Origin of the sequence: [Leptolyngbya] sp. PCC 7376 (assembly GCF_000316605.1) — a bacterium.
GTDB lineage: Bacteria > Cyanobacteriota > Cyanobacteriia > Cyanobacteriales > MRBY01 > MRBY01.
The window spans coordinates 2652891-2709677 of record NC_019683.1 but is presented as its reverse complement, the minus strand read 5'-3'; the positions used below and the strand labels follow the sequence as shown (position 1 = coordinate 2709677).

Genomic DNA, 56787 nt, shown 5'->3' with positions numbered 1-56787 from the left:
GGTAAGAACTAAAGGTTAGCAATGGGTGAAGGGGATATGGCGAAGGAATTAGCACATTGGCAGAATCGTATCGGGCACCAGCGAAGCTTTTTATGGAGGGGTTTACAAGTCCGGTATTGTTTCTGGCGATCGCCCAATCACTCGACTCCATCAGAAAATACCTCAGAGACTCCATTAGTTCTGATTCACGGGTTTGGGGCTTCAATTGAACATTGGCGAGGTTTCATCCCAAAGGTAGCAGGCGATCGCCCTGTATACAGTATTGATTTACTGGGGTTTGGGGGCTCAGAAAAAGGACACTTTAATTTTGGTGTGCCTTTATGGGTTGAGCAGCTCCACTATTTTTTAGAGACGGTGGTAGCTGAGCCTGTGTTGATCATGGGAAATTCGATTGGGTCTTTGGTAACGGCAGTGCTTACGGAAAGATATCCAGAAAAAGTAAAGGCGATCGCCCTGTTGAGTGTGCCTGATGTTGCCCAGCGTCAAGAAATGATCCCGACATCTCTACGTCCAATTGTTGGGAAAATTGAGCAGACCACAATGCAGCCTTGGCTCATTCGTCGAATCTTTTATTTTCTGCGTCGTCGGGGTGTCCTAAAAAATTGGCTTAAATTGGCCTATCCTTCTCTAAATATTTTGTCAGAAGAATTAATCGATATCATCGCCGAGCCAACAATGGATTTAGGGGTTGTTGATGCGTTTATTGCCCTCAGCCGTCGGGTCAGTCGTCCAGAATTTTGTCCGCCGATGAAGAAAGTTTTACCCGCAATTTCTTGCCCTATCTTGATGCTATGGGGCGAAAAAGATCGATTTGTACCTGTGGCGATCGCCCCAACCCTTGCAAAGACCAATCCGAAAATCACTCTAAAAATTTTGCCGAACCTTGGCCATTGCCCCCACGATGAAGATCCCGACCTCGTGTATCGATTATTTACCCAGTGGTTAGGGGAGATAGACCACCTGTAGTAATATATCTCTTTGGTTTATTCGCCCAAGAAGACTGTTCCTGCCAATGATGAAGCATACCCTCTCCGTTCTTGTAGAAGATGAATCCGGTGTTTTGACACGTATTGCCGGATTGTTCGCCCGCCGTGGTTTTAATATCGAAAGCCTTGCCGTCGGCCCAGCGGAGAAAGAGGGCATTTCACGCATCACGATGGTGGTTCCCTGTGACGAAAAAGAGATTGTACAAGTCTCAGCCCAGCTCAATAAACTAATTCACGTGCGTGAAGTGAATGATGTCACGGTGAAGCCCTGCGTTGAGCGGGAATTAATGTTGGTTAAAGTTAATGCTGATGCTAACCAACGCTCTGAAGTCATGCAGTTGGTTCAGGTCTTCCGTGCGAGAATCGTAGATATTTCCGAAGGAGCTGTCACGGTGCAGGTGGTTGGTGACCCCGGTAAGATGGTGGCGATCCTCCAAATGCTTGAAAAATTCGGCATTATCGAAGTGGCTCGCACAGGTAAGCTTGCTCTAGTAAGAGAGTCTGGAGTGAATACGGAATATCTCAAATCCGTTGGCACAAAAGCTTAAAGTCTCAGAAAATGCCACAAATCTTTGTGGGATAAGATTTTAAACTTAGTTATGTGCGGCTTGTACCTCTCCATCAGCTGTATGTTGATGGCTCGATATTTTTTGATGTTTTGCTAGGCGATCGCCATTAGTTTATGAACTCTCCAGCACGTTTTTCGATTACCACTCCGCTCTACTACGTTAATGGTTTACCTCATATCGGTAGTGCTTATACAACGATGGCTGCTGATGCGATCGCCCGGTTTCATCGGTTGCGTGGCGAGGAAGTTCTGCTAATTACAGGAACGGATGAGCATGGTCAAAAAATTCAGCGCACTGCTGAGGAAGCTGGCGTAGAACCCCAAACTCATTGCGATCAAATCATTGGCAGCTTTAAAGATCTCTGGGATAAATACAATATCCAATACGACCGTTTTAGCCGTACCACTGCATCGAATCACGCGAAAATTGTTGAAGAGTTTTTTAGCAAAGTTTGGGACAAAGGCGATATCTATCTCGATCAGCAACAGGGTTGGTATTGCGTTGCCTGCGAAGAATTTAAAGAAGAAAAAGATTTAATAGAAGATCATCATTGCGCGATTCACACTAATAAAAAAGCCGAGTGGCGCGACGAACAAAACTATTTTTTCCGTCTATCTAAATATCAAGATCAACTAGAAGCACTGTACGAATCCAATCCTGATTTTATTCAGCCAGCTAGCCGTCGCAACGAAGTCCTAAATTTCATTAAACAAGGCTTAAAAGATTTTTCAATTTCCCGCGTTAATCTCGATTGGGGCTTTCCTGTGCCTATCGATGCTGACCATACAATTTATGTTTGGTTTGATGCGCTCCTCGGTTACGTTACAGCACTCCTTGAGGAAAATGATGAGGTCACTCTAGAACAGGCGATCACCAAATTTTGGCCAATTAATCTCCATCTCATCGGCAAAGATATTCTGAGATTTCATGCCGTCTATTGGCCTGCAATGCTAATGTCTGGCGATTTACCCTTACCTGGTCGTGTTTTTGGCCACGGCTTCCTCACAAAAGATGGTCTCAAAATGGGTAAAAGCCTCGGCAATACAATTGATCCCTTTGAGCTTGTCGATAAATATGGCTCCGATGCGCTCCGTTACTATTTCCTCAAAGAAGTAGAGCTGGGTAAAGATGGAGACTTTAACGAAATACGATTCATCAACACAGTCAATGCGGACCTTGCCAATGACCTCGGCAACCTCCTCAACCGAAAGTTAGGAATGCTGAAAAAGTACTGTAAGAGCGTCGTGCCGCAACAGAATCTCGGAGATATTGCAGATGATCACCCTCTAAAAGCATTAGGGAAAGACCTCGGCGATCGTGTCAATACCTATTACACAGAGCTCCACTTATCTAAAGCTTGCACAGATGTCTTGGCGTTAATCCAAGCTTGCAACAAATACATTGACGATAGCGCCCCATGGAAACTCTTTAAGCAAGGAGAACAAGCACAGGTTGAAGAAGTTTTGTTCAGCGTTATGGAATCTGTTCGTTTAGCTGGTTACCTTTTGTCGCCGATTATTCCAAACTTAAGTAACGAAATTTATCGTCAACTCGGCTTTGAAGGTGACTTTAACGATTTACCAACCCTTGCAAAGAAGTACCCATTTACCAGTCATAGTCAATGGGGTCTAACTTGGTCAGAACGTACACTCTCCAAGGCAAAACCAATTTTTGCACGCCTCGAATTACCCGAAGAAGCTGATTAAATTTTCTGTCAAAAGAGGGAGGCGATTATCCAACTCCGAGGGAATTATAAAAATTTTGACGAAAATCCAGCTTTCTCAGTAAGCTTAGTTATCGGGGTAACCCGCTTTTTAAAATAAAAAACATTTTATAAAAATATTCCCTTTAATAAATTCTTGAGAGGCATAACCACAAATGCTGGATCACTTTGGTAGCGATCCGGTTTTCTCCCCTGAACAGGTATTGGAAAATCGAGGTCGTGTAGCGATCTTCATCGATGGCTCAAATTTGTTTTATGCAGCGCTACAGCTAGGCATCGAGATCGACTACAGCAAACTTTTACATCGTTTAACTGGTGGCTCCCGACTTCTAAGATCTTTTTTCTACACAGGAGTTGATCGGGCAAACGAAAAGCAGCAGGGCTTTTTGTTATGGATGCGCCGTAATGGTTATCGAGTTATTGCAAAAGACTTAATACAACTTCCTGACGGTTCAAAAAAAGCGAACCTAGATGTCGAAATCGCAGTCGATATGATGGCGCTCGTCGGCTCATATGATACAGCGGTTTTGGTTAGTGGTGATGGTGATCTAGCTTATGCGGTTGATGCGGTTAGCTACCGTGGTGCAAGGGTAGAAGTTGTGAGCCTACGCTCCATGACTAGTGACAGTTTAATTAACGTGGCTGATCGATATATTGATCTGGAGCACATCCAAACAGATATTCAAAAATTCCATCGGGAACAGCAGCAAAATCATCCTTCCCAAATTCCACCCGTTGAGCGTAAGCGCGAAAATGGTAATGGTTCGTCTTCTGTCGAGCTACCCAGTCATGATTAAGTGAGGCGAACTAAAATTGCGCTGTCGTTTTTTGTCACAATTTTGCTTGAAAGTTGGGTCGCAAAGTCAACGGCGATCGCCTCAGAGATTAGTCAGTTTTATTTTGTTGGGGAGTCTCTGCTTCGGAATGACGAGTTGCAGAAATTCCGAACCACCAGAACCAGAAGAAGTCATTGAAGTCAGCAACGAAAATCAACTGATTGTGGCAAATGCTGTTTTAGAACAATCCGATATTGATGGCCAACTTCTCTGGAAACTTCAGACAGACGAAGCAATTTATAGCCAAGATCGCAAGGTTGCAACGGTGACGGGGATTATTGGCAACCTTTACGAAGCTGGCGAAATTATTTTGAGTTTGCAAGCTGACGCAGGTCAAATCATTAATGACGGTGAACGGGTAATCCTCGAAACCGGCATTATTGTGACAGATAATCGTACTGGAGCAGTCATTGAAACCGACTTGGCGGAATGGCAACCTGAAAACAATTTGTTGATTATTGAAGCTGAGTTGGCAGGGAAATATCCTAATGGTCAATTTACTGCGACCAAAGCCCAGTATTTTATTGATCGATTTGAGCTAGAGCTAAAAGAAGAAGTCGATGCCTTAACAGTCGAGCCTGCCTTAAGAATCCAAAGCGAAGAAATTATTTGGCAGTTTGAAGAAGAGATCGTGACCGCAAAAGAGGGGTTAGACCTCCAGCAATACACCGAGGAAAAAGTTACCACACGCTTGCAAGCGAAAGAAGCAGAGGTCAAAATTGCAGACCAAGAGGTAACGGTTTCTGAGGATATTTTATTCAATAGCCTAGAGCCAGAAGTGCAGTTTGCGAGTGAAGAAGCGGCTTGGGATATTGAGGAAGGCATCATAGTCGGCAAGGAGTCGGTGCAGATCACCCATAAGGACGAAAAAGTCCAGTTTCGAGGCAGCGAAGGTCAGTTTAATCTCAATGAACAAAAAGTCCAGTTAACAGGAGCAGTACGTGGAGTGGGAACAGAGCCGCCAGCAACGTTACAAGCTGCTCGGGTGGACTGGGATTTAGACACACAACAAGTCGTTGCTCAGGGAAATATTGTGTATGAACAAACAGATCCTCGGTTAACTTTGACGGGCGATCGCGCGGTGGGTCAACTCAATAACAGTAAACTCGTTATATCCGGAACGGCGACCAAACCAGTGGTTACAAAAGTAAGACCCTAAACAGAACAAGTGGCGTGATTCCTCCAGAGCTGTATCGAAATCAACAGACTTATCAGCAGTTAGCTCAGGCTTTATCCCTGGGGCTACGGCGACAAATTTGGGTGGCGGTTTGTGATAATCGCTATTGGCGCGATCGCCTGATTGATCGTTTAGCAGAGCAGCATCCTCAAACGACAACGGAAGAACATGCTCTGATTACAATTACTCTTAATCCAGACAACCCAGAGCTCAATCCATTATTGGCAATTTCCCAATGGCTCAAGGCACACCAGCAAAACGTTAATCCCCATAAGCCTCCAACATTTGCATTGGTAGGCATCGAGCACTTAACGCTGCAATCCAGCCAACAACAACGCCGATTTCTCAAACACCTCAAATTCATTGCGGATGCCTATGTTCCGAAAATGGATTTTAATTTGCTGTTGTGGCTACCTCGCCCTTGGATGAACAGCATTATGGAATCGGTGCCAGCATTTTGGCAGTGGCGCACTGGGCTATTTGAGTTTCAGGGAGAACCAACCCCTGTCAAACTCTACGATTTACCGAAACCAGAACGATTTTTCCCGGCGCAGGATCAACAATTTTTCGACCGTTATTTCCATACTTCGGAACAACAGATTCTCGCCTCTCCCACGAATATTGGCTCTGAAGAAGAAGCTTGGAATTTATCTCAGCAGTATCGTAGTGCTATCCACGAAGGTGACACCAGTGTCGTCACGCTAGAGTTAGCGATTGAGAGTTATCAGCAGTTATTTGAATATCTACCCACAGGCGATCGCCGATTGGGAGATTTATACAACGATATTGGTAATTTCACGTGGCTCCTAGCTCGACAAGAAACCGACAGAACGACGAAACAACAGCACTTACAGCAATCAATCGAGTATTATCAGCAGGCTCTAGCAACGGTAACAGAGTCGCCAGACGCAGAATTTTATGCAATGGTGCAGAACAACCTCGGTGCTGTTTATAGCGATCTCGCCTACACCCAAGGTAATGTTGCGCCTCTTCAACAAGCTGTTCAAGCATACGAAGCCGCTCTCCAACACCGCTCTCCAGAAACCGATACCCTCCGGTATGTTTCCACTCAAAATAATCTTGGAACGGTTTATTGGCATTTAGCGCAGCAAGAAAATGCGGCTCAACATTTACAAGGTGCTATTAGCTGTTATAAGTCAGCCTTAAGTTATCTGTCCAAAACTGATGAACCAAGCAATTGGGCAATGATGCAGAATAATCTCGGCACAGCCTACCTCAACCTTTCCCAGCATCAGGATCCCGTGAGTTGTCTTCAGGTGGCGATCGCCGCATACAATGCTGCTCTGGAGTTCCGCACCCCAGAAACTAATCCAGTTGGTTGCGCTTCCACTCATAACAACCTTGGTACCAGCTATTGGCAGCTCAGCGTTTATGTCACCGAAGATAGTGGTCAATGGCAAAATATCTTAGACAAGGCGATCGCCAGCTATGAAGTGGCCCTAAGTCTCTACCATCTTCTCAACCAAGAGCAACCGGCGATCGCAGTAGATTTTGACGTCCTCGAAACCCTAAACAACAAAGGACTCATCCATTATCAACTCGCCACTGAAATCGTTTCGCCCTTAGAGTCAGACGATAAAATTCAGCATCTCCAAGATGCTATCAAAGCCCATAGCCTGAGCCTGAGTAAACAGGTCGAAGACACCCCTGCCTATGAAGACAGCCTCAGTTATCTTATTGGCGGTGTCCGAACCCTCTATGAGCAAGGTGGTATTGTCGCCCAAAACCAGGCCCTATCAGAAGTCCCGAGCTATTTATTACCCAAGATTTTGCCAAGACTATAACATTGGCTATCCAATCAACCAAAAACATCGGTACAATGATGAATTGCATTTAAATTTGCCAACATCATCACCAAAAAGCCATGAGTAAAGTTGCTGTCGGTTTATCAGGGGGCGTCGATAGCTCCGTCACAGCAGGAATTCTCCATCGACAAGGATATGAAGTAGAGGGTGTTACTCTCTGGCTGATGAAAGGTAAAGGCCAATGCTGCTCAGAAGGAATGGTCGATGCAGCCGATATCTGCGAACAACTTGGCATTAACCACCACATCGTCGATAGCCGAGATCTCTTCCAAAAATATATCGTTGACTATCTCGTCACAGGCTATGAATCGGGAGTCACACCTTTGCCTTGCTCTCAGTGCAACCGCATGGTGAAATTTGGTCCCATGTTGCAATGGGCGAAAGAAGAATTAGGCATCGATAAAATTGCGACAGGACATTACGCCAAAATTCGCCATAACGAAGAAACTGGTCGGTACGAACTATTACAGGCAGTGGATCGCAACAAAGATCAGTCTTATTTTCTCTATGACCTCACCCAAGAAATGTTGGCGGGTACACTGTTCCCGCTCGGAGAATACACCAAAGATTACACTCGGCAAATTGCAGAGGAAATGGAACTCTCCACTGCAAAAAAACCGGAAAGCCAAGATTTATGTTTAATCGAAGCCCATGGTTCCATGAAAACTTTCCTCGATAAATATATCGATCAAAAAGAAGGAGATATCATCGATCTCGATGGCAAAGTTTTAGGTAAGCATACTGGCATTCATCACTACACCATTGGTCAACGCAAGGGTTTAGGTATTGCAGCATCGGAACCGCTCTATGTGGTCAAGCTCGACAATGTGATGAACCGCGTTATTGTGAGTACCCGCGATCGCGCGGGAAAGGATGGATGCACAGTGAACAGAATGAACTGGATTTCTATTGCACCGATTACTGCTCCTATTCGCGCCACAGTAAAAGTTCGGTATCGCAGTCAAGCTGTTCCTGTTAATGTGGTTCCCCTTGACAATGGTCGTTTGAAATTAGCTTTTGATGAACCACAGTTTGGCATTACCCCTGGTCAAGCGGCAGTACTATATGAAGGCGAAAAAGTCCTTGGTGGTGGCATTATCGAAAATGAGATTGCGGGCTAATTGGGTCACTACAATTTATCGGCTACGAGAAGATTTATATGCCTTGGATACAGCGTCTTTTTTCGTGTAATGCGGCTTCCTACTTCCACTATCAAACTTTTGGAGTCGAGCAAAGAGATAGGGGGCGATCATCTCACCCCATAGCTAACTAACGTGAGTTCGGGATAAGGAATAAAGGTTCTAATCAAGCTGAAGAGAGGGTTTCTTAGGTTGATGACAATAGGCAATGAGACCACACAGCAAGTTGACACAAAAATTCGCTGGACTGCGGTGGCGGGAATGCTCAATCTGAGAAATATTCTTCAGTTGGTCAATGACTGTCTCAATCAAAGCTCGCAAGCGAGCCAGCACTTTGTCTCGCCAAAGCATCAGGTGATTCTTCATATTGCGACGAGGCTTAGCTAGAAGCCTCACATCATATTCTTCTTGTAAATACTGTGTCAGAGGTTGAGAGACGTAACCTTTATCGGCAAAGACTTTTCCCGATAACTCTTTCAAAAGCTCCACTACCGGCTTTCTGTCATCAATGTTGCCAGGGGTGATTTTTACATTGAGTAATTCGCCATGGTCATTGATAACCAGATGTAGTTTGAAGCCAAAGAACCAACCCACAGAGGTTTTACCTCGAGCAGCATGGCCATCAAAAACGCGATGTGGAGAGATGCGGCGATTTTGACAAACTTTGATACTGGTGGCATCAATGAAGCTGATATAGCAGGCAAGGAGTGGGTTAAGACAGAATAGGATAGAAGCAATAAACATAGATGCCATACCTGCTCCCCATAGTCTTGATTTACGCCTAAAAGCTGTTGCCGCCTTCGATAAAGGTGAACGAAAAAGTGATATCTGTCGCTTCTTTGGTATTAGCCGAAATACGCTAGACCTGTGGCTGAAACGACGAGAGAAAATCGGTTCAGTCGCTCCGAAGACAGATTACCGTCGAGGCCCTCAACCGAAGATTAATGATCTAGATGCTTTTCGTGCTTTTGCAGAGGAATATGGGCATCTAACCCAGAAGGAAATGGCGGAGAAATGGCCAGAGTCTATTAGTGATGCATCCAGACGTGAAGCTCTACGGAAAATTGAATTTACTCGAAAAAAAAGACCTATCGATATCAAGAGAGAGATAAAGAATTAGAAAAAGCATTTGTGGCACAACTGAAGCAGTATGGCCAAGAACGACTCGTATATATCGATGAAAGTGGATTTGATAATACCTTAGATTATGGGTATGGCTACTGCCATAAGTCAGAGAGGTTTATCGCAGAGAAGTTAGGTCATCGTACAGAACGAGTTAGCGTGATTGGAGGATGGCGAGAGGGAGAGCAGATAGCACCGATGGTATTTGAGGGCTATGCCAACAGCGCCTTAGTTTGCCAATGGGTAGAGGATTGCTTAGTGCCAGAGTTGATTCCGGGTCAAATTATTATTCTGGATAATGCCAGTGTTCATCCAAAGGAAAGAATACAAACATTGGTGGCGAAGGCAGGATGTGAAGTGATATTTTTGCCACCCTACTCACCACACCTGAACAAGATAGAGAAGTTTTGGGGGAGGTTAAAGAAGGAGGTAAGTAAGCTCATCAAGAAGACTGAGGATTTGTTCGATGCCATCAGAATAGCCTTCTGTTCTATGTCCTAACCTTCTCCTTCGCTGCTATACCTGTGCATTGTGCTGTAGGTAGACACATAGAGGTACTAACGTCGAAGGCATCCACTCCACAAAACGTTGGTCACTCACTGCTCTGGGAAAAGCTCCTCGCCAGTGATGACGCACATTGATGAGGTAGAAATATTTGAAATTACGATAGTGAGATTGATCAAATGCAATCAGTATCGTCATTATCTCGCTTAAACTCAAGCTTCTTGAGCGACGTCGCCGCCGTTGTTTCGAGGCCAGCAGCTGTTGTTGCCATTGAAGTTCAAAGACTTGGCAGAAATCATCAATGGAACAAAACAAAGGTTCTAGACTGGTCATGGGAGAAAGTGGTGGACTGGTTATCAGCTTCCACAATATGCACTTTCTCCTTTTCTCCTCTTATCCCGAACTCACGCTAACTAACCAGTCGGAGAAGTGCTCAACCATAAAAATATGGACGTAACTGGATTCGAACCAGTGACCCCATCGATATCAACGAGAAACCAACAATTATTAATCAATTTATTAATAGTTTCAACTAACTAAAGAAAAACAGATTGCGTCAGATTTGAGGCTGAAATTCATCCCTAAATTCAAACAATCTTGAAATGGACAAATCAATATTCAAAATCGGTAGCATTTCTGTTTATCTATCTGATGCGAACAAACAAAGTTATCGAATCCGATGGCGTGCTTTCGACAAACAACACTCACTCACTGTTACGGATTTAGTTGCCGCTCAATCCATTGCTATAGAAATCAATAGAGACTTATCTCAGAGTATTTATCACACAAGGGATTATTACGACCCTAGAAAATCAATTGAACGACAACTTATTGATGAGCAATATAAAGACTTAAACTTTTTGTTTTGTGAGTGGGAAAAACTAGAGCATGATTACGCCCATACAACCCTACAAAATCACAAGCGTGTAAGGGACTTTATTGCATCCCTCCCAAAGGAATTGCGGAAGCTGGATAACTCCCATCGGTTTCTCGAAGCCTATAGAAGTAGATATGCGGAAAGTACTATAGATAGGGATTTACAGGTAATCAGTGCTTGCGTGAATCATTGGGTCAAACTAGGAAAAGTCCCTCATAATCCATACCCTGTTATTCGAGGATTGCTTAAGCCAAAGAAACAGCAGAACAAAGGAAGATTTACTGCAACTGAGAAAGACAGAATATTGAGGCGAATAGGAGACGGCAACGTCTATCGTGACCTATATCAGTTTCTTTTCATGACTGGCTTAAGACCTGAGGAAGCAGTACCGCTCACATGGGGAAATTTTGACAACATTAAAGGACTGATTAATATCAACAAAACCTATACAGCATGTCAGCTTAGACGCAACACAAAACAAGGAAAGAAGGATAAGATTGTCACTCGAAAATACAGAGTAAATGAAGGACTAAAGGATTTTCTTTTTTCTCTATCTGAAGGGGTGGATGTCAGTGAAGATAGCGCATTAATATTCCCGAGAGTTTCAAGTAAGTAATGCTATAGCAAAATGGAGTGAGTCGTTTCCTTGGAAGTCTCGCTATGACAATTCACTGTCCCCAATGTAATGCTCAAGACATCATCAAAAGTGGATTCGCTAAAAATCGTCAACGATTTAAGTGTAAGCAGTGCAATTATCAATTTACAAGCTTTTCTAAAGAGCGGGGCAAGCCTCTCTGGATGAAATTAGAAGCTGTATTGATGTATATGAGTGGTATGTCCATGAATGCGACAGCCAAGATTCTCGGTGTATCAGCTCAATCAGTGCTCAATTGGGTAAGAGATTTCGGTGAAGCCAATTATGAAAAGCCCACTCCTGAGTCTGCTGTCGTGGTGGAGCTAGATGAGCTATGGCATTTTATCCAAGAGAAAAAAACAAACTTTGGGTCTGGAAAGCATATGACCGTAATACTGGGCGACTCATTGACTGGGAATTGGGAAGTCGTGATAGTCGAACTTTAGGTCATTTACTAGAGCGGTTATCGCAATGACAAATCACTGTCTATTGCACCGATAATTGGAAACCCTATCAACAGCTATTAGAGAATCACCCAGATGCTTTTCATGCCATTAGCAAGAAAGAGACAATAGCAATTGAGAGAAACAACTCAGACAATCGCCATTGGTTTGCTCGGTTTCATCGCAGGACGAAGGTCGTCTCTAAATCAAAACACATGGTGGACTTGAGCATGGCACTGTTTGCGAAATTTAGAGTGAATGGAAGTATTGAGCTACTGCGCAATTGGCGTTTAACATTACTCTCTTGAAACTCTCTTATTCCCTTCTCCTACAGGTATTTTCATCAATTGGGGCAACCTTACTAAACGATTATGGAGACCTATATTGAATGAACTTGTGGAGCTTAAGCAGGTTCGTAGATACCTTAAGCCCTATTGCATGAGACATACATTTATTACTAATGAAATCAAGAAAAACACTCCTATTTACATCATCGCTCAACAGTGTGGAACATCTATCAAGATGATTACCAAAACATACCTTGTCTCTAATGATTGGTGGCTTGATGATGATGAGTTGAACTTAGAGCAATACGACAGCTTTATCCAGGAGTACAAGTAATGAGTGAGAACAAGAAATATGTTTTATTTTTCCTAGGTTTACTTGCAGGTATTGGCCTATCAACTACAGGTGACTTCTCTCTTGAGAGATTGTTCGTTGTAGTTGTTCCTGTGGGTGTTGCTGGAGTGATTAGTCAGGATGAATTTACTCTGTAGCCACTAGATTTACCTGTTGTGGGTTATCTAAGTTTTTACGTACTTTCTCTCTAGTAATTGCTCTATTTTCACGTAAGTAAAACCACTGGTTTTCGATGAAAAATATGAAGCTATCAGAAAGTAAAATGTCCTGATTAAGCTCTATTAGAAGGTTCAATGAAACCTTAAGTAAAAGTGACGTTGACGTAATAAAGTCAGTAGCAATTACTGCAAGCAATCAGGTGGCAAATAATGGAAGGTTTACTTGATAAGGTTACAAAATTAGGTGTGGTATCTGCTGCAATCGGAGTAGGTCTAGTTGCAGCTCCTTCAGTTAATGCGTTAGAGATTACAACTGCAAGTGGTACATATGAGCTTGAACTTGTGCTCGGAAGTTTTGATGCGAATGCAGATGAAATAAAATCAACCTCATGGTGGGGCAATTCCAGTCTGGCTGAGGAGTTAGCGCAAGCTGTAGTAGACCAAAATTTGTTCAGTGACTTGGGCGATCCAGATTTAGGAGTGTTATTCGGTTATGCTCAGCCTAGTGGGGATAACACGAGGGTGGATGTTTGGGCTGCCTACACACCTGAAGCTATAGCAATAAACTTCCCTGAGTTATTGAATTATGCAGCTTCAAATACCTATAGTTATTCGGATAATATTTATTGGACAAAGCCTTATTCATACTGGATTAGTGGTGGCACAGTTGAAGTAGAGTCAGTTCCCACACCCGCAGCAATCCTCCCAGTTCTCACTGGATTATTTGGTTCAGCTATTCGTAAGCGTAAAGAAGAAGACGCTTAACCTTAACTCATAACATCAGTCTTTTCTTAAAGTAAATGACTCTCTCAAGGTAAGTAGAAAGAGTCATTTTTTGTTTCTTTTTTTTGCGTATTATGCCGTCAACAAAGTTCTCTAAGGTGTCATTACAAAGTGACTGATGATAGTGCGCTAACGCGAATAGTAGCCATTTGGCTTTAATAAGGACACCTTTCGGTGAGTTGATTATTGAAGGTATATATTCAACCTCCGTCCCCACCCGCCACCACACTCTAATAGATATATGAAGATTTTGCAATACATATGAACTAATTGATGTGTTGGTAGTTCATCCTCACTGACCCTCTATCTCAGAATATTTAATTGATTAATTAATTAATTGGTTAATTGTTTCAGGATAGTGAGAAGAGATTTGAGCTTAGAGCAGAGGAACTGTGTCAACCAAATGTTGAGATGGGTATTAGCGTTAAGTAAGGTTTTACTGTGGTGTCTACATGAATATAATCAAAGGGTGTCTGACTTAAGAGTAAGTGGTTTAAAGCAAAAGAACTCATTGATGTACTTAGTATTGGAACCTCTAATTAACTCATGAGTTGCTTGACATCTGAATCTAGATTGAAAATCATGGAAACTCCTACTGAAAAAGAAAATCAAGACGACAAGAGTTATCAAGTTCAGCTCAAAGATACATTGGAGCTTGGTCAGAGTTGCCTTAACTTTATCCGAGACGGATTTGTATTCATTCTTCTCTGCATGCTGTTATTGAGACCAAAAGCACTTAATCGTATTTTTATAGAAGCTGGCTTAGTGGAAGGCGATTTTGGTATTTTCAAGTGGGAAAAACAACTGGAAGAAACTGACAACGATTTAATTAAAGCAGTAGAGCAAATTGACACCCTTAAGCAGGAGCTTGAAAATACAAATAAAAAGTTGCGAGAAAGTCAAGACACAACTCTTGAAGCTCAGATAACTGCTAACCAAGAAGCTGTTCAGCAAGCAGCATCAGTCAACTCGGAGATACAAACTACATTAGAAGACAATACCCCCTTGCTAAACCCAAGAGTAGATACTGAGTTAGCTTCTTTGGTGAAAATTGTCAGTGAATATAAAATACAAATTTTCTACAACGAGGGTAAACCAGATCAAAAAGTGGAAGCCGAAGACATCAAACTTTCACTAGAAGAAGCAGGTGTTGAGACTGAAATCCAAGTTCTTCCCCAGCAAGATAAAGCCTCTTCTGACCAAATTCGCTATTTTGCTGAAAACGAAAGAGATGTTGCCTTTGCCTTACAAAGTGTTTTGAGGAAATCTTACTCCTCTCGTAGATTTAATCTTCAAACTGTTTATACGCCCTCTCCGGGTTCTGTCTCAATCTTTTTGGAGTCATAAAAAGCCTTTTATTTCAGTACTTTCAGCGTTTTTTGCTATACGAGTGATTCACTCACTAGGCTACTATCTTGAATTTAGTACTAAATCGAGTACTCATTTCAGAATAGCGTCAATCAATACCTAAATGGTCTTGTGCAGTCACCAAGCTATCAGGTGCTTCATTCTCCAATAATTGTTCAGCTTCAAACTCTGCAACTGATTCCTGTTGTGGAGCTACAGCATTAACCATCACAGCTCTGTGGGCTTGGATATTCTCTAACTCACCTTGAACTGATAACGGAACACTGGCAATGTAACTTACCCCTGAAAACACATCATCAGCGTTATTTACTGAGTTCTCAAAGGTTTCAGACCCTCGATTAACCTTCTCAAGGAATTGATTGTATCTGCCATAAGGTGAACTAGTACTAATCGGTGGTTGATGATGCTTACCCTCATCACTAACTAGACCTTCATTTCGAGCTGTGTTCATCCATAAACCTAGACGGTCATTCGTAATCTCAGTCACTGATTGGAGTTCATCACCCATACTGCGTAGACCCCAATAAATTTGAGCACCAGAAGAAATGATGGTAGATCCTCGTAACCACTCTTCTTTTGCTCGGTTCTGCATATCCTCAGGAATGACCGCATCAATCATATCTCTGACCTTTGTCCCAATAATCGAATTGATAGTCGTTGGACTACCATCTTGGTCTTTGAATTCAATCCCAGCTAAACCAAGTACTTCATCTAATGCTATTCCTGCAAATTGAGCTACATCCTAACCTAATCGAGCTGCATTATGTACAAGGAAAGCTGTGTTCATCGTATTTAATGCTGCCTGTACAAAACTATTACGGTGAATAGCTGCGGCTTGTTTCTGGATAAATAACTGTCCATCTCTTAGTGGTTGAGTCGCATTTGTTATCCATGTTCTCGTTGATGCTGCTTGGGCTGAAACGTTGGCTTGTACCGCTGCAATACTGCCTCTAATACCTGATAATTTACTACCATTTGCTCTAACATCCCTTTGAGTAGATGAGGCAATTTGTTGAGTAGGTTTTACTGCACTATTAGCAATCACTTGAATACGGTTGTAATCAAGTGATTGCTACTGTTATTCTTCGATGTTGCATTAGTGACTGCTTGGGTCATTTGGGTAGAACTCGTTGAATACTTTCTATTGATAGATTCAATACGACCATAATCAATGTTTGTATTCTGAGTAGTGGTGTTATTAATTACCTTTCTTTGGTCATAGTTATTGGTGACATTGGTGATATTAGTAGTGTTGTTATTATTAACCACGGGTTGCCTCCCAATGTTGGGGAATCTATTTGCAACAGTGTTGATTATCTTTGCTGTGAATATTGCAGATGTTGCCCCTACAATTCCGTTGATTATGTTTACTTTTAGAGCATTAGCATCTGCTTTTGCTTGAGCTAAATTCGCAACACCAGAAATTTGATTTAATCGACTATTTAGAGATGCCCCTAAACTTGCTAAGCCACGTGATAATTCTTGGTCTGTAACATTATCTTGATTCTCTAATCTACGGACTCTTGCGACTAGTGGAGTGATGAATTTTCCAAGTATTTTGGATATCTCATTACCTAATGAAAGTACCTTAGCTTCTAGCTTATTGATGCGATTGCTTGTTTGATAGAAACTTGCAATAGAAAAACCTGCTCCAAAGACGGAAACAATCGTTCCAACTAATGCCAGTAGAGGCGTTAATTTCGCCAGTACTAGACTAACTCCTGCTAGGGTTTTCTTGATTAAAGCAACAGCCGCTGCTAATCCAGCTATCTTGGCGGTATTCGCTGCTACCTTGAATGCCAAAGCGCTAACCTTAGCTTCCAGTTTCGCTATCTGGGTTCTGGCAAAATTATCAACTGCTTCCTTCTTCTTTCTTGCTTCCTCTAAGGCTTTTTCAGCCGTCGTTTTTGCCGATTCAGCAGTGGACTTAATCTGATTTATTAACCGTTTTCTCTCCCTCACCTCTGCTGACAATTCCTTTCGTAGTCCATTTATATCGTCTTCTGCATTGTCAATCAGTTTCTCTAATGACCTTTTTAGGGCATTATCTTTTTGGTCGACATAATCTTTTGTTGCTGCTTCTCTTCTTAGCTTTTCTAATTCAGCTTTGGTTGCAAACAGACCGCTTTCTTTATCCTTTTCCGACTCTCTAATAAATGCTTCAACACTCGACAATCGACGTTCTAGCCGGGCAATATCCGATTTCGTTGCATAGGCCGCCTCTCTCTTAAATTGCTTTTCTAAGTCTTGATTATCTTTGATTACAAGGTCTTTAATCCTTTGCCCTAGAATATCTAACCCATTATCGACCTTCTCGAAGAAAGGATTGTTGCGACTATTGATGTTAGATTCAACTCTATTCAACTGGGAGAAATCAGCCTTCTTTTTAAGCTTTGTTTTTAACGCTGTATTCTCTTTCAATAAGGCATCAATCTTGCTGTTGATCAGGGTAAGTTTTCCGGAGAATTCACTACAATTACAACTCATAATTTCCCTATTATTTGATTGGCTAAATTACAGACCTTTTGGCATAGTTCCTCTTCGACCAGTTCGACAGTTGGGCAAGTGTCATTGGGAGGCAGGTCATAGGTTGTACCATCCGCATAATTGACCCTCACAACACAACCCCCGATTTGAACCCATTCAGGGCAAGAATTAAGGGGGTAGTCTTCTGTTGTCCCGTCCACATAAGATATTGAGATTTTCGCCTCTGAAACCGGGGTTCCTTGTACGTCGTGCTCATACAAGACTCTTGCACCACTGGCATTAAAGAACTCCCACACAGGGAACTCTTGATACTGTGGGTTGGCTGGCATATTGCCATAATTGTGGGAGTGTAATGTCTGAGTTCTTTTGTCAAAATCGATGGGGAATGTTCCGTTGTAGAAATTAAGCTTTGCTGGGCAGGTACTCGGACGGTTCGCCGCTCCTAGGAAACGGTCATAGTCGATGGTAAAAGCCTTGGTTGTATCCCCTTCAGTAATGAAAGTGAACCATCTATTAGTCCCATACTGACTCCCTGCATAGGTGTAGGAAAAGCTGTAGTTATTGCCTAAGACATAGCCATAGGATTCCGCCTCTACAATGCCTTGACATGAGGATGGCATCAGGAACGTTTTTAGGGTCTTGTCTGGGGACAATTGGAAGCTCACCGCATCCTCTACTGATTGAGTCTCTCCAGTTGTTTGTTTCCTATAGCTAACCCCACAGACCTTTTCCGCATTAGCTATTTCCTTGGAAGCTTCAAGCGTCCCTTGGGTATTTTCCCCTGTTCCCCAAAGAATACGGGTATTCGTGGATTGTAGGGAATAAGGATTAACAGGGTCAATCTCTTTTGACCCCATAAAAGTTTCCCCATCAATAGATAGTCGTCTACTCATCTACTATCACGGAATGATTGAGAGTTATTTAAAAGAAACTGGAATATCGATTGATGTGATTCTTTTATCTCTCTTAAGTCCTCTTTCATACCTGCTACTTCTGCATCGAATCGCCCCATTTCCCGTGCAGCTTTTTGCATATCTTTAGAGGCTTTTAACGCCAAAGGTAGAAAGATAGCCACTACAGCAACAATGACCCCTACTTCTACTCCTGAATTACTGCCAAACAATGCAATAAAATCAGTATTAATCATTATCATTCACCGCACTAGAGGAATTAAATTCAGTGGCAGGGTCGTACTTGAAGAAGAGTACAAAAGATAGTTTCAAGAACTTCTGTAACTCAGTAATAGGATTACCATCATTATCAGTTGTTCCACTATCTCTTTCAGTGAATCCTTGTGCATCAAAGAACTCCGCATTCTCATCAGAGAACACAGGGCAATCAAGATTAGTAAGCTTATTTTTGAACTGAGAAAATAACTCTCTAATCAGTGCTACCAATACCGATTCATCGTTATGGGCTAAGTTCCCTAACCCTGTCCATGATTGGGTAATACTTGCGTGGGTTGTATCTAAAGTAACCCCTGTAATGTTGCCGTCTACATCATCGTAAGTGAAGGTGATTGCAGGGAATAAGACTGAAGCTATGTTCTGAATTGTCATAATTTAAACTGATAGAATCAGTACAAAGATATCCACTTTCTAAGACAACGTCTACCTCTATCTTGAAACAGTTAAGTAATCAGTTAAGTAATTAGTTAAGTAATTCAGAATCATGCCAGAAACTAACCAGCCAGCACCAGAAAATTACAATCCTAAAACGCATTTTTTACAGGTTGCCGCCAAGTCTCTAAACCCCGAAATGAGGGAATTCTTTGACCCCAATGGTGAGATAGAGGAACTTGATATCACTACTCCTACAGGAGCACTTCGTAGAGCTTGCTTGATTGATGTGGATGAGAGTCTTTTGCTCAATGTAGGCAAGATGATTTTTTATGGCTTAATGACTGGCAAGCTCAGTGAAGAGCTAATGAGTAAGTTCTATGGAATACCAAAGGATGACTTTAAATTGCGTAGAAACAACTTACAAGCTCAAGTCGTTCTGAAGTTCCAAGAACCTAGTAACTTACAAAGAAAAGCCAGAAGAAATCACCCCAAAAGAATGAAGGTATCTGTCCCTTTATTGAAGGACGCAACAGACGTAACAATAGCCGAGCTTACGGCGATTAAAAATAGACTAAAACAACGGTTTCCAGAACCAAAAAGTAGAACGGACTTGTACCTATGTGGCAATAATAAATACTCTTATTACGACCCTGAACAAGGCTTGCAGATGCCACAGATACAGGCAGCAAACCAGAATCAAGCAATCGAGTTTGTCAAAGATATTTGCTACTGCTTCAGTAGAGATTATGATGATACGCGCTTAAACGAGAGCAGAAAAATAAACCCACGTGCTCAAGATGAAACTGTGAAGGTTATCGGCAAGACAACCCGTAGGAAAAAGAAGAAGGTGATTGGTTATGTATATCTCGTTTCAGCGACGTTTATCGGAGCAGATACAGGTGTCGAAGAGCTACTACTTTACCGCCCTAGAATGAGCATTTAGACTAGTTCAAAAAGTCTCGAACCTTTCAACCTAAACCTTAAGGTATTGCTCGTGATTTTAGGCTTTTTTGATTGCTAGGTTGTAGTTGTCAAACAACTGATTTAATCACTATGGCTAAAGCTGGTACTAACCCAAAAAATCAACGTTCTTTGTATGAGTTCACGTTGAAAGGTCAAAAATATCTCATTTCTCTTAAAGAAGGAATCTATGATTCTTGGGCTTCGATTGTCGGTTACACCAAAATCACAGGGGACATCCCTGAAGGCGCAATTACTGTAAACACTGACGACGCAATTGACAATATGCTGTTGCTTGTATTCGTAGCTAAGTATGTCAAGGGCAAGCACCCCGTTACAGGCAACGCCAACACTCAAAGCGGTGCAATCTTTATCCCCCGTGACAAGGTAGAAGAAGCTGTAGACCCGGCTACTGGCCTTGCGGGTAAAACTTACAATGGTTTCCCTATTGCCAAAATCGGCCAACCTCGTAAGCGCTCTTACCGTTACGCATAGGTTTTCCCTTCTTTGTTTTCTCTCTGTTTACCCATCTTTTTCTTGAGGTTTAATCAATGGCTAATGCTTGGATTGTTGAGGGTTTCCGCGACGAAGCGGCTACAACTCCCGACTATGTTCTGAATACCGATAACTCCACCCTTGATGTCGTTTCGGCTGATGTGCCGAATCCTGCTTGGGTTGATGATGGTTCTCAAACGACACCTGATACTAATGGTGAAGATCGTTACTTGGCAGAAGATACTGATGCTTACAACAATGCTCAGGTCTTTGGCTTTGGAGACTTTACCATTGACCAAGTTCGAGTAACAAAAGCTCAATTCCAAGAGCTTAATCCCAACATTGATATTCGTATCAATACCGCGACTGTGACTGTAGTCCGTGACTAGGTTCTTCTGTTGACGATAATAGCCACGTTTTTTAGGGGGTTAACGCCCCCTTTTCTATTGCAAGATAATGACTTTAATTCCAGTTTCAACAGTTCAAGCAAAATCAGGAGAAAGAATACCTGTATCTGTTGAGTTCGATTATGTACAGGTACAGTTTTTAACTTTTGCTAATGTCTCTCACTTTGATGGGTATAAAACAATAGCACCTATTTTTATTCAGCCAGTGGTAGACATTGGTGGGATAAACGTTGCGTATGACAAGACTTATCGAGTTAATAAAAACCCATCAATTATCGATTTAAGAGATGTGTCTTTACCCATAACTGCCCTAGATATTAGTGGTGCAAGAAGTTCAATCATTACCCTATATCAGTCAGCTTAATTTGCCACTTATTGAGCTATTGGATATAGTAATTTTGCACCCAACAGAAACACACACTTATACATCATGGCTAATCGTCAATTTACAGAAGCTACAAACGGCAACAAATACGCAAATTTAAACACTACTTTTCGAGTCGGTTCTACTGCCATATTGCTGGCTTATGCAGATTTGAAGAATAATGCAAAACCAACAACTAAAGTAGTAGACCCTTATGCTCCTATTGAGGCTGCACAAAGTACCAAAAAGCCTAAGATTAATACTCGTAAAATCTTCTTATGGATTGAAGAGAAATTAAAGAATCATGGGTATGACTATGTCGTCACTAAGGTTATTGAGCCTAGCTGGTTTGATGCAGATGATATTAATCAACTCTGTGAATGGTTCCCTGATATTGCAGATGAGATTAATGAGGTTATGACGGTTGATGAACAGGCAGATAAGCTTGCTGCATAAATCCAACAAATAAGTTTTACGCCCAATTCGCTTCTCTCTGAGGGGCGTTTTTTTGTGGGTAGGGGGTCACCATTCTGAATCTATTAATCGATTGATTAATAGATTGATTAATCATTTCAGAATAGAGAGGGGGTGAATGCCTGTGGTTAGAGAGTAGAAATCGCCAAAATCCTTGCTATGATTAGATTAGAGATGTTTTCTATGTATGGTGCGACATCCATTGATGAACTTGAGATGGTGGCAATCGAGATAGAAGGTCACGAGAATCTAATTAGTGTTGTGTTAGCTAATATGAATTCGTACTACTAATGCGATCTCTAACGCTTAGGTCTCAGTTATTTATCGAATCAAGATGGAAGAAATACGAATCAAGTTCACTCTTAAGGATTATATTGATGGGAATATCGTATGGCATAGACAGGACAAAATACAGAAACTATATGCCATATTTCTTAGACTAGTAGCAATTTTTTTTGCAGTTGCTTGCGTCATTTCATACGTGTTGAATGACATCCCCACTTGTATTTTTTCCTTGTTTTTCTTCGTGTTTTCACTTCGTTCTGCATTTAAGGAACAGCTCACCATACCTTTTGCTGCTAAACAAACATTTGACCAATGTCGAAAACAGTTTAGCCAAGAACAACTGTTTATCTTTGACCGCCAAGTTATCACGATACATAGCGACATCGATGACATCACTATGAGATGGTTCGACCGACATATCATTACCCCTGATATGCTTTTGATTTTCACCACGCCAATAAACTTTTATCTTCTACCTAGAAAATATTTTCCATCGCAGGAGCAGTACGACAAGGTTTGTGAGATTGTGAGGAATTTTCCACAAGGTCAAGATTAATGGCTGCTAATAATGAGCGTACTGAGCAATAAGTATTTAGAAAATGAACACTCAAGCTATTGTTAATCCATTAACTTAACTATTGACACAACACAATTATTTAGGAGACCGAAATGAAATTTAGACTTGTTATTTTTATAATCAGCCTCATTGGATTCGGTGTCTATAATCACTTCACAAGTGCTAGGCGGGATGGCAGCGGCGATATTGTCAGCGAAGGGCAAATTGGCTCTTTTGAGATCAAGCAAGGTGATTGCTTCAATAATACAGATTTCTCAAATCTAACCACTCTGCCTGCTGTGCCTTGCGCAGAACCCCATGATAATGAGGTTTATGCGGTATTCGACATTCCACTATCAACTTATGAGTCTGACGATGAGACCTTTAGGTTGGCAGTAGAAGCCTGTACTGAACGCTTTGATAATTTTGTTGGCAGGACTTATGAAGATTCCAAGCTTGATATCTTGACGCTCTATCCCACCTTAGCGACCTGGGAAGAAGGTGACCGTGGAATCGTCTGTGCGGTGTTCGACGTAGATGGCGAAAAGCTGATGGGTACTGCTGAAGGTCTAGGTATATAACGAATCCGAATATACAAATGTCGAGTAGAACTAGATTTCCTTGTATTTGAAGGGGGGTAAGTGCGTAATCCTTGAGATTGATGGGAAACACCACAACGCAGATGCTGCAAGGGATAGGGATTATTCAAGGGATAGGTTGATGTTGAAAGAAGGGATATCTACAGCTCGGTTTACTGCTCAGGAATGTATGAATGCTACTGCTGAAGTGGTGAATGAGTTTTTGGGGTTGTTTTGATTTATTTCAAGAAAAAATAATCTGTCCAAAAACTAGTAATTCTACTTTGTCGTTTTCTATGTATGGCGAGTTTGAGAGAATTGTAGGCCGAGTGAAACTATTGTTGCTAATGAGGCAACAGCACTCAACAATGAAGCTATCGAGATACGACTAAACATATTGAATATTACAGAGAGCAAAAGAATAATGATTGAAATGACAATTGCTAATAAACTCAAAATATTTTTTCTTTTAACATTATCGTAAGCTTCTCGAAGAGCAGGTTCTTCGCTAAGGTGGACATATTTGAAATCCGATTGATTTAGATTGTGATATAGAGAAGCAAGTGGATTGTTTCGCTCTATTCTCTTATAAAGATGAAACTCATAAAGATTTCTCAATCCATTTACCAAGCAAGCTGCTAACACTAATTGGCTAGCAGCTTTTGTTGTAGGCGTAATATCAATTATGTATTTGTTACTTGTGCTTAATTTTCGCACAAGCTTAGCTAAATCATAGCCAATATTTTTATCTTGGATTTTGATGATACGTCCAAAATTAATTGAATCCTGAAGTTGCGCATAAATTTTTTGAGTTTTGGCAAGTTCTTCTATTCGATTTTGTATGTCCTTCTTCAAATCTTCTGCCTGATCGGCTCTGATTCCAGTTGATATGCCAGTGATATGCAAAAAAATAACATCTTCAATTCCCATGGCAAAACGCGCATTGCAAAGGACATTGATATAGGTATAAATTGTGTCACTAGACATCACTAATATCATTCCTGTCCTTATCATTGCTGAATGTCCTCAAATGTTACTAGTCGATTTTTCCCTCGAAGCTTCGCATATTTAAGAGCTAAGTATGCTTCTCTTGCAGTATTTCCAGTGCCAATGGAAATACTTGGCAATCCTTGTTTCTGGAACTCTATTCGTAGTTCTTCTAAGATTTGAAATACCTTTGGATTTAGCGGGCATGAGGCGAGAATACTATCACCTCCTAACAAATGGACTTGTGCTTCAAGAAGACAGGAAAGATTATTTGCAAGCCACTCAAAACGAGTTTTCAATTTCTTTGCAAAGATTTCAAGATCACCAATTTGTTCGTCTAAAATATACAATTCAAGATTTCGACCTACATCATCCCCATCTATCGATATAAACATTTTTTATTCATTAAAAAGACATTATTTGAAAATCACAGTTATATGACAATTGAAAAACGAGATATTTAGAGTAAGAGATACTGATTCCAGATCCTTATAATGGCTGTAGGTAGGTAGATCTATTGTTAAGGATTTATCAGGTGTTTTTGAATTTATTAGCTATTTAGCATACTGCGACTTATAGCTTTTATCACAATAAGTTTACGATAATCTAAACTATGGTCACGAAGTTTGAGTTAGCTAATCTATCCCGTCGGAAAAGAACAGATTTGATGGGAATAAGGTTCGATCTCTCCGCTCAATATGATTTCTTCTTGGAGGAGACTTACGCCAAGGGATTACATGCTTGGTTCTTGAACCAAATTAGAGACTATGATCCTGAATTTTCTGCATATTTACATGATCAGTCGGCAACAAGACCATTCTCGATGTCACGACTAAACGGAGAAAGTTTAGGTGATAATCTTCAGTTGATTGCAGGGAAACGTTATAAATGGTTTTTGCATTGCTTCTCTCAGGGTGTGACGGATACTGTCTTGGAGTGGTTGGGGGATGTACGGCCATCAGTTGTGTTGATAGGTACATGCGAATTAGCGATTGAAAGGGTAAGCGTCAGCCTACAACCCTATTGTTATTTGGATTTATTACAAATAACACGACAGAACTGCATGATATTGAGTTTTTTGTCACCAACTGTTTTTCGTGTCAGAGGAGCGTATTTACCTTTACCGATGCCGCGCAATGTGTTTCATAGTTATTTGCGACGATGGAATGCTTTCTCAAAATTTGAGGTAGATCTGGAAAACTTTTTAGACTGGGTTGATGATTTTGTTGTAATTCGGAAGCATCGACTTGCAACGCAACGAGTGGGGACTGCAAGGAAGAGTATAGTAACCGGTTTTTTGGGTTCAGTTCAGTTTGCAGTCAGATCTGAAGGACTGTTTCATGAGGGATATGTTCACCTGTTTTCAGTTTTGGGGTTTTTCGCGCCTTATTGTGGAACAGGCAGCAAAACAACTTATGGACTAGGTTTTACGCTGTTGAGTGAAGTTGAGTCTCCTACTAGTACGTTCTTGGAAAAGCAGCTATAGCGACGGTCAAATCAGGTGTAAGAAGTAATGCAGTCAGCCAATTATTAACAGCTCAAAAGATATGGTTAAAGGGGCTGGAGGATCAAATCTGAAAAAAGCTTACTGTTATCGACTGAGTAGACTTTAGCGTTCAGCAAAGTTGGTTGTTCCCAAAAATCCTTAAGGCTCTAACTCAGCAAAAAGGGTCACTCTGGGTCTCTATTCTGAAACGAGTACTCAATTTAGTACTCAATTTAGTACTAAATTCAAGATAGTGACCTAGTGAGTGCAAGCAATCTTATAGTGAAAAACGCTGAAAAGTCTACTATGAAGGGTTTACAGCGTCATTCTGTTTCCCACAACTTAGAACGGCATGTCATTTCGATTATCTTTTTTGACTTTGTAGTCTGCACCACCTGATTCAGCAACACTTATTGTCGGTTCGTGCCCATATCCCATCAACTCGAAGAGCTTATCTGTTGAGATATTGAGTGCTCTAGCAAGAGATAGTCCTGTTGCTCTAACCACCAAACTGAATAGTGGTCATATTGGAAGGATTATCACGGGTGTTGGGAGGGAAATCGGATTTTGAGCATACCCATCCATTCACCAATATAATTAATTCACTTTTGCATTTATGACTACAAATCAGGCAAGGTGTTGTTATGCCTATAATATTAGGTTTGTTGTTTGGCGGCAGATCCGGAGCACACAATGTCTCAGTTGGTGCAGCTCAAGATATTTATAAAGCTTTGCAAACAAGCAAATATAGCAAGAAATACCATGTAATTCCTTTTTATATCCAGAGAGATGGTCGTTTTGCACCTAAAAAAATAGCGACATCGTATCTTGATAACAAAAATCATGGTTGGTCTTTTGACCAATCTGAACTTCCAAAAGAATCACTAGTCTTTACTGATGAACTAACAACTATTGATGTTTGTCTTTCTACAATCTTGTGCGGAGTTGGCTCTGGCGATGGCAGTATTCAAGGTTTTATTGAAACTCTGCAAATCCCTCTTGTCGGCTCTTCAGTATTAGGGGCTTCAATTGGCGCAGATAAAATCACAATGAAAAGGGTTTTTGCTCAGATGAATATACCTCAAGTGAAATACATTTCTATTGATAAATCTAAGCTATTTTCCTCCTCTAAATCTTTAGATAATTTTTGTGATGAAGTTGAGAAAAGCTTTCGATATCCTTATTTTGTAAAACCATCTAGGTTGGGTTCATCTCTTGGTATATCCATGGCCAATAATCGGCAAGAATTAAAAGATGGTTTCCAACTTGCCTCAAGCTATGACCATCGAATTATTGTTGAGCAAGGTATCAAAGCACGAGAGTTAAGCTGTGCTGTTTTAGGAAATATCGCCCCTCAAATATCCATCCTTGCCGAAAAGGTTTACGAGAATAGTTTCAATAGTTATGACACTAAATACAAAGCTAATCAAGGGCAATTTAAACTAGTTCAAGATCTCCCAGACAGTATTACCCAAGATATTAAAAAGTTGGCAAATTTAGCTTTTAAAGCTATTGCTTGCTTAGATGCCTGTCGCATTGATTTCTTTTTACTGGAAGATAATCAGACAGTGATGATTAATGAGGTAAATACTGTTTTTGGTTTCAAAGAAAGCAGTATGTTCTCTTTTCTTTGGAAATCAGTAGGTATAGAGTTCCCTGACTTGATAGATAAACTTATTACTTTAGCCTTGGAGAGAAAGAATCTATAAAAAATTCTGCTTAGACAATACTTGAAAAATTTACAGCAAATTTCAGCCTAGCAAGGTGTATGAAGTAGTATAGGTGAGTTGACTGGTGAGGAAGAAAGTAGCATCTTGCCGAAAGCCTACTCATTAGACTTAAGACAGAAAATAGTGGATGCCTACGAAAGGGGTGGTGTGAGTCAAAGTAGTCTTGCCCGACAATTTGGAGTGGCGAAAAGTTTTGTACAAAAGCTCCTCGACCAAAAACGACTGACAGGGTCGATTGCTCCGAAAAAACGAAGCCAACAAACACCTCCCAAATTAAACGAAGAGCATCAAACAATATTGCGCCAGTTGCTCACCAAGAAAAACGATGCGACGCTAGCGGAACTATGTGATGAGATGGAGAAACGCACTGGTCTCCGTGTGGCCAATAGCACCATGCATCGCACCTTAAGAAGAATGGGATATAGCCTCAAAAAAAACATTCTATCCAGACCTTAAGGCGACAAAACGAGTGCAACAAGCCAGATATGATTTTTGGCAGAAAATGCAAGCGACTCTAGCGAAAAACTTGATTTTTATCGATGAATCGGGCGTGAACTTAGCCATGACAAGACTGAGGGCACGTTCTGAGAAAGGGAAACGAGCTTATAGTCCGAAATCCAGTAAACGAGGCAAGAATGTTTCTTTGATTGGAGCATTAGGCTTCAAGGGAATGGTCGCTAATTATCATCTGCTGGGGAGTACGGATGGATTAACCTTTGAAGCATTCATCAGCCAGAAGTTAATACCAAACTTATGGGCGGGAGCATGTGTGGTGATGGATAACTGTTCGATTCATTTAGGAGAGTCAGTACGCACAATGATTGAGGCCGTGGGAGCTAAGTTGATTTACCTTCCTCCCTATTCTCCAGATTTTTCACCCATTGAAAATTGCTGGTCAAAGTTGAAAAGTACCTTGAAAAGTATCGGGGCAAGAACTTATCTAGCTCTAGACAAGGCAATTGAGGTAGCTTTTTCCAAGATTACCCTTGATGATATTCGATGCTGGTTTACACATTGCTGCTATTGCACCTCACTCGACTAGAAATTGCTATATTGTGATTTTCTTCATTGGTTGATTTACTCTGTAGCGCTGATAATTGGGGGTAGTCCTAAAAATGTAAGGATGAGAGAGAAAGGAGCAAGAAAAAAGTCCTCACGAGAATGCCCCATTGCCCAAACTGTCAGTCTACTAATGTCGTTAAAAATCAAGAACGTATCCTTTATTCTCCCAATAGAGAGCAATTTGAGGGGTATAAATTAACCCTTGCGAATACAGAATTACCCTATGGAGGTATTGGGTACGAACAGTCAAAAGTAGGGGTAACCACAGTAAAATACTCAGAGATGAGCAAGTACCGTAAGGCGGTTAAGTTAGCCAAGGAAAAAGCACTTAATACCGATGGTAGATATTGGCGTGACTACTACAAGCTGTTAGAGCTTAATGCTGATATTCGACACGTCTACGCGGGTACTATTCACAGCCTCCAAGGAAGCACCTATGAACGGGTAATTATCCGTAATGACTTCGGTCGGTTCAAGGATTCATTTGTACAGCCACGACTTTGGTATGTGGGGATGAGTCGGTGTAAGAATTATTTGGCGGTAGCATCATGAAGAATCACATTGATTGCGAAAAAGCTGCCGCTATCGTTAGTGACTGCATTGGCAATATGAGGATACGCCTAGGGTTCTCCCCTTTCACCTCAATAGACTACGAAGTCTCGAATCAGAAAAAAGCGTTCAAAGTTTCTATCTGGTTTTATTGGGGGAAACGAAAATAACGGACAGGTCATCCATACTAATTTAGTGCTAACCTACAAATACCCCTGTGTCTGATTTGGGTCTGTTTTTACTTTTTGGTTAGAGAGTCAATGGAGAGAATCCTCTGAAACCTAGTCTATATATGTATGGACGTAACTGGATTCGAACCAGTGACCCCATCGATGTCAACGATGTACTCTAACCAACTGAGCTATACGTCCGAGTCACAAACAAGACTTAAATATAACAGTGGTTATTGTCTGTTGGCAAGGGATTTACTGCGAGACAAAATTTAGGATTGCTTTATCAATGATGTTTGACTTAGAATAGCATCGACTATTCAGGCTACCAAGTCCCCCACGATCTTTGAGTCAATCCCTAGATATTCCGACCCTTGATACTCTGGCACAAGAGTTAGCAGCCATTCAGCAGACCGGCTCTAAACGCATTGCTCTCATTGGCACACGCCACGTGCCGATCACTCACCAACATTTGATCGAGATGATGAGTTATGCCCTTGCACTGGGTGGGAACCGAATCATTACGTCTGGGGCCACAGGAACTAATTCTGCAGCAATCAAAGGAGTTATGCGCGCAGATTCTAGTCTTTTAACAGTTATTTTGCCCCAAAGTCTTGACCGCCAACCACGGGAATCACAAGTACAGCTTGAACAGGTTGTGCATCTCGTCGAACACCCAGAGAACGATACTATGAGTCTGAGTGAAGCGAGTGCAGCTTGTAATGCTGAAATAATTTCCCGCTGCCAGCAATTGATTTGTTTTGCCTTCCACGACAGTGATACTCTCCTCCAGACTTGCAAAGAAGCGGAAGAGCAGCGCAAACTCGTCACCCTTTTCTATTTCGATTAAGTTAAGCTTCTAATCGATAAACGTTTGTTTGGTTAGATCGATTATGAGTCTGTCTGTTTCTGCTGTCTTAATTTACTCGTTAGTTGGTGCGATTGTACTCGCTTATGCCCCCTATGCGGTGTCTGCATATGCTCGGGTAACAGTGGCATCAAAGAGCGAAAACAAAATGGAAATGTTTCAGAAGCCTCGAGCGCTTTTTGATACGCTGCCAGATTTTGCGAAACGGGCTTATTGGGCACACCAAAACGGTTTTGAAGCATTGCTAGTTTACACAATTGCAGCACTATCGGCTGTGGTGACTGGGGTTGAATCCCAAAATGCAATTTATGCGGCGATCGCCTTTCTGATTGCGCGGGCATTATATTCAGTATTTTATATTGCCAACATTGCGCCGTTGCGTTCGATGATGTTTGGTGTCGCAAATATCTGCAATATCATTTTATTTAGTTTGAGCATTGCCGCTGTCCAAAGCCTGTAAACTTATAACCTCAGCGTAAATTCTAGTACCCTTTTTATCTGTCTATGGCTTCTACTAATTCCTTTGATGTTGTGAGTGACTTCGACCGCCAAGAATTAGTCAATACGGTTGATCAGGCGATGCGAGATATCAAAAATCGCTATGACCTGAAAGATACGAAGACAACCATTGACCTAGGGGAAGATACGATCACCATTAATACATCAAGTGATTTTACGTTGGATGCAGTGCAAACCATTTTGGTGACGAAAGCTGTCAAGCGTAATTTATCGCCTAAACTTTTTGATTATGGTGATCCTGAGTCTGCCAGTGGTGGTCGAACTCGCCAAGTAATTACGTTACGGCGAGGCATTTCAAAAGATGATGCCAAGAAAATCACCAAAATGGTTAAAACAGATTTTAAAAAGGTACAAGCCTCTATTCAAGGGGATTCGGTACGGGTTTCGAGTAAATCGAAGGATGATCTCCAAGGGGTGATGCAGGCTATTCGAGATCTCGATTTCCCAATGCCGATTCAGTTCAACAATTACCGCTAATAGGTTAAGCCTGTCACGCTCAGAAAGCTTAAATCGTAATAGGACAGGATATAGGCGATCGCCAATAATATGCCGCTGCTGAAGTGAAATTTAACGGCGAAAAATTTTGCGTTTTTCACTTTGTCAGGATCTGCGTGATTAGTTCGGACATGGTTAATCAGCTGTAGTGCAAAGGGTGCGCTGCCAAAAGTAATTAACATCCACGGCGACCACAGCCCGAAGGCAATTAAGCCACAGGTTAAAACAAGTACGCCGACCAAACTATAAGTTAAAACCTCTGCGCCAAGTGCTGTACCGAGACGCACAATAGGTGATTTTTTGCCTGCGGCCAGATCATCTTCAGCTTGGTGGAAATGGGAGCAAAATAAAATGATGCTAGTCGTAAGCGCCACCCACATTGATGCCAAGCATCCTCCTAGTGTGATGGTGTTAGCTTGGCTATAAAACACACCCAATCCCGTGATCAAATAGGCAATAAAACAGACAAATTCACCGATGCCAAGATAGCCCAAACGAAAAGGTGGCCCTTGATAGGTATAGGCGATCGCCGCCGCTACGACTAGCAATCCTAGTACTGTCCAATCTTGCTGTAGATAACTAATCAGCGCGATATTTCCCAATCCCAACGCAAGAAAGCCATTTGCTAGCCAGAAAATGAGTTGGCGATCGCCTGTGATATTAACGAGCGAAGACGCTTTATTAACATCAATCCCAGTGTCTGAATCGAAGACATCATTGCTCAGATTCATCCAAGCAATCATACAAACCGACGCAAACAAAAATAGCCCAAACCGCAAGCCATCGAATAGTCCCAATTCGCCGTAAGCAGAAGCAGTTGCGACAATAATCGGGGTCACTGCAACGGTATAGATCGGAGGTTTAATCGCTGCCAACCAAGGCTTGTGAGAATACGCAGTGGTCGGAGATAGTTTATCAGTGAGCATTCTTTCCTACATGTGCCAAAGTCTTCAAAGCAGTGTATCTCAACTTTCTGTCCTACAACGGCAAGCTTCACCTACCTGTTACAAAAGAGTATTCGTCTCCTCTACCGATAAATCATCATAAAAAATCCCGTACCTGAACGGATAAGGCACGAGACCAAAGACAACAAATTCTTCTCTATGGCATCCACCATAAAAAATATGGATCCCCAGCTGCTGTTAATTTCATTACGAACTGGGCAATTCTACGAACTTCTGTAAAGTAAATGACAGCCCATTCCGTAAAAATACTTAGAATTTTGGTAAAAATAGTAAATGTAAGCCTTATCATAATTAACCCAAGAATTTCTTAGAACACTTTGTATCCAAGCTATTAGGAGGTTTTAACCCTGCAGCTTTTCGAGTTTGACTCCTCGCGAAAGCACAACGCAAATAAAGCAACACGACCACATCTACCACCGCATTAGCATCACCAACGTGTGGCGATCGCCCGACTGACTATCTACCAAGCGATCTATTTATCCGCACAATTTTTCACGACAGGAGTGCAAGAGACTATGACTAAAGCCCATGCCACCCCGATCGGGGAACTTTTAACCGCAGCCGGATTGATTTCTGAAGGGCAACTACAAACAGTGCTCTATGACCAGCAAGTTTATGATGACTTGCGCGTCGGAGATATTTTGGAAACGAGAGGTTGGCTTTCAAAAAAAACCGTTGACTTTTTCTGTGAGGTCTTTCAGAAAGGTATTTATCAACCAAATAAACCTCAGCTCCTTGGGGAATGTCTCGTAGCAGCACAGCTCATCAACCCCCAACAAATTCAAAATATTCTCAGCGAACAACAGGTTAACCATCTGCGCTTTGGTTCCGTCGCTGTCCTGAAAGGCTATATTTCCCAGCGCACCCTCGATTTTTTCCTGCACCATCTCTGTTCCAACAAGGCGAAAGACAGTGATTATCATCAGGTGAACCCCCGTCTCAAAGATTCAAAAATTACAATCGAGCAAAATTATCACGCGACCAGTCCCCAAAAACAAACCATCACTACCCCAGACGAAGAAATTAATTGGATTTAACAGCCGCTCATTGATTTGGCGATCGCCCATCAAGCGTCGAGGATCTTGAGCACTTCGCGAGCTGGTAATTTCTGTTTAAACCAGATGAGGTGATTCGGCAGTTCTTTGAAATCGACCCCTGCTTTTTGAAGATTGAGACGTTCAGAGACGGCGATGATTAGATTTGGATAAGCAGCACGACGAATCTTTGAGAACTTTTTCTGGAGATATTCTGGTCGCCAATAGCCCACAATTTCCAATAAAAACTCTCGTCCATCGGGATGCACCACCCGAAAGTCTGGAATCATGACGCTGCCGGGTAAAGGAATCAAATCCACTTCCCGCTCTAGATGCCAATCCGTTTTGAGCTTATTCCAACTTTTCACAAAAGAAGCTTCGAGCATACTGTCATAGGGTTTGCCGGGTGGATAATGGCTCACCAGCCCACAATCATCTTCGAGAGTAAAACGACCGTGGCGGATGGTATTGGTGTAATTGTCTTTGTAATGCAGCTGGGCTTCGAGTTGCCATTTACTGACGTGGAGCAAGGCGGGTAACATTTTGGCGATCGCCAGACCGTAGCGAGTACTGGGTTTAAAAAGACTGGTGGGGCCATCAATAGTGATTGTAAAACCGGTGTCTGCATCTCCCTCGATATAGGTCATCAACTGAAACAGTTTCAGGTAGCGGAACAGTAGCTTATATTCACCGGGATCATTGCGGTGGGCATGGATAATCAAGAAATTTGCTTTATAGAAAATCCCTTGGGTTTGAGAGAGGTTATAGCGGTGAATTAAAGCTTTGGGGTCAGGCGGCTCAAATTCCGTCAAAATATGATTTTCGGGGAGATCTGCATAGAGTCCCGCAGCAATATCATTGGGAAAAATATCGCGCTCATAGAGTTGGGTTAATTCGGTGGCGATCGCCTCTAGCACTTCCATTTTTTGATCAGGAATCGGCACACCAGCACAGGAAGCGGCAAATACTTTTTCCCGCAATAGTAGTGGTTCGAGAGGACTAACAATCTCAAAGGTACTAAAGTGATTTTTCAGCAGATGAGCCAACCCACGTTTCACTTTAAAATCCGTACTTTCCCCTTCAATTTCCTGGAGCTCTGCCTGCAATACTTTTTTCGGTTCGCCACGACAGCCTTCAAAACATTCAATTAATTCTGCCGCTAAGGCGATCGCCGCTTTCGAGAGGGACAAATGTTTTGGGACAAGGGTTTCACCTTTGCGGCGTTGGAGCAATAGATCAGATGGCAGCATAAATTGTAAATTTTGTTACCAAAATGCGGAACCAAGCATTTGAGAGCATACCGTTAAATTTTGCAGATTTACTGACATTAAAGGGGTAATTAGCCACTTATATCAAATGCATTAAATCCGTTACGATAATCATTACTAATTTAAATAAGAGCAATAGCTCAAACAGATCATTCGATGGATAACTTATTGACGGCGGAACGCACGACCTATCGCCCCTTGGAGTGCCGTCCTGACAGCTATCAAGGATGGTATCGACAGGGAAATATTCACTGGCAATCTGGTCGGGTAGAGGAAGCGTTATTGTGCTTTAATCGAGCGCTTGAGTACCATCCCGAAGATTATTGGACGTGGTACAAACAGGCGATGGCCTACGAAAAACTTGGCTTTCCCCACGAGGCGATCGATAGTTATGCTCAAGCTTGCAATATTTGTCCTAAGAATTATTGGTCTTGGTACGATCAGGGCTGTCTCTTCATGGAAAAGCTCGGGAAATATGACCGGGCGATCGCCTGTTTTGAGAAAGCTTTAGAAGACCATCCAGAAGACTATTGGTCAAACTATCGTTTGGGTGAATGTTGGCGACTATTGGAGAAATATGCGCGAGCCTTGTCCTATTACGACAAGGCTTTAACGTTTCGTCCCAATGACTATTGGAGTTGGTATCGTCGCGGTGATGCGCTGCTAGCTTGGGACAAACCTGAGGTGGCTTTAACTAGTTATGATCGTGCCCTTGAAGTGAAACCTGGTGATTTTTGGGCATGGTACCAACGGGGGCAAACCCTAGAGGAATTAGAGCATTACACCAACGCAATTGAGTCTTTTGAGCAAGCACTCGTAGATATTCCGAAAGATGCTGATACTTGGTATGAGCAGGCCTATTGCTTTGCAAAGATCGGCAATTTTGAAGAAGCATTCAATAGTTTAGAAGCAGCCATTCAGCTCGATCCCGAAATCTATTTTCCTGATGCGGAAGATGATATGTGTTTTGCGGAGATGTGGCGGATGGCACGTTGGGATGATCTCAATGATCTTTATGATGAGTTTATGGCTGAATAATGGCTTTAATCGCGGGAGTCGATGAGGTGGGTCGGGGCTGTTTATTTGGGCCTGTGTTTGCAGCGGTAGTCGTTGTGAAATCTTGTCAGGAAAAACAGCTACGGCAACTGGGCGTAAAAGATAGTAAAAAACTCTCGGCAAAAAAACGCGACTCTCTTGTCCCCGAAATTTATGAGGTGGTAGAAGAATGGGCGATCGCCTCAGCTTCAGTGGCAGAAATTGACGAAATCAATATTCTTCAGGCTACTTTTTTAGCAATGCGTCGTGCCATTGAACAGCTCAGTTGTCAGCCAGAGCACTTCTTGATTGATGGCAATAAAACTATTCCGAATATAGATATTTCCCAAACTGCAATCGTGAAAGGGGACGACGAATTTGTGGCGATCGCTGCCGCGAGTATTTTGGCGAAGGTGGCACGGGATAAAGAAATTGTTGAGTTGGCAGACACCTATCCCGAATACGATTTGGCGAGCAATAAAGGCTATGGCACAAAGAAACATCGTTTGGCCATTCTCGAACATGGTTTAACGCCTCACCACCGCCAATCTTTCAAAATCAAAGAACTCAAACAGCTTTCTCTCGATTTGGAATAGTTAGCGCAATTGGGCGATCACCTCGCATAATCCCTCACAAACCTGACCCAAGAAATCGAGATCGAGGGTTTCAAAAGTATCAGTAGGTTGGTGGTAGTGGGGATTCCGCATATCGGCAGTATCGGTCACCATCATTGCTTTGTAGCCCTGCTCCCAAAATGCCAAATGGTCACTCCGTCGCGCATCGGGCACTGGATATCCTCGCCATCCCGCTGGCAACCATTCACAAGGCACTGATTTTTTCAGCGATCGCCCCATGCCCCACATTTCTGGAATCGTTTGGATGTCACCGATTAGCGCAATAAAATCTCCCGTTGACGGATAAAAATATTTCAGAAAGCTCGGATATGTCTGAGAATTTGGGGCGTGGGAGCAGTAACCCAGCATCTCTAAACTCAACATCAATCGCAAGGGTTGCTGATTTTTTTTGAGGTGAGCCGCATATTCTAAACTGCCACAGAGTCCAAATTCTTCAAGATCAAATGCCACTAAACGAATCGGATAACGCGCTGGATTTTGGCTAAAAAAGTTAGCCATTTCCAGCAGCACAGCAAGGCCAGTGCCATTATCATCAGCCCCCGGACAACTAATCACCGCATCGTAATGCGCCCCAATTAAAATGGGTGGTTTTGTCTGTACTGCATCATCAGCACACAGATCCAAAATAATATTTCCGTGAGTTTTGCCTTGCGCCTCAAAGCGAAAACTCTCAGGCTCACCATGTTCTTCCATTGTTTGCCGGACATACTCTTTCACATAGAAATGTCCTGCCGCCGAAAAATAGGGATCGCGATTCCGAATAATATGTTTGAGATGTGTCGTGAGCCGTTCTTTTAGAGATGCTGACAAGAGTTTTGCGATGCCAAATTTCAATAAGCCTTTGCACGAATAGTAACCCCAAAAGTTTTGTTTCTGTTTCTGTGACGACTCTAAATTTTGAAAATTCGAGATCTAATCTGAGGGTAGGCGATCGCCTTTAACGGAATGACGAGATTTGGGGTTGAAGCGTTGATTGTCGGTTTTAAAGTTTTGAAAGAGGAGTAAATCGATGTTTAAGAGCAACAATTTTCTTAGTGGTAAACAAAAGGGCTTCGTGATAGGGGCGATCGCCCTTAGTGGTTTTGGGATAATGTCAACGGCTTTAGCTTGTGAACTCATCCTGCCTGATCAAAAAATAATGGCTCAGTCCAACGCCCAAACACCAACGGAAATTTCTGGCGCACATCCTCTAGCGATCGCCCTCAGCGCAGCGCAACAAGATGGTTATGTTAGTGACGGGACTTGGAAAGAAACAATTGATATTCAGCACGATTCGGCAGAAAGTCCCACAAGCGCAACGGTGGTGATTACCCAAACAGGATTTTTAGATGATTCGGTAAAAGGACACCAATTTACGGTGCAGATGAGTAAAGGAAACGCAGGAAATTGGGTGCTAGAAGAAATTGACAAGGAATGGCTTTGCTACCGTGGTATGTCCGACAGTGGGCTGTGTTTATAGGCTCTCAAATCGTTCACACTAACAAATCCGTGCATCTCCCATCTCATTCATTCGCTACATTCACAAGGTTCTGAAATCTATGAAAACTCGTTATTTTCTACTGCCAATCGCTGCTTTGTTCGGTAGTAATCTGATCGGTTGCACGGCGATCGCCACCCAAACCCCCTCAGCAATTTATCCCTCAAATCCTGAGACAATCTCCGTTAAACTCCCTTCAGAAAATTCATCAGAAGTTTCCCTCACACCGCAGCTCCCACCATCAGAACTAGAGCAAAAAACAGAGCCCAAGCTTCTAGCCTATGAACTCGAAGGCGAAGCCAAACAACACATCTTGCAGGCGATCGCCGACCAGAAAGATGACTTGAATTTATGTCTCGATGAACCCGAATTATCCGCCGAAAGTCTCGAATTTTCAGACGTTTATGTCCACGGCGATAGCGAGACTTTTTTAGCCAAAATCCTCTGTTGGAATGCCGCATACCAAGGGGTTTATGAATTTGTGGTCGTCACACCAAATCTTGAAACCCAGTCTTTAGACTTCCGCCATAGCAATATCAATTTAGTCGGCTATCCCACCTTCGATTCAGAGAGCAACATTATCCATAACAGTTACAAATTTAATGGGGCTGGCAGTTGTTTTGAAGAAACGCGCCATTACTGGGATGGCTATTCACTGCGACTCCTTTCTGCGGAATTAGTCGATGGCGTAGAGTTTGGCTGCGATGACATGGGCGTGCGATCGCCGTCCGAAGATTTTTTAATCACCTCGACTAGTGTTGGCAATGCAAAATTGGGCATGACCTTAGCTGAATTTCGGGCACAGATGAAATCAAACATGACCTTAGAGCCTGTGATCCTCGGCGTGGATATTCCCGATGGCCTTCAACTGTCTTGGTATGGCGATGTGCAATATGACCTCGGCTTTGACTCATTTCCGATCACCGAAGACTCGAAAATCAATTTAATCGCAATCCGCAATCCTAGTTACAAAACAATTCATGGCGTGGGCGCAGGCACTCCCCTCACGGCGGCGATCGCCCAACATGGCCCAGCAACCCTAAGTTACAGCACAGAAAATGAATTGCGTGAGGCGATCACCTTCGAGGATGGCCTATTTGCCGATGATTCAAATACCAGTATCTGGATTCGTTCCAACCAATGGACAATCACTGATTTTGCTGGGATTTATCCTGAAAGCGATAGTTCCTACCATGAAACCCGGAATTACCATGATCATGCAGCAATCAGTTCAATCTGGCTCATGCAATAAAGCATCTACGTCTCAAATCCTTATTCTTCAGATTTAAATATGAGATGTTGCTCAAAATCTTCAGCAGACAAAGGAGGCGAGAAGAAATATCCTTGAAAAATCTCACAGTGGCGATCGCCTAAAAATTCAAACTCTTCTTGCCGTTCAACACCTTCGGCAACCACTGAAAAATTGAGTTGTTCTGCCATTTGAATAATTGCAGAGGTGATCGCCGCATTTTTTGGATTGATGTGGATATTTTCGACAAAACAACGATCAATTTTCAAAATATCAAACGGAAAATGTTGCAGATAACCGAGGGAAGCATAGCCAGTCCCAAAATCATCGATCGCAATATCAACCCCTAATTCCTTGAGACTCTGAAATTGCGTCAATGTCATATCGACATTTTCAACGAGAGAGCTTTCTGTCAACTCGATGGTTAGCCATTGGGGATCGAGTTTACTTTCCGCCAAAATCTGTTCCAAATGTTTTGAAAATTGTGGGTTCTTCAGTTGGTGACTCGAAACATTCACCGAAAACTTAATGGGTGCATAGCCAGCATCTTGCCAGCGTCGAGCCTGTTGGCAAACATCTTTTAAAATCCATTCACCGAGGGTGACAATAAACCCCGTCATTTCTGCCAGAGGAATAAATTCAGCGGGTGAAACAATGCCACGATTTTTCGAATACCAACGCACTAATACCTCTGCCCCCACAATCGTTCTAGACTTGCCATGAAATTGGGGTTGATAATGAAGCCGAAACTCTTTGTTATCAAGAGCTTCCTGTAAATGACGATTTTCTGATGGTAAAAGGCGATCGCGATCCTTCACGAGCTGTTGGACTCGGTGCTGCAAAATCTCCAACATGCCAAATAGTTCGAGAGGATCAAGAATTTGCGACACATTTGTTTCCGTCACAACGCCTTCCAGTTCACCATGCTCATTCACTGCAACAATCCGTCTGACTCGATACCGCTGCATAATTTCTTGAGCCGACGTGAGAGAGTTTTCAGGATGTAATGAGATTACAGGACAACTCATCGCAAATCTCGTTGTTAGAGTAGCAAGATCTCCACCTAAACCCTGTAGCTGCACAATATCCCTCTCGGTAATGATGCCCACAGGTATTTCTGAGGTGGCTGTCTCGTCCACAATCACAACACAACTAATTCGATGACATGCCATGAGCTGAGCAACATCAATAAGAGGCGTTGTCGGGAAAGCAGTAATAACTTTTGTTGACATCACTTCTCGGACTTCTCGAAAGCGCAAAAAATAACTAAGATGAAGGGCTTGACGCAACATGCTGAGCGTCATCAATCCAGACACACTATCGTCGGTATTAATCACAGGTAGATGACGGATGCGGTGACGACGCATCAAGCTATAGACCGCAAAAATATCACTAAAATCTTTGGTGGTAATCGTAATCACAGGCGAGGTCATGATCTCTCGCACGATTGTCTCTGAAATACTTTTTTGGGAAAGGGAAAGACGTACCAGATCTCTTTCGGTGAGGATACCAATGGTTTTGCTATCTTCCTGCACTACCAAACAACTTTGGGGTGAGCCTTTTTCTTTGCCAGTCATCAGGGCGATCGCCTGTTGTAAAGGAGCATCACTAGCTATAAAGAGCGGTTTTTCTAGCTGAATATCAACAGGCTGATTTAAATGTAGCGGAATGACCATATAGCAACAGAAAGGACTTCCAGAATTGTATGAGATTTACACTTTGACTTTTATCCTCCCTAGTAATGACTTGGTAAGACAAGAGAAATTCGAGTTGAGGTGATCGCCATCTCAACTCCAGCACGGTGAATTTGTGCCATACGTACAATAGTTGTTATTAACGATTGGGCTTAAGGAAAAAGATGAACTTACTATTTGTCTGTAGTGAAAATAGACTAAGAAGCCCGACTGGCGAAGAAGTTTTTTCAGAATACGAAGAAGTAGAAGCGATTGGAGCTGGAACAAATGCTGATGCTTTCACGCCAGTAAGTGGAGATTTAATTGAATGGGCAGATATCATCTTTGTGATGGAACAAATTCACAGAAGAAAAGTATCTAAGAAGTTTCAAAATCTGCTCAAAGATAAAAAACTGGTTTGTCTAGATATTCCTGATAAGTATGACTGTATGGCTCCTGATTTAGTCTCTCTTCTCAAAAGAAAAGTCGAGCCATATATTCTTTTGAGTTAGATGAATAATCGACCTGCTAGTACGAAGAAATTTCAGGCGGCGATCGCCTGAGCTTTAGTATGCAAATAATTCTCGGCACTAGCATTAATCATTTGATATTCGGCTGTACTAAAACACAAGCCAGAGAAATAATTGGTGGCAAGGAAAATAAAGCATTTTTTACTGATTCTGGCTGCCATCGACTTCAGTTTTATGAAGCAAAACTCGAACTTTCATTTGAACCCGAAAACAATAATCGTTTGGGTTGGATTGAGATATATCATCCCGATGCGATCTTTTTTGATAAACATTTAATTGGTCAGCCTAAATATAAAATGCTCGAAACCATCACCAAAGAATTAGGTGAACCATCAGAAGTTTGGGAATATTTAGGCCGCGAATATATTCTTTACGATGATCAATGGCTTGAACTTCAATTGCAGTTTGGTCGGTTGCAATGTATTAACTTTGGCGTTCTATACGACGAAAATGAAGAACCACTTTGGCCTTAAATTAGGTGGGTTATCGAGACAAGTACCAAGGGCGATCGCCTTCAATAGTTTTTGGCTAAACACTTAGGTATAAGTTCCCAAGACCAAGCAAAGAATGTTACAACAATTGAGATTAGAAAAATCTCTTTAACATTCTTTGGATTCTTTAATGATCAGCAGTAGCCAGCTTGTCCTCGGCAGTGGCATGGTTTTGGGATCTGTCTTTTGGGCAGAACTTGTGCGCGATATTTATCATGCTTTAGCCCATGTTTGGGAACCACTTTTTCGCCTACATGTTTGGCATCACAAGGTTTTTCGTCGTGATTTAACGGTCATTGATGATGAGGTTTATAGAAAAGCGCACTGGTATAACGATTTACCAGAAGCTTCGGTGATGCTGGGGTTTGGGTTATTGCTCTGGGTTGGACTAGTGCTGGCTGGTGTGAATACTGCTTGGTTGAGTTTGGCAGGCTGCCTCTATACGCTTTCGTTTATGGCGGCGGCGATCGCCCGTGGGTTAGGGATTCCGATGGTGGATGAATTAACGGATATTACTCACCAACCGGGTGACTTTAAAGCATTACCGGGGAACTGGTTTGTAAATCGTCCCTATCACTGGCGGCATCATTTTGATAACCAAGAGGCGTATTATTGTGGCACATTCACTCTTGTGGACAAGGTTATGGGGACGGCATTGTCATTGAAAGGAAAACGAGTTGCAGTCACAGGCGCGTCAGGAACCCTCGGCACCGCTTTACTCACCGAACTTCATCAAGCAGGAGCCAAGGCGATCGCCCTCACTTCCAAACCCCAAGAACTTAGTCTCGATATTGCAGGCCAAGATGTTGCTTTAAAAACGATTCAGTGGCAATCAGGTAATGAAGCCGCAATTCTTGAAGCTCTTAAAAAAGTAGATATTCTCGTGCTCAACCACGGTATTAATGTGCACGGCGATCGAACCCCAGAAGCCATCCAGAAATCCTACGAAATTAATACCTTTTCCCAGCAGCGGCTAATCGAATTATTTTTAAGTACGATCAAGACAAACCAGGATCGCGTCCGCAAAGAAATTTGGGTAAACACCTCCGAAGCTGAAGTCAATCCGGCTGTTAGTCCTCTCTACGAACTCAGTAAACGAGCATTGGGCGATTTAGTGACATTGCAGCGTTTAGACTCGCCCATCATTATCCGCAAATTAATTTTGGGGCCTTTCAAAAGTAGTCTCAATCCGGTTGGGGTGATGTCTGCAAACTTTGTCGCAAAAATGATTGTGAATCTGGCGCGCCGCGATTTTCGCAATATCATCGTGACAATTAATCCAATCACCTATTTACTATTTCCGTTAAAAGAATTTTTCGTTTCCACCTATTTCAAACTATTTAGTAAAGGCAAAGGCAAGTAACCATGCGCACTCTCGGACTATTACTCAGTATGACGATTCTGGCAGGTTGGCTAGGATTGGTTGCAGTGATGTCCATCCAGAATATTGAGTTGGTCTCGATTAAATTTCTCCTATGGGAATCGATTCAATTGCCATTTGGGGTGCTACTCGCTTTTGCGGTTGGATTTGGATTAATCGTCGGTAGTTTTATTCCCGTCGGCCAAAAACGCTAAAAATCACCTATGCTCAAAGACGGTATTTCCGGGAGCAATCTATGGCGTGGACTGAACTTTTAACGACGGGTGGCTGGGTCACAATTCCATTGTTTTTGTGCTCGATTATTTCGGTCACACTGATCGCCGAACGGTTATTTTTCTGGTTCCGGATCAATCGCGGTCAACGGCCTCTCCTCAGTAAAGTTTTGATGCTCTATCGTGATGACCAAAATCAGGCGATCGCCCTCCTGAAGCAAAATCAACATTTGCCGATTTGCCGCATTTATCTTGAGGCGATGAGCATTCCCAGCGCTACATCTGAAGAATTAACCATTGCACTAGAAACTGCTGCCAAAGCCGAAATCCCGATCCTAAAACGCTTTAATACCGTATTTGAAACGATTATTGCTGTTGCACCTTTATTGGGTCTTTTAGGGACAATTTTGGGCTTAATGAATTCCTTTAGCTCCCTCAAAATTGGTGATGTAGGCAGCACTCAAACTGTTGGCGTAACCGCAGGAATTAGCGAAGCGCTTATCTCCACTGCTGCCGGACTAATCATTGCGATTATCACATTACTTTTCGCCAACAGTTTTCGCGGGTTTTATATTCGTCAACTCAACCTCATCCAAGAATATGGTGGACAACTAGAACTTCTGCACCGCCGTCTTTAAAGTCAAAGTTTAACCGCTACACACTTTTCGGTTTTCTTCAGTGGGAGTCACCAAAGTAATTGTTTCTTTCGGCGCAAACGAAGCATCATCAGTAATTGCAACTGTCAGCTCATTCATCTGCCAAGTCCCTTGCACCTTGGCCGCATCCACATAGGCCGTGCCTTTCTCAGCCGTTCCTGATACAGGAATCGCTAAGCAAGCGGTGCCTTGATCACCACTAATATTTACTTCACCGGAAACCCACCAGCTTTCTTCCCAATCTGAGCCTAAGACTGCACTCACTTCAGAACTCGCTTCAAGGTCGGCGATCGCCATCTTAAAGGGTTGACTCGATTTGATGATTGACATCACAAGCCACACGATTAGCCCGACAAAAACAATGACCCCACCAATGGAAGAGAACACAATAATCGGGATTAACAGAAGCTTTTTCTTAGGCATAAAAGATCACCAGTTCATTGCGGATGCTTTTTTCCATCATAAAAATGAAACTGAAAGTGGCGATCGCCTATTATGCCATCCTCAACTCAAAACAAAGAAAATTCAGTTATCTTAAACAATCGTTTAAACTCAGCTTGCCATGGACAACAAGAGCAAAGAGAAACGTAAACGACAAATCTTGCGAAGAGCGAGGCAACATAATCTGTTTACCCCTCAGAAAAACACTTATCATTTTTCTGACTTATCTCCAGAATTGGTCAAGGCTATTTCTCAATCCACCACAGAAGAAAACGACCCGATTCTAGTTTTCCTAGATACAGCCAGACATTGGACAGTACTGGGCTCAACATTCATCTATTCGACATATGAAAACATATTAGTTAAAGCAAGACTATCTGGCATCCAAGGCAAAGTCACAATGATTCTTCCCGAATCAATAAAAGAAAGATCTCACAATAGTTTCAAGCAAGACCTCAGATTTCTCTTCTTAGATCATGAAAAGGTAAGGATTTGGGCACCTCCGGGGTCAGAATATTTTGGATTGGTAAATATACTGCAAAACATTAGGTAAAGAAAAAACGACTGATCGCCCCTCAAATAAAGATCACAAACCATATCAGAAATTTCACGAAGCATCCTAAGATAAATAGGTCTCAACGGATTTCAAGTTAATCGATGGAAGATTTGCTCAAAGGTTTAAATATTTATCTCATCGGCATGATGGGCACTGGTAAAAGTACCCTTGCAAAGATTATTGCCGAGATCATGAACTACCGCGTCCTCGATTCTGATGACATTATTGAGCAGCTCGCAGGCACATCGATCAGTAATATTTTTGCAGAGATGGGTGAAGAAGAATTCCGTAAACTCGAAACCCAAGTCCTCGGTAAAATCGCAGTGCAAACCCGCACCGTTGTGGCTACTGGCGGCGGTATTATTCTCTCAAATGACAACTGGTATTACTTGCAGCAAGGATTAACGATTTGGCTTGATGTACCAACCCCGTTGCTGATGGATCGTCTCCGGAGTGACACTCGACGTCCGCTGCTCCAAAACGTTGATCTCGAAACGAAATTAAACGAACTTCTAGAACAACGGCGATCGCTTTATAACGAGGCTGATCTACATATTCAAATCAATACTGCCCGTCCTCCCCGTGCTGTTGCGGAAGACATCATTGCAACCATTCCCTCCGTTCTCCGGAAGCCACCCCAAATTATTGGTGAGAACAATTGACCCTAATCTCATCAAAAGTTGATTAAGTTGCAGATCCTTAATATGTGCGGCGATCACCCATCCCGTAAAATACCAAGCAACAAACCGATTTTATTTACAGATCACTAGCCAATCATTCATGGAAAGCGAATACATCAGAGAAGCCGATGCCACCCGTGTCCGTATCCTCAGCGAAGCCCTGCCTTATATGCAGCAATTCTCGGGTCGAACTGTTGTCGTAAAATACGGCGGCGCGGCGATGAAAGACAGCACGCTCAAAGATAAAGTCATTCGCGATATCGTCTTTCTCTCATGCATTGGCGTCCGTCCCGTTGTGGTGCATGGCGGCGGCCCTGAAATCAATACATGGCTCAGTAAACTCAAGATCGAACCCCAATTTAAAGATGGCTTGCGAGTCACCGATGCTGACACCATGGACGTGGTGGAAATGGTCTTAGTCGGTCGCGTCAATAAAGAAATTGTCTCCCTCATTAACCAAGAAGGTGCGTCTGCCGTTGGTCTCTGTGGCAAAGACGGCAATATGGTGCAAGCTCGTCCTGTTGGCAAAGAAGGCGTTGGCTTTGTGGGAGAAGTCGCAGCCATCGACACCAAACTGATTCAGTCCCTCGTCGATAATGGCTATGTGCCAGTAATTTCTAGTGTGGCAGCCGATGAAAATGGCCAAGCTCACAATATCAACGCAGACACTGTGGCCGGAGAATTAGCAGCAGCCCTCGGTGCAGAAAAATTAATTTTATTGACGGACACAGCGGGTATTTTGGAAGACTATCACGATCCTTCTACCCTCATCCCCAGAGTAAATTTACAGAAGGCACGCGAACTGATCGACTCTGGCGTGGTCGGTGGCGGAATGATCCCGAAGGTTTCTTGTTGTGTGCGATCGCTAGCGCAAGGTGTTAAGGCAGCTCACATTATTGATGGGCGTATTCCCCACGCGTTGCTACTGGAGATTTTCACGAATGATGGTATTGGCACGATGATTGTCGCTTCTGATCATGCGTACACCACGCCATTTTCACCTTTCAAATAGCGTTTAATTTTTGAGTCTTAGCGTAAGGGTGATTATCAGGTGGAGAGGCGATCGCCCTTCTCTTAAAAGCTGTATCTCAATAAAGCCGCTTCAAAAGCAATTAAGTCGATTGGGGTTTTGATTTAAGCGTGCTGAAATCCACTCGGGCGATCGCCTCATCCGGCAAAACAAACGAACTGCTGAGCAGCGTTTCATTATCTTCAATCACCTCAGGAAAACGAATTCCGGGCAACACCGATACCGCAAAAATTTCCTGAACAGCATCCTCAAACCTCAGAAACGCGATAATCTGAGCTGTTTCAATATTCACGACCCAAACGCCGCAAATACGTTCATTTAGTCTCTCGGTGATGGGAATGCCACTAAACACGGCCGTTTCGCGCACTTGTGATAAACCAACAAAAGCTAAGGGACCCCAGAAATCAATCCCCCTTGTAAAACCAGGTAATTGCACAACGGTGTTTAATTTCCCGGTTTTCACATCAACTGTTGCAAGACTCCCTTCACCAGACTCTAACACCCACAGTTGATCACGATACCAACGAGGCGAATGAGGCATCGATAACCCTTTTGCTAAAAATTCGTTGGTGGTGATGTCCATCAAAATGCCACCGTGGGCCTTATTCTCGCGCCATCCTTGATGACTATCTGTTTCACCTAAAGCTGTCACATAATGCGGTTGATTATCCCTCACCCCTAAACCATTTAGATGGCAGCGATCGCCGAGATCATAGGCCGAAACAAAGGGCGGTTGCCAGCGGGGCACAAAACTATTTTTGCGGTCGAGAGTGCATAAACAAGAAAAGCGCGTATTGATGAACCACAACTCATCGTTGCAATAGGCCATCTCATGGATATCAATATCCCCAGTAACGTGGCGATCGCGGGGTAAATAACAAGCATCATGAAGATCTGGTGGGTCAAGCTTCTTGGTAACCGCAGGGACATTGCGAAACTCCCACACCTCATAAGCAGTACCAAGGGCAATTTTTTCACGATCAGCAGCGACTCCCATCGGTTGCTTAAACATTCGAAAGTGAGTATTGAGCGATTTTTCCTCTGCCCTCACCACAATTAGTTTGCCGGCCTGATAGGTCGAAACAATTAGAGAAATGCCGCATTGCTGCAAAATATCAACGAAATTTTGAGTGTGGACACTACGTAAAGGTGACGAATTTGGTGGAACAGTTGACATAGCAAAAATATTATTTGTGTGAAGCGTTACTCAATTGGAGCAAATAGTAAGAGAATTACTTATGTGATCACTTTGCTACTTCTGCCGATAATCTTGTCGTCAATTGAGCTGCAGTTCTTAACTTGTAGCTAAAATTTATAGTTTCTGTAAAGCAAAACAAAATGCCCTGTTCTAAATACTTACGTGTCGTAGATCGTTTGTGATTGCAAACGCTCAATACTATCCCATCCAGAACTAGGTTTTCGGCCATCGTTTCATCAAGGAAGTACGCATGTTTACCCAAAGATTTCTTTCTCGCCAAATCATTATTCTCTCGTCAATTCTAGGCATAGGGCTGTATGTTTTTCCTGTCAGAGCTCAAGAAAACCCTGTAAGCAACACCACAAAAAAGCAGCTTGTCTCCCCTCGTTTTAGCGGTACATTTCAGACAGGAGAAGGTGCTGGCTATGAAGCGTCTTTTGGTAGCTTTTATGGATTTGTGCCTTTCAGTCAAACACCAGGCGTTAGTACTTTTTATGGTGAAGGTCGGTTTAATGGCTTTACCGATGGCGGTGGACAAGGCGGAAATCTGAGGGCTGGATATCGTCGTTTTTTATCTGAGAACAATCTGGTTATTGGTGGCTATGCAGGTTGGGACTTACGCCATACAGAATCAAAAGAAACCTTTCATCAACTAGGTTTAGGAGCAGAAGTCTTAGGAGATAAATGGGAAGCACGGCTGAACGGCTATATTCCCCTTGGTGACGCTAGTCGAACAATCAGCAGCGATACAACGACAAACACAACGACCTCAAACTTTCGGTTCCTTGATAATCGTTTGCTATTTGATAGCCAAAGCCAGCAACTTATTTCCACGTTATCGGAAAACGCGATGACAGGCATTGATCTGGAGGGAGGTTACCAGCTCAGTAAGTGGGATACGGGTAATTTATATGCTTATGCAGGTCTTTATTTCCTTGATGGTGAGGGAACTTCCATTATCGGTGTACGCAGTCGTTTGCAGGCAGAAACGGAAAGTCTCCTAGCCGGAATTTCATTACAATCAGACAGTAATTTTGGCACGAATTTACAGTTTTCTCTGGGTCTCAAGTTAGGCGGAGAAAATATTCGTAAGCGTTCAGAAACACCAGAAGAATCAGTTATTGCTCGTCTAGGTCAGAGTGTGCAGCGACAGGATATTATCCCGATCGATCGCCAACAAGAACTTGAAACACAGATCGAACAAAGTAACGATGTGGTGGCGAGGAATCCAGTGACAGGTGATGAATGGCGTTTTCTCCATGTCACAGACGGGGTAACAACTGGTGATGGGACCTTCGAAAATCCGTTTGGCGAAGTGACTGATGCGTCGGCGATCGCCATGACAGCGGGCAATGATGTGATTTATGTCGAGTCAGGCGATCGCTCTGGAATGGCAGGCTTCACAGTTCCCGATAATGTCCAAGCTCTCTCCACGGGGGTCACCCAGGAACTCGATATTGTAGATGTAGGCATCACTCAGTTGCCGGGGTCTGGAACTGGCACATCACCTCTAGTACAAGACACCGTGACGATGGGGAATGGATCAAGGCTTTCAGGTTTTGACATTCAGTCGGGTAATAATCCTAGTGTCTATGCCAGCAATGTAAGTGACTTCACAATTGATCGCAACACAATCTCAACGACGGGAAATGATGCTGATGGTATTGAAATTCTTGGTGATGGCGCAACGATTAGTAATGTCCTTCTTTCAGCCAATACAATTTCAACAATGGGGGATTCGGCTGAAGGAATTGACATAGAAGGCAATGCCTCGACGATTAGCAACACCATCATTTCTGGCAATACAATCTCAACAACAGGAGAGGGTTCTGAAGGTCTTGATGTCGGGTCTTACAACTCAACAACAACCAGTGATACTACTATTTCTGGTAATACAATCACGACTCAAGGCGATCGCTCTGAAGGTATTGATATTGAGGGTTATAACTCCACAATCTCCGATACCACTATCTCTGGCAACACTGTGTCTACGTCAGGATTCTATTCTGAAGGAATTGATGTTGATAGTTACAATTCCACGATTAGTAACACAACAATTTCTGGCAATATTGTTTCTAGCACTGGAAACTATCTAGCTAATATTGATGTCTCCGGAGACTACTCAGCACAAATCACGAACACCATTATCTCTGGCAATACTGTTTCCACTGCTGGAAATTACACGACTGGCATTGGTATCTTCGGCAATGACTCAACAATAATAAATAGCTCTACTATTTCTGGCAATACCGTTTCTACAACAGGAAACTACTATACGAATGGTATTGGTATCTTCGGGAATGACTTAACCGCAATAACTAGCTCAACTATTTCTGACAACACTGTTTCTACAACAGGAAATTATCTGACTAGTATTAGTATCTATGGCGATCGCGGCACAACAGTCAGTGGTTCTACTATTTCTGGCAATACTGTTTCCAATTCGGGAGATTATACTTCCGGTATTGGTATCTACGGCGATCGCGACACAACAGTCAGTGATTCTACTATTTCTGGCAATACTGTCTCCAGCGGAGGGAATTATACGACCGGTATTGGTCTCTACGGTGATCGCGGCACAACAATCAATAGCTCAACTATTTCTGGCAACACTGTTTCTAGTAATGGAACCTATGCCGATAACATTTCTGTTTATAGTGACGTCATGTCAATAATAAACGGCGTTACTATTGCCACAAATACAATCACAGCCAATGGAGATGAAAGTCGAGGATTTTCAACCCGGACACGCAATGGATCAACCCTCGAGAACCTGACAGTTTCTGACAACAATATTACGGTCGATGGCCAAAACAATCGTGGCATCATCACTCGCACCTTAAATGGCTCAATGATGACGAGCACACAAATCTCAGGTAACACAATCGCGGCAAATGGAGATGGTGGACGAGGTATTTCTGTTCGTACTTTAAACGGTTCAACGACAGATGGCGTGAACCTTGCTAGCAATACCATTACAACTAGTGGTACAACGAATCACGGCATTTCAGTTCGCACTCTAAATGGTTCCAATGTAGATAACGCAGAAGTTTCTGCTAATAATGTGATAACAACAGGAAATGGAGCACATAGCCTCTTTGTTGGCACTTCAAATATCGGAACAACAACAACTAGGTTAATGCTTTCCGATAATACCTTAATGACCAGTGGAACTGCTGCAGAAGGTCTATTTATCCGAGCCTTTAATGATGGAACGATAGATGAAATCACTGTTTCCAACAATGTGATTACGACGAGTGGAAATAATTCAAATGGTCTTTTTGTTCGCTCCAATAACGGTGGACTAACTAATGATGTGAGCGTTTTAAACAATAACTTCCAGCAAGCCGGGGCAAATAGTGTTCGCCTTCAAGATGCAGCTCCTCCACTCGGTATTTGTATTACTGCATTCACGAACAATACTAGCGGCACAGCGGATTTTGCGGGCAATGGTGGTGATGATTTGCTAATTGGTGCTGCTGGCAATATTAATTTTGTTGATTTTGCAGATGTGATGGCAAATAATACGGGATTTGTTGATATCTCCGGTACACCAGACACGTCTGTACCTTGTCCGTAGTTTTCAAGAAAATTACATCACGAATACTTTTTTACTCAATAAAAAAGCACCCCGAAGGATGCTCAAGATAAAAACTGTTGTTTATTCAGGGTCTGGGGAAATTACATCATTCCCATGCCGGGCATTCCCATGCCACCCATACCGGGCATGCCGCCGCCCATGCCACCCATGCCACCGCCCATGTCGGGAGCTGCAGCTTCAGGTTCAGGCTTTTCAACAACGAGTGCTTCAGTGGTGATCACCATCCCAGCAATAGAACCAGCATTCTGAAGAACGGAGCGGACAACTTTTGCAGGGTCGATAATACCAGCCGCAATCATGTCAACGTACTCACCAGTTGCTGCATTGTAACCAACGTTGAATTCGCTTTCACGAACACGCTCAACAACGACAGAACCTTCTTCGCCAGCATTGTCAGCGAGTTGACGGAGGGGAGCTTCAAGGGCGCGAGCAACAATGTCGACACCGAGCTTTTCTTCGTCAGTTGTGAGGGATGTTTTTACGTCAGCAACTTTTGCTGCAAGGTGAATGAGAGTTGTGCCACCACCGGGAACGATACCTTCATCAACAGCTGCTTTAGTTGCGTTGAGAGCGTCTTCGATGCGGAGCTTACGATCCTTAAGTTCAGTTTCAGTTGCTGCACCAACTTTGATGACTGCAACACCACCAGCGAGCTTAGCAATACGCTCTTGGAGCTTCTCTGCGTCATACTCAGAATCAGTTTCAGCCAATTGCTTACGGATTTGGGCAACGCGAGCATCGATATCACTTTTGCTACCGCCACCGGAAACAACGGTTGTAGTCTCCTTCGTTAAGGTGATCTTTTCTGCTTTACCGAGCATGTCTAATTCGACAGTTTCGAGAGCAAGACCAACTTCTTCGGAAATGACACGGCCACCAGTGAGTACTGCAATGTCCTGAAGCATTTGCTTACGGCGATCGCCAAAGCTAGGTGCTTTAATCGCAGCGGCATTAAGCACACCGCGAGCCTTATTCACAACGAGAGTTGCGAGGGCTTCACCTTCAATATCTTCAGCGATGATGAGAAGAGGCTGACTGGAACGCGCCACTTGCTCAAGCACAGGCACGAGGTCGGCGATCGCCGAAATTTTCTTGTCCGTGATAAGCACAAGAGGATTATCAAACTCAACGATTTGACGCTCTTGGTCAGTGACGAAGTAAGGAGACATGTAGCCACGGTCGAGCTGCATACCTTCTACAACATCAAGCTCAGTAGCAAGAGACTTGGACTCTTCAACAGTGATTACACCATCTTTAGTCACCTTAGCCATCGCCTCGGAGATCATGTTACCGACTTCATCATCGTTACCTGCAGATACCGCAGCAACCTGGGCGATCGCCTCACCTTCCACAGGCTTAGCAATACTTGCAATCTCATCAACGAGGAATTTCACCGCTGCATCAATACCACGACGCAACTCAATCGGATTTGAACCCGCAGTAACATTCTTCAAGCCTTCGTGAATTAAAGCCTGAGCCATTACAGTTGCAGTGGTTGTACCATCACCTGCACTGTCATTTGTCTTGGCTGCAACTTCACGGATGAGACGAGCACCAGTATTTCTGAGGGGATCTGCTAGCTCGATTTCCTTCGCAACGGTAATACCATCATTAACAATTTGGGGTGCGCCGTAAGACTTCTCGAGTAATACGTTACGACCCTTAGGACCTAATGTAATTTTGACGGCATCGGCGAGGGCATTAATACCCGCTTCAAGAGACCGTCTGGATTCATCCTTAAAAGAGACAATCTTAGACATAAAAATTTTGAGTTATAGGATTTAACTTCACTAGCAAATTTAGCACTCATAGGGGGCGACTGCTAATTGCTTAGAGGTGTGCATTCCCGAACCTATCCAACCCCATATTTTCTTAAGATTTATGGTCATTTCTCGCCATAGAAGGGTCGGTTCTACAGAAAAGATTCATGGAGCAGTGTATGAATCTGCTGTTAAACGACATAAATTGGAAGAGCGCCCAGTCTCAATTTTCATTGTCGATGTCTCAACCTCCTGATTTCCCGTCTCTACAAGTGGTGTGCGATCGCCTAAATAATTCGCCGGAAGAACATCATTTTGTGATTTGGGCTGCGGCAACACCATTTGTGCGAGGTGTGGAAAAAGAAGATATTTTATGGGATGAAGAATTAAGTCGGATTTGGTTGGCATGGCAGGCAATTTTTACGCCTCATCAAACGCCCCACTATCCGATTACTGGTGAAGTCCAGTCTGTAGAATTAGTGCCAGATCCGAATGCTTCGATCAGTGGACGATTAATGCAAGGGTTGGGTGTGCAGATGTGGCAATGGTTATTTCAAGGGGCGATCGCCGAAAGTTTTGCACGGGCTGAAGGGGTTGCATTGGGTCAAAAAGAGGCGTTGCGGTTACGGATTGATGTGCGTGACCCAAATCTGTTGCCATTGCCGTGGGAAATTATGCAGCAGGAAATGGGCAAGCAAGCAGTTTCTCTTAACCCTCAGGTTTTCTTTAGTCGCACGATCGGTGATGTTGCGCCTTTAAATCTACAATCCACCGGGCGATCGCTAAATATTTTGTTGGTTTTAGGTGCGCCCGAAAATGGCAATGATAGCCTCGATCTCAAAACAGAAGCAGAACGATTGCAAAACATTTGGCAGACAAAAAGTTTTGGGCAAGTGCAAGGCGATATTCTGATTCAGCCAACTCCCAGCGAATTAGCGGAAACTCTCTCTAGCAAAAATTACCAGCTCTTTTTTTATAGTGGTCATGGCGAGCCCGCAGCGGATGGCGGCCAGATTTTTCTCAACGATGCTGATAAACTCAACGGCAAAGAATTGGCGCAAATCCTCACCCAAAGCGGCATTCGGTTAACGGTGTTTAATTCCTGTTGGGGTGCCAAATCCCTCCAACAAAATCATCAGGCGATCGCCACCAGTAGCCTAACGGAAGTACTGATTCATCATGGTTTACCGTCAGTTTTAGCGATGCGCGACCCCATTAGTGATGATGAAGCGATCGCCTTTATTACGAGTCTCAGTCAAGCATTTTGCAAACATAAACCAGTAGATGAATCTGTGGCGATCGCCCGCCAGAATTTATTAGCGCAATTCAAATTCAACTCGCCAGCTTGGACATTACCTATCCTCTATATGCATCCAGAGTTCGATGGTCAGATTTTGTCAAAGTTGTCATCCATTACCGAATTGCCAACGCGCTTACCAACACCGATTAAAACGCAAACATTTACTCTTAGTTCCTGTGATGACCCAGAACGAGAATGGACATTCAGTAGCAAACTGATCCGCATTGGTCGCCGCTCCGAAAATGATGTCACCATCGAGGAACCCTGGGTTAGTAAAGAACATGCCGAAATTATTCAACGAGAAGAAGGCTTTTTTATCCGCGATCGCTCCCGGTTTGGCACATTAATTAGTCTACCAAATCAAGACTGGCAAAACATCCACCAAGAAGAAATTTTATTACTTTCCAATAGCCATATCCGCTTGGGTAGCGAACAAGGAGAAACATTCAAATTTTCAGCTAAGAAAGCTTGAAATTTAGTAAAGTATTAAAATGATCTTCTCAAAGTAACAGGATTTTTTTGAAAACTTCAAGCAGTATTAAAACAACGTCAGTTTTGGATAAGGAATTGGGCTGAAATTCCCATAAATCAAGAGTTTGCTTGGAGTTTTATCTATAGCAATAGCCAAATGGTTTAGGAAGTATTATGGGAGTTGTTGCGTGAAGTAAAAAATGCCAGCTGCTTATAGTAATGACCTACGATGTCAAGTCCTTGATGCGGTAGCACTAGGTATCCCGAAAAAAGATGTCTGTGAAATGTTCGGTCTTGGCCTTAATAGCCTTTATCTCTGGATACAACGACTAGAGCAAACAGGAAGTTTTACAGCGCCAAAACAGGGTATCAGAAAGGCTCGGGTCACAAAATCACAGACTAGGAAGCATTCAAAAGCTTTGTACAACAGCATCCAGATAAAACCCAGGCAGAAATGGTAGAGTTGTAGCCGGGTGATGTGAGTCGTCGCACCATATCGAGAATGTTGAAGAAGATAGGTTTTACTCGCAAAAAAGACCTATGGGTATCAGGAAAGGGATGAACAGAAGCGAGAAGCATTGAGGCAAAAACTATAGCGATGGCCGGATAGATACAGAATCATAGTAAGGAATAAGACTCAGGGTGCAGTAACAGCTACTTCTTAAGCCTTGTATCCATTTCTATAGCAAGATTATGGGTCAGCATCCTCCATTCATACCTCTATTCTGCAATGCCGAATCATAAATATATAGGAATAGGCGATCGCCCAGTATTCTCCTTTTAAATCAAGTCAAGATTGAAAAAAGAAAAGTCAGTTTTTAGAATAACGACACATACATCTATCATGGTTAACCCTCCGCTATGAGCCAAAAAGAAAATCCCCTTACCCTTGTTGCTGCATTACTCGTCACGATGGGGATTCTTGGCGGCGGGCTATGGTTTCTGGGGAACAGATCTCCTGGTTTTTTAGAGGAAATCTTTGGTAACGACCCAAGTTCTAAAGATTCTCCGACTAAAAGCACGCGAAACCTTGAGCAAGGAAACATAACCTTGTTGGGAGACACATTCAGTGGGTATAGCACTTTCCGAAATGCCGAATTTCAGGAAGCTCTCCAAGAAGTCGGTATTACTCTCTCCTATGGCAATGAGTTTGACCAAACGGCCCGAGCGAATCTCCTTAACGAAGGTAAAGCTGATCTTTATGTCACAACCCTAGACCAATTCCTCAAGCAAAATCCCGAAGGCAAAATTGTCGGTTTGATCGACCGGACTATTGGGGCGGATGCGGTGGTTCTTAACAACAAGCAATATCCGGATCTCAACTCCCTCAACAGTTTACAAACCTTGCAACAATCCGCCCAAGGCGAATCCCTCAGCATCACCTATGCCGTTGATACCCCCAGCGAATATCTTGCCCTTGTCTTGAGCACTGCTTTTGATGGGTTTAATCTCAGTGACTTCGACGTGAAAGAAGTCGTAGATGCATCCGAAGCTTGGCAAGCTCTCCAAAATCCTGCTGAAAACGTTGCAGTTGCTGTCCTCTGGGAACCTTTCGTTAGTCAAGCGCGCAATGCAGGCTACACCGTTGTTCTCTCCAGCAATGATGCTCCCACTGCCATCCTCGATGTTATTGTGGCAAGCGATCGCCTTCTGACTGCCCGTCCCGATTTAGTGAGTGATTTTCTCGAAGCTTATTACCGCCACATTGATGCAAACATCCGAGAACCATCCCAATTGAGAGCCCAAATTGCCACTGATGGTGAACTGACCCCAAGTGAAGCCGATTCAATCCTAGAGGGTATCGACTTTTTTACCTCTATCGAAGCCAAAAACTGGATCCAAGCAGGCACTCTTGAACAGCGTATCGGCTCAACAGCTGCCGTGTTGGTCTTATCTGGCAAACTCAATCAAGTGCCCACAGATATCAATAGCCTCTTTACTGACGAATACGTCAATAAAGCTGCCCTAAATACCCAAACCTTGATCGATTTGATTAAAGTGGATAATCCTGAACTCGCTGATCGCCTCGCGGGTAAAGGCACAACCATTCAGGCTGTCCCTCAAGTTGCGGCGAGTGAGGTGGCCCAAGCATCAGATATCGGTAACTTGCAAGTGCGCGGTGAAGTCAACTTCGCCACAGGTTCCGCAACACTCAGCCAACAAAGCCAAACTACCCTCGAACAACTCGTCAATCAGATCAAAGAGTTTAATCCCCAAACAGTTGGCATCCGAGTCATTGGCCATACTTCCAAAACAGGCGACCCAAAATTAAACCAAACCCTATCCCAGCAACGTGCCCAAGTTGTCGTCGATGGACTCCGACAGC

General features: G+C 42.9%; 57 protein-coding genes, 1 tRNA gene and 4 pseudogenes (1 of these 62 cut by a window edge). 44 read left to right on the top strand and 18 right to left on the bottom strand.

Translation table 11 applies throughout. The features are described from left to right. Positions 1-36 precede the first annotated feature (36 nt). The 7 genes from LEPTO7376_RS12010 (at position 37) to mnmA (ending at position 8238) form a co-directional block, all read left to right on the top strand. Positions 37-966 (top strand): alpha/beta fold hydrolase, encoded by a 930-nt coding sequence (locus tag LEPTO7376_RS12010; RefSeq protein WP_041765513.1) that lies wholly within the window; start codon positions 37-39, stop codon positions 964-966. 49 nt (positions 967-1015) lie between these two features. Further along, a complete protein-coding gene (gene ilvN / locus LEPTO7376_RS12005) occupies positions 1016-1534 on the top strand; it encodes an acetolactate synthase small subunit (protein WP_041763544.1) in 519 nt (172 codons plus the stop codon). A gap of 134 nt (positions 1535-1668) precedes the next feature. Beyond that, positions 1669-3261 (top strand): methionine--tRNA ligase, encoded by a 1593-nt coding sequence (gene metG / locus LEPTO7376_RS12000; protein WP_015134436.1) that lies wholly within the window; start codon positions 1669-1671, stop codon positions 3259-3261. 172 nt (positions 3262-3433) lie between these two features. After that, the gene (locus LEPTO7376_RS11995) at positions 3434-4075 is read left to right on the top strand and encodes an NYN domain-containing protein (protein ID WP_015134435.1); all 642 of its coding nucleotides are present in this window, start codon (positions 3434-3436) and stop codon (positions 4073-4075) included. A 31-nt stretch (positions 4076-4106) separates the two neighbouring features. Next, the gene (lptC, locus tag LEPTO7376_RS11990; RefSeq protein ID WP_225901099.1) at positions 4107-5273 is read left to right on the top strand and encodes an LPS export ABC transporter periplasmic protein LptC; all 1167 of its coding nucleotides are present in this window, start codon (positions 4107-4109) and stop codon (positions 5271-5273) included. Between the two features lie 14 nt (positions 5274-5287). Beyond that, positions 5288-7096 carry a tetratricopeptide repeat protein gene (locus LEPTO7376_RS23560; protein WP_015134433.1) on the top strand — a complete coding sequence of 603 codons (1809 nt, stop codon included), beginning with the start codon at positions 5288-5290 and terminating at the stop codon, positions 7094-7096. 80 nt (positions 7097-7176) lie between these two features. Continuing rightward, positions 7177-8238: a tRNA 2-thiouridine(34) synthase MnmA gene (mnmA, locus tag LEPTO7376_RS11980; protein WP_015134432.1), complete on the top strand. Its 1062-nt coding sequence runs from the start codon at positions 7177-7179 to the stop codon at positions 8236-8238. 180 nt (positions 8239-8418) lie between these two features. Here the strand turns inward: mnmA and LEPTO7376_RS11975 are convergent. Then, positions 8419-8997: pseudogene (locus tag LEPTO7376_RS11975) on the bottom strand (IS982 family transposase); the annotation flags it as partial. A 10-nt stretch (positions 8998-9007) separates the two neighbouring features. Here LEPTO7376_RS11975 and LEPTO7376_RS29080 point away from each other — a divergent pair. Continuing rightward, positions 9008-9879: pseudogene (locus tag LEPTO7376_RS29080) on the top strand (IS630 family transposase). Positions 9880-9915: 36 nt separating this feature from the next. Here the strand turns inward: LEPTO7376_RS29080 and LEPTO7376_RS24775 are convergent. Next, a pseudogene (locus LEPTO7376_RS24775) lies at positions 9916-10215 on the bottom strand (IS982 family transposase); the annotation flags it as partial. A 269-nt stretch (positions 10216-10484) separates the two neighbouring features. Here LEPTO7376_RS24775 and LEPTO7376_RS11965 point away from each other — a divergent pair. The 5 genes and pseudogenes from LEPTO7376_RS11965 to LEPTO7376_RS11940 all read left to right on the top strand — a co-directional run bounded on the left by LEPTO7376_RS11965 (position 10485) and on the right by LEPTO7376_RS11940 (position 14763). After that, positions 10485-11375: a site-specific integrase gene (locus tag LEPTO7376_RS11965; RefSeq protein WP_015134431.1), complete on the top strand. Its 891-nt coding sequence runs from the start codon at positions 10485-10487 to the stop codon at positions 11373-11375. Between the two features lie 44 nt (positions 11376-11419). After that, a pseudogene (locus LEPTO7376_RS25745) lies at positions 11420-12144 on the top strand (IS1 family transposase). Between the two features lie 312 nt (positions 12145-12456). Next, entirely contained in the window at positions 12457-12612 is a 156-nt protein-coding gene (locus LEPTO7376_RS26420; RefSeq protein WP_015134430.1) for a hypothetical protein, read from the top strand. 267 nt (positions 12613-12879) lie between these two features. Beyond that, complete coding sequence (locus LEPTO7376_RS11950; RefSeq protein ID WP_160148446.1) at positions 12880-13398, top strand: PTPA-CTERM sorting domain-containing protein; 519 nt, start codon at positions 12880-12882, stop codon at positions 13396-13398. A 600-nt stretch (positions 13399-13998) separates the two neighbouring features. Beyond that, a complete protein-coding gene (locus LEPTO7376_RS11940) occupies positions 13999-14763 on the top strand; it encodes a hypothetical protein (protein ID WP_015134428.1) in 765 nt (254 codons plus the stop codon). Positions 14764-14872: 109 nt separating this feature from the next. Here the strand turns inward: LEPTO7376_RS11940 and LEPTO7376_RS11935 are convergent, their stop codons facing one another. The 6 genes from LEPTO7376_RS11935 to LEPTO7376_RS11910 all read right to left on the bottom strand — a co-directional run bounded on the left by LEPTO7376_RS11935 (position 14873) and on the right by LEPTO7376_RS11910 (position 18830). Then, positions 14873-15403, bottom strand: a complete 531-nt coding sequence (locus tag LEPTO7376_RS11935; protein WP_015134427.1) for a hypothetical protein — start codon at positions 15401-15403, stop codon at positions 14873-14875. A gap of 123 nt (positions 15404-15526) precedes the next feature. Then, on the bottom strand, positions 15527-15829 hold the full coding sequence (locus tag LEPTO7376_RS11930; RefSeq protein ID WP_015134426.1) for a hypothetical protein: 303 nt from the start codon (positions 15827-15829) through the stop codon (positions 15527-15529). Beyond that, entirely contained in the window at positions 15826-17271 is a 1446-nt protein-coding gene (locus LEPTO7376_RS11925) for a hypothetical protein (RefSeq protein ID WP_015134425.1), read from the bottom strand. Before LEPTO7376_RS11925 ends, LEPTO7376_RS11930 begins: the two co-directional genes overlap by 4 nt. Then, the gene (locus tag LEPTO7376_RS11920; RefSeq protein ID WP_225901097.1) at positions 17268-18128 is read right to left on the bottom strand and encodes a hypothetical protein; all 861 of its coding nucleotides are present in this window, start codon (positions 18126-18128) and stop codon (positions 17268-17270) included. The genes LEPTO7376_RS11925 and LEPTO7376_RS11920 overlap by 4 nt, the downstream gene beginning before the upstream one ends. Before the next feature lie 32 nt (positions 18129-18160). Beyond that, positions 18161-18418, bottom strand: coding sequence for a hypothetical protein (locus LEPTO7376_RS11915; RefSeq protein WP_015134423.1), 258 nt, complete (start codon positions 18416-18418; stop codon positions 18161-18163). Beyond that, positions 18411-18830 (bottom strand): hypothetical protein, encoded by a 420-nt coding sequence (locus tag LEPTO7376_RS11910; protein ID WP_015134422.1) that lies wholly within the window; start codon positions 18828-18830, stop codon positions 18411-18413. Before LEPTO7376_RS11910 ends, LEPTO7376_RS11915 begins: the two co-directional genes overlap by 8 nt. A gap of 112 nt (positions 18831-18942) precedes the next feature. Here LEPTO7376_RS11910 and LEPTO7376_RS11905 point away from each other — a divergent pair, with 112 nt between their 5' ends. From LEPTO7376_RS11905 to LEPTO7376_RS29075, 7 genes are all read left to right on the top strand, one after another. After that, positions 18943-19776, top strand: coding sequence for a hypothetical protein (locus LEPTO7376_RS11905; protein ID WP_015134421.1), 834 nt, complete (start codon positions 18943-18945; stop codon positions 19774-19776). Positions 19777-19886: 110 nt separating this feature from the next. Next, a complete protein-coding gene (locus LEPTO7376_RS11900) occupies positions 19887-20288 on the top strand; it encodes a hypothetical protein (protein ID WP_015134420.1) in 402 nt (133 codons plus the stop codon). A 56-nt stretch (positions 20289-20344) separates the two neighbouring features. Beyond that, on the top strand, positions 20345-20677 hold the full coding sequence (locus LEPTO7376_RS11895; protein WP_015134419.1) for a hypothetical protein: 333 nt from the start codon (positions 20345-20347) through the stop codon (positions 20675-20677). Between the two features lie 67 nt (positions 20678-20744). After that, a complete protein-coding gene (locus tag LEPTO7376_RS11890) occupies positions 20745-21059 on the top strand; it encodes a hypothetical protein (RefSeq protein ID WP_015134418.1) in 315 nt (104 codons plus the stop codon). A 66-nt stretch (positions 21060-21125) separates the two neighbouring features. Next, a complete protein-coding gene (locus tag LEPTO7376_RS11885) occupies positions 21126-21515 on the top strand; it encodes a hypothetical protein (RefSeq protein ID WP_015134417.1) in 390 nt (129 codons plus the stop codon). 972 nt (positions 21516-22487) lie between these two features. After that, positions 22488-22955 (top strand): septum formation family protein, encoded by a 468-nt coding sequence (locus LEPTO7376_RS11875; RefSeq protein WP_015134414.1) that lies wholly within the window; start codon positions 22488-22490, stop codon positions 22953-22955. A gap of 40 nt (positions 22956-22995) precedes the next feature. Continuing rightward, on the top strand, positions 22996-23190 hold the full coding sequence (locus LEPTO7376_RS29075) for a DUF559 domain-containing protein (protein WP_398337793.1): 195 nt from the start codon (positions 22996-22998) through the stop codon (positions 23188-23190). Positions 23191-23246: 56 nt separating this feature from the next. Here the strand turns inward: LEPTO7376_RS29075 and LEPTO7376_RS11865 are convergent, their stop codons facing one another. Beyond that, on the bottom strand, positions 23247-23939 hold the full coding sequence (locus LEPTO7376_RS11865; protein ID WP_041763535.1) for a hypothetical protein: 693 nt from the start codon (positions 23937-23939) through the stop codon (positions 23247-23249). A gap of 23 nt (positions 23940-23962) precedes the next feature. Beyond that, complete coding sequence (locus LEPTO7376_RS11860; protein WP_015134412.1) at positions 23963-24334, bottom strand: mCpol domain-containing protein; 372 nt, start codon at positions 24332-24334, stop codon at positions 23963-23965. 218 nt (positions 24335-24552) lie between these two features. Here LEPTO7376_RS11860 and cas6 point away from each other — a divergent pair, with 218 nt between their 5' ends. The 5 genes from cas6 (at position 24553) to LEPTO7376_RS11835 (ending at position 28769) form a co-directional block, all read left to right on the top strand. After that, positions 24553-25425, top strand: coding sequence for a CRISPR-associated endoribonuclease Cas6 (cas6, locus tag LEPTO7376_RS11855; RefSeq protein ID WP_015134411.1), 873 nt, complete (start codon positions 24553-24555; stop codon positions 25423-25425). A 644-nt stretch (positions 25426-26069) separates the two neighbouring features. Beyond that, the gene (locus tag LEPTO7376_RS11850) at positions 26070-27134 is read left to right on the top strand and encodes a D-alanine--D-alanine ligase (protein ID WP_015134410.1); all 1065 of its coding nucleotides are present in this window, start codon (positions 26070-26072) and stop codon (positions 27132-27134) included. Positions 27135-27212: 78 nt separating this feature from the next. Then, on the top strand, positions 27213-27611 hold the full coding sequence (locus tag LEPTO7376_RS27600) for a transposase (protein ID WP_225901096.1): 399 nt from the start codon (positions 27213-27215) through the stop codon (positions 27609-27611). Between the two features lie 13 nt (positions 27612-27624). Continuing rightward, entirely contained in the window at positions 27625-28197 is a 573-nt protein-coding gene (locus tag LEPTO7376_RS27595) for an IS630 family transposase (RefSeq protein ID WP_041763060.1), read from the top strand. 119 nt (positions 28198-28316) lie between these two features. Then, on the top strand, positions 28317-28769 hold the full coding sequence (locus tag LEPTO7376_RS11835) for an ATP-binding domain-containing protein (protein WP_041763533.1): 453 nt from the start codon (positions 28317-28319) through the stop codon (positions 28767-28769). A gap of 294 nt (positions 28770-29063) precedes the next feature. On the opposite strand, the gene LEPTO7376_RS11830 is transcribed toward LEPTO7376_RS11835, so the two are convergent. After that, positions 29064-29137, bottom strand: a tRNA-Val gene (locus tag LEPTO7376_RS11830). A gap of 145 nt (positions 29138-29282) precedes the next feature. Here LEPTO7376_RS11830 and LEPTO7376_RS11825 point away from each other — a divergent pair. Genes LEPTO7376_RS11825 through LEPTO7376_RS11815 form a run of 3 tightly spaced genes read left to right on the top strand, consistent with a single transcriptional unit; the run spans position 29283 to position 30800 of the window. Beyond that, entirely contained in the window at positions 29283-29786 is a 504-nt protein-coding gene (locus LEPTO7376_RS11825; RefSeq protein ID WP_015134409.1) for a hypothetical protein, read from the top strand. Positions 29787-29829: 43 nt separating this feature from the next. Further along, positions 29830-30264 (top strand): MAPEG family protein, encoded by a 435-nt coding sequence (locus tag LEPTO7376_RS11820; RefSeq protein WP_015134408.1) that lies wholly within the window; start codon positions 29830-29832, stop codon positions 30262-30264. Between the two features lie 44 nt (positions 30265-30308). Further along, positions 30309-30800 (top strand): YajQ family cyclic di-GMP-binding protein, encoded by a 492-nt coding sequence (locus tag LEPTO7376_RS11815; RefSeq protein WP_015134407.1) that lies wholly within the window; start codon positions 30309-30311, stop codon positions 30798-30800. Here LEPTO7376_RS11815 and menA read toward each other — a convergent pair. Continuing rightward, positions 30797-31744: a 2-carboxy-1,4-naphthoquinone phytyltransferase gene (gene menA, locus LEPTO7376_RS11810; protein ID WP_015134406.1), complete on the bottom strand. Its 948-nt coding sequence runs from the start codon at positions 31742-31744 to the stop codon at positions 30797-30799. The two genes, LEPTO7376_RS11815 and menA, sit on opposite strands and share 4 nt — an antisense overlap. Before the next feature lie 554 nt (positions 31745-32298). Between menA and LEPTO7376_RS11805 the strand changes: the two genes are divergently transcribed. Continuing rightward, a complete protein-coding gene (locus LEPTO7376_RS11805; protein WP_015134405.1) occupies positions 32299-32820 on the top strand; it encodes a hypothetical protein in 522 nt (173 codons plus the stop codon). A gap of 29 nt (positions 32821-32849) precedes the next feature. Here the strand turns inward: LEPTO7376_RS11805 and LEPTO7376_RS11800 are convergent, their stop codons facing one another. After that, a complete protein-coding gene (locus LEPTO7376_RS11800) occupies positions 32850-34067 on the bottom strand; it encodes a DUF790 family protein (protein WP_015134404.1) in 1218 nt (405 codons plus the stop codon). A 174-nt stretch (positions 34068-34241) separates the two neighbouring features. Between LEPTO7376_RS11800 and LEPTO7376_RS11795 the strand changes: the two genes are divergently transcribed. Next, complete coding sequence (locus LEPTO7376_RS11795) at positions 34242-35123, top strand: lipopolysaccharide assembly protein LapB (RefSeq protein ID WP_015134403.1); 882 nt, start codon at positions 34242-34244, stop codon at positions 35121-35123. Continuing rightward, positions 35123-35716 (top strand): ribonuclease HII, encoded by a 594-nt coding sequence (locus LEPTO7376_RS11790; protein ID WP_015134402.1) that lies wholly within the window; start codon positions 35123-35125, stop codon positions 35714-35716. Before LEPTO7376_RS11795 ends, LEPTO7376_RS11790 begins: the two co-directional genes overlap by 1 nt. Here the strand turns inward: LEPTO7376_RS11790 and LEPTO7376_RS11785 are convergent, their stop codons facing one another. Further along, entirely contained in the window at positions 35717-36565 is an 849-nt protein-coding gene (locus LEPTO7376_RS11785) for a M28 family peptidase (RefSeq protein ID WP_041765508.1), read from the bottom strand. Positions 36566-36764: 199 nt separating this feature from the next. Here LEPTO7376_RS11785 and LEPTO7376_RS11780 point away from each other — a divergent pair, with 199 nt between their 5' ends. Together LEPTO7376_RS11780 and LEPTO7376_RS11775 are read left to right on the top strand one after the other, a co-directional pair. After that, complete coding sequence (locus LEPTO7376_RS11780; RefSeq protein WP_015134400.1) at positions 36765-37214, top strand: hypothetical protein; 450 nt, start codon at positions 36765-36767, stop codon at positions 37212-37214. Positions 37215-37293: 79 nt separating this feature from the next. Then, positions 37294-38484, top strand: coding sequence for a DUF1176 domain-containing protein (locus LEPTO7376_RS11775; protein ID WP_015134399.1), 1191 nt, complete (start codon positions 37294-37296; stop codon positions 38482-38484). Between the two features lie 20 nt (positions 38485-38504). On the opposite strand, the gene LEPTO7376_RS23555 is transcribed toward LEPTO7376_RS11775, so the two are convergent. Then, the gene (locus LEPTO7376_RS23555; RefSeq protein WP_015134398.1) at positions 38505-40157 is read right to left on the bottom strand and encodes an EAL domain-containing protein; all 1653 of its coding nucleotides are present in this window, start codon (positions 40155-40157) and stop codon (positions 38505-38507) included. Between the two features lie 182 nt (positions 40158-40339). Here LEPTO7376_RS23555 and LEPTO7376_RS11765 point away from each other — a divergent pair, with 182 nt between their 5' ends. The 5 genes from LEPTO7376_RS11765 (at position 40340) to LEPTO7376_RS11745 (ending at position 43406) form a co-directional block, all read left to right on the top strand. Then, a complete protein-coding gene (locus LEPTO7376_RS11765; RefSeq protein ID WP_015134397.1) occupies positions 40340-40666 on the top strand; it encodes a low molecular weight protein tyrosine phosphatase family protein in 327 nt (108 codons plus the stop codon). Positions 40667-40725: 59 nt separating this feature from the next. Further along, positions 40726-41157 carry a hypothetical protein gene (locus LEPTO7376_RS11760; protein WP_015134396.1) on the top strand — a complete coding sequence of 144 codons (432 nt, stop codon included), beginning with the start codon at positions 40726-40728 and terminating at the stop codon, positions 41155-41157. Between the two features lie 148 nt (positions 41158-41305). Beyond that, positions 41306-42538 (top strand): bifunctional sterol desaturase/short chain dehydrogenase, encoded by a 1233-nt coding sequence (locus LEPTO7376_RS11755; protein WP_015134395.1) that lies wholly within the window; start codon positions 41306-41308, stop codon positions 42536-42538. A 2-nt stretch (positions 42539-42540) separates the two neighbouring features. Continuing rightward, on the top strand, positions 42541-42750 hold the full coding sequence (locus LEPTO7376_RS11750; protein WP_015134394.1) for a lipopolysaccharide assembly protein LapA domain-containing protein: 210 nt from the start codon (positions 42541-42543) through the stop codon (positions 42748-42750). A 41-nt stretch (positions 42751-42791) separates the two neighbouring features. Next, positions 42792-43406 (top strand): MotA/TolQ/ExbB proton channel family protein, encoded by a 615-nt coding sequence (locus LEPTO7376_RS11745; RefSeq protein ID WP_015134393.1) that lies wholly within the window; start codon positions 42792-42794, stop codon positions 43404-43406. Positions 43407-43415: 9 nt separating this feature from the next. Here the strand turns inward: LEPTO7376_RS11745 and LEPTO7376_RS11740 are convergent, their stop codons facing one another. After that, the gene (locus LEPTO7376_RS11740; RefSeq protein WP_015134392.1) at positions 43416-43847 is read right to left on the bottom strand and encodes a cytochrome c oxidase assembly factor Coa1 family protein; all 432 of its coding nucleotides are present in this window, start codon (positions 43845-43847) and stop codon (positions 43416-43418) included. Between the two features lie 675 nt (positions 43848-44522). Between LEPTO7376_RS11740 and LEPTO7376_RS11730 the strand changes: the two genes are divergently transcribed. Together LEPTO7376_RS11730 and argB are read left to right on the top strand one after the other, a co-directional pair. Continuing rightward, positions 44523-45083 (top strand): shikimate kinase, encoded by a 561-nt coding sequence (locus LEPTO7376_RS11730; RefSeq protein ID WP_015134390.1) that lies wholly within the window; start codon positions 44523-44525, stop codon positions 45081-45083. 118 nt (positions 45084-45201) lie between these two features. Continuing rightward, positions 45202-46113, top strand: coding sequence for an acetylglutamate kinase (gene argB / locus LEPTO7376_RS11725; protein ID WP_015134389.1), 912 nt, complete (start codon positions 45202-45204; stop codon positions 46111-46113). A 100-nt stretch (positions 46114-46213) separates the two neighbouring features. On the opposite strand, the gene LEPTO7376_RS11720 is transcribed toward argB, so the two are convergent. Beyond that, on the bottom strand, positions 46214-47308 hold the full coding sequence (locus tag LEPTO7376_RS11720) for a TIGR03032 family protein (RefSeq protein ID WP_015134388.1): 1095 nt from the start codon (positions 47306-47308) through the stop codon (positions 46214-46216). Between the two features lie 271 nt (positions 47309-47579). Between LEPTO7376_RS11720 and LEPTO7376_RS11715 the strand changes: the two genes are divergently transcribed. Continuing rightward, the gene (locus LEPTO7376_RS11715; RefSeq protein WP_015134387.1) at positions 47580-50909 is read left to right on the top strand and encodes a right-handed parallel beta-helix repeat-containing protein; all 3330 of its coding nucleotides are present in this window, start codon (positions 47580-47582) and stop codon (positions 50907-50909) included. A 101-nt stretch (positions 50910-51010) separates the two neighbouring features. Here the strand turns inward: LEPTO7376_RS11715 and groL are convergent, their stop codons facing one another. Beyond that, positions 51011-52690, bottom strand: coding sequence for a chaperonin GroEL (groL, locus tag LEPTO7376_RS11710; RefSeq protein WP_015134386.1), 1680 nt, complete (start codon positions 52688-52690; stop codon positions 51011-51013). Positions 52691-52929: 239 nt separating this feature from the next. On the opposite strand from groL, the gene LEPTO7376_RS11705 reads away from it, so the two are divergent. From LEPTO7376_RS11705 to LEPTO7376_RS11695, 3 genes are all read left to right on the top strand, one after another. Further along, positions 52930-54462 (top strand): CHAT domain-containing protein, encoded by a 1533-nt coding sequence (locus tag LEPTO7376_RS11705; RefSeq protein WP_041763530.1) that lies wholly within the window; start codon positions 52930-52932, stop codon positions 54460-54462. 199 nt (positions 54463-54661) lie between these two features. Further along, on the top strand, positions 54662-54922 hold the full coding sequence (locus LEPTO7376_RS11700; protein WP_083891101.1) for a helix-turn-helix domain-containing protein: 261 nt from the start codon (positions 54662-54664) through the stop codon (positions 54920-54922). Positions 54923-55322: 400 nt separating this feature from the next. Further along, on the top strand, positions 55323-56787 hold the 5' portion of the coding sequence (locus LEPTO7376_RS11695; protein ID WP_015134384.1) for an OmpA family protein. 119 nt of this gene lie beyond the right edge of the window; 1465 of the gene's 1584 nt are visible here — the first part of the coding sequence; it begins with the start codon at positions 55323-55325; its stop codon lies off the right edge, out of view.

Excerpts from the sequence above, each read along its gene's own strand:
- LEPTO7376_RS12010 (WP_041765513.1), top strand. The coding sequence starts at position 37 with ATGGCGAAGGAATTAGCACATTGGCAGAATCGTATCGGGCACCAGCGA.
- ilvN (WP_041763544.1), top strand. The coding sequence starts at position 1,016 with ATGAAGCATACCCTCTCCGTTCTTGTAGAAGATGAATCCGGTGTTTTG.
- metG (WP_015134436.1), top strand. The coding sequence starts at position 1,669 with ATGAACTCTCCAGCACGTTTTTCGATTACCACTCCGCTCTACTACGTT.
- LEPTO7376_RS11995 (WP_015134435.1), top strand. The coding sequence starts at position 3,434 with ATGCTGGATCACTTTGGTAGCGATCCGGTTTTCTCCCCTGAACAGGTA.
- mnmA (WP_015134432.1), top strand. The coding sequence starts at position 7,177 with ATGAGTAAAGTTGCTGTCGGTTTATCAGGGGGCGTCGATAGCTCCGTC.
- LEPTO7376_RS11965 (WP_015134431.1), top strand. The coding sequence starts at position 10,485 with ATGGACAAATCAATATTCAAAATCGGTAGCATTTCTGTTTATCTATCT.
- LEPTO7376_RS26420 (WP_015134430.1), top strand. The coding sequence starts at position 12,457 with ATGAGTGAGAACAAGAAATATGTTTTATTTTTCCTAGGTTTACTTGCA.
- LEPTO7376_RS11940 (WP_015134428.1), top strand. The coding sequence starts at position 13,999 with ATGGAAACTCCTACTGAAAAAGAAAATCAAGACGACAAGAGTTATCAA.
- LEPTO7376_RS11935 (WP_015134427.1), bottom strand. The coding sequence starts at position 15,403 with ATGATTGATGCGGTCATTCCTGAGGATATGCAGAACCGAGCAAAAGAA.
- LEPTO7376_RS11925 (WP_015134425.1), bottom strand. The coding sequence starts at position 17,271 with ATGAGTTGTAATTGTAGTGAATTCTCCGGAAAACTTACCCTGATCAAC.
- LEPTO7376_RS11920 (WP_225901097.1), bottom strand. The coding sequence starts at position 18,128 with ATGGGGTCAAAAGAGATTGACCCTGTTAATCCTTATTCCCTACAATCC.
- LEPTO7376_RS11915 (WP_015134423.1), bottom strand. The coding sequence starts at position 18,418 with ATGATTAATACTGATTTTATTGCATTGTTTGGCAGTAATTCAGGAGTA.
- LEPTO7376_RS11910 (WP_015134422.1), bottom strand. The coding sequence starts at position 18,830 with ATGACAATTCAGAACATAGCTTCAGTCTTATTCCCTGCAATCACCTTC.
- LEPTO7376_RS11905 (WP_015134421.1), top strand. The coding sequence starts at position 18,943 with ATGCCAGAAACTAACCAGCCAGCACCAGAAAATTACAATCCTAAAACG.
- LEPTO7376_RS11900 (WP_015134420.1), top strand. The coding sequence starts at position 19,887 with ATGGCTAAAGCTGGTACTAACCCAAAAAATCAACGTTCTTTGTATGAG.
- LEPTO7376_RS11895 (WP_015134419.1), top strand. The coding sequence starts at position 20,345 with ATGGCTAATGCTTGGATTGTTGAGGGTTTCCGCGACGAAGCGGCTACA.
- LEPTO7376_RS11890 (WP_015134418.1), top strand. The coding sequence starts at position 20,745 with ATGACTTTAATTCCAGTTTCAACAGTTCAAGCAAAATCAGGAGAAAGA.
- LEPTO7376_RS11885 (WP_015134417.1), top strand. The coding sequence starts at position 21,126 with ATGGCTAATCGTCAATTTACAGAAGCTACAAACGGCAACAAATACGCA.
- LEPTO7376_RS11875 (WP_015134414.1), top strand. The coding sequence starts at position 22,488 with ATGAAATTTAGACTTGTTATTTTTATAATCAGCCTCATTGGATTCGGT.
- LEPTO7376_RS11865 (WP_041763535.1), bottom strand. The coding sequence starts at position 23,939 with ATGTCTAGTGACACAATTTATACCTATATCAATGTCCTTTGCAATGCG.
- LEPTO7376_RS11860 (WP_015134412.1), bottom strand. The coding sequence starts at position 24,334 with ATGTTTATATCGATAGATGGGGATGATGTAGGTCGAAATCTTGAATTG.
- cas6 (WP_015134411.1), top strand. The coding sequence starts at position 24,553 with ATGGTCACGAAGTTTGAGTTAGCTAATCTATCCCGTCGGAAAAGAACA.
- LEPTO7376_RS11850 (WP_015134410.1), top strand. The coding sequence starts at position 26,070 with ATGCCTATAATATTAGGTTTGTTGTTTGGCGGCAGATCCGGAGCACAC.
- LEPTO7376_RS11835 (WP_041763533.1), top strand. The coding sequence starts at position 28,317 with ATGCCCCATTGCCCAAACTGTCAGTCTACTAATGTCGTTAAAAATCAA.
- LEPTO7376_RS11820 (WP_015134408.1), top strand. The coding sequence starts at position 29,830 with ATGAGTCTGTCTGTTTCTGCTGTCTTAATTTACTCGTTAGTTGGTGCG.
- LEPTO7376_RS11815 (WP_015134407.1), top strand. The coding sequence starts at position 30,309 with ATGGCTTCTACTAATTCCTTTGATGTTGTGAGTGACTTCGACCGCCAA.
- menA (WP_015134406.1), bottom strand. The coding sequence starts at position 31,744 with ATGCTCACTGATAAACTATCTCCGACCACTGCGTATTCTCACAAGCCT.
- LEPTO7376_RS11805 (WP_015134405.1), top strand. The coding sequence starts at position 32,299 with ATGACTAAAGCCCATGCCACCCCGATCGGGGAACTTTTAACCGCAGCC.
- LEPTO7376_RS11800 (WP_015134404.1), bottom strand. The coding sequence starts at position 34,067 with ATGCTGCCATCTGATCTATTGCTCCAACGCCGCAAAGGTGAAACCCTT.
- LEPTO7376_RS11795 (WP_015134403.1), top strand. The coding sequence starts at position 34,242 with ATGGATAACTTATTGACGGCGGAACGCACGACCTATCGCCCCTTGGAG.
- LEPTO7376_RS11790 (WP_015134402.1), top strand. The coding sequence starts at position 35,123 with ATGGCTTTAATCGCGGGAGTCGATGAGGTGGGTCGGGGCTGTTTATTT.
- LEPTO7376_RS11780 (WP_015134400.1), top strand. The coding sequence starts at position 36,765 with ATGTTTAAGAGCAACAATTTTCTTAGTGGTAAACAAAAGGGCTTCGTG.
- LEPTO7376_RS11775 (WP_015134399.1), top strand. The coding sequence starts at position 37,294 with ATGAAAACTCGTTATTTTCTACTGCCAATCGCTGCTTTGTTCGGTAGT.
- LEPTO7376_RS23555 (WP_015134398.1), bottom strand. The coding sequence starts at position 40,157 with ATGGTCATTCCGCTACATTTAAATCAGCCTGTTGATATTCAGCTAGAA.
- LEPTO7376_RS11765 (WP_015134397.1), top strand. The coding sequence starts at position 40,340 with ATGAACTTACTATTTGTCTGTAGTGAAAATAGACTAAGAAGCCCGACT.
- LEPTO7376_RS11760 (WP_015134396.1), top strand. The coding sequence starts at position 40,726 with ATGCAAATAATTCTCGGCACTAGCATTAATCATTTGATATTCGGCTGT.
- LEPTO7376_RS11755 (WP_015134395.1), top strand. The coding sequence starts at position 41,306 with ATGATCAGCAGTAGCCAGCTTGTCCTCGGCAGTGGCATGGTTTTGGGA.
- LEPTO7376_RS11750 (WP_015134394.1), top strand. The coding sequence starts at position 42,541 with ATGCGCACTCTCGGACTATTACTCAGTATGACGATTCTGGCAGGTTGG.
- LEPTO7376_RS11745 (WP_015134393.1), top strand. The coding sequence starts at position 42,792 with ATGGCGTGGACTGAACTTTTAACGACGGGTGGCTGGGTCACAATTCCA.
- LEPTO7376_RS11740 (WP_015134392.1), bottom strand. The coding sequence starts at position 43,847 with ATGCCTAAGAAAAAGCTTCTGTTAATCCCGATTATTGTGTTCTCTTCC.
- LEPTO7376_RS11730 (WP_015134390.1), top strand. The coding sequence starts at position 44,523 with ATGGAAGATTTGCTCAAAGGTTTAAATATTTATCTCATCGGCATGATG.
- argB (WP_015134389.1), top strand. The coding sequence starts at position 45,202 with ATGGAAAGCGAATACATCAGAGAAGCCGATGCCACCCGTGTCCGTATC.
- LEPTO7376_RS11720 (WP_015134388.1), bottom strand. The coding sequence starts at position 47,308 with ATGTCAACTGTTCCACCAAATTCGTCACCTTTACGTAGTGTCCACACT.
- LEPTO7376_RS11715 (WP_015134387.1), top strand. The coding sequence starts at position 47,580 with ATGTTTACCCAAAGATTTCTTTCTCGCCAAATCATTATTCTCTCGTCA.
- groL (WP_015134386.1), bottom strand. The coding sequence starts at position 52,690 with ATGTCTAAGATTGTCTCTTTTAAGGATGAATCCAGACGGTCTCTTGAA.
- LEPTO7376_RS11705 (WP_041763530.1), top strand. The coding sequence starts at position 52,930 with ATGTCTCAACCTCCTGATTTCCCGTCTCTACAAGTGGTGTGCGATCGC.
- LEPTO7376_RS11700 (WP_083891101.1), top strand. The coding sequence starts at position 54,662 with ATGCCAGCTGCTTATAGTAATGACCTACGATGTCAAGTCCTTGATGCG.